Below are 40745 nucleotides of genomic sequence, written 5' to 3' on the forward strand. Positions count from 1 at the left end.
GGCCAAGGTCCGCCAGGGCGCGTCCGGCTACGATATCGTGGTGCCGTCGGCCAGCGCCGTCCCGGTCTGGATCAGCGAAGGCCTGTTGCTCGAGACCGATCCCAGCAAGATGGAGAATTTCAAGAATGTCGATCCGCGATGGGTCGATGTCCCGTTCGATCCGGGCCGCAAATACACCGTTCCGTGGCAGTGGGGGACAACGGGCATTTCGGTGAACAAGTCGGTTTATGCCGGCGACCCGAACACCTCTGCGATCTTCCTCGACCCGCCGCCGGAACTCGCCGGCAAGATCAACGTCGTCCCCGAAATGGGCGATATCCTGTTCCTCGCCATCGCCTACGAGGGCGGCAAATATTGCACCGACGACATGCAAGTGCTGAAGAAGGTGCACGACAAGCTGATCGAGGCGAAGGCGAAATGGCTTTCGCTCGACTATGCGGCCGTCGACGGCCTGGGCAGGGGCGACATTGCCGCCGGCGTCAACTGGAATGGCATATCGCTGCGCGAGCGGCTGCAGAACGACAAGATCGTCTACGGCTATCCGAAGGAAGGCTTTCCGATCTGGATGGACAATGTCGCCGTCCTCAAGGACGCCAAGAATATCGAGAACGCCAAGCTTTTCCAGAATTTCATCATGGACCCAAAGAATGCCGCGATGATCTCGGCCTTCGCGCGCTACTCCAATGGCATCAAGGGATCCGACGCTTTCATGCCGGACGACATGAAGGCCGCGCCTGAAGTGGCAATTCCGGCCGAATTTGCCGCCAAGGGCCAGTTCATGCAGGCCTGTCCGCCGAATGTGCAGGCGCTCTACACGAAAATCTGGACCGACCTCCAGAAATAGCGCTGCCAGCCGACTCCGGGAACAGCCACCGGGCCGCAACGCGCGGCCCGGCCACCTTCATGCCAAGTGCGGTCTCTTGATCGCGGGAGACTTCCGATGTCCGATCTCGACCTTTGCTACATGCCGGCCCATGAGGCGCTGCGGCTGTTCAAGGCGAAGAAACTCTCGCCCGTCGAATTGATGCGGGCCACCATTCGCCGCGCCGAAGCCACCAGATCGGCGATCAACTGCTTCACGTTCACGCATTTCGAGGAGGCGATGGAGCTGGCCGCCAAGGCCGAGGCGAAATACGCCAAAGGCGCCAGAACCGGTGCGCTCGAGGGCCTGCCGATCGGCATCAAGGACGAGAGCTACATCAAGGGCAAGCCGACATCGCACGGTTCGCTGCTGTCGAAAGATGCCATTGGCGGCCACACCTCGACCATGAATGAGCGCATCATCAAGGCCGGCGGCATCGTCCACGCGCGTACCGCGACGCCAGAATTCAGCTGCGCCGGCTATACCTGGTCGAAGCGATGGGGCGTCACGCGCAATCCATGGAACCCGGACTTCACTCCGGGCGGTTCATCGGGCGGCGCGGCGGCGACGCTGGCTTCGGGCACCTCCTCGATCGCGACGGGATCCGACATTGGCGGGTCGATCCGCATTCCCGCATCGGCTTGCGGCCTTGTCGGCTTCAAGCCGCCCTACGGCCGAAACCCGGATGATCCGCCCTTCAATCTCGACTTCTACTGCCACACGGGACCGTTGGCGCGAACCGTGAAGGACGCGATCCTGCTGCAGAACGTCATGGCCGGGCCAAGCCCGCTCGACATCGCGACGCTTCGCCCCAAATTGCGCCTGCCGTCCGACTATAAGCCGATCCAGGGCTGGAGGATCGCTTTCTCCATGGATCTCGGCTCCTATGAGGTGAATCCGGAGGTTCGCAAGAACACGCTTACCGCGTGCGACGTCTTCCGGTCGCTGGGCGCCACTGTCGAGGAGGTCGATCTGGGCTGGGGCGATGAGGTGCTCAAGGCCGCCATGATGTATCTCGAGCATCTGTTCGGCGCGTCGCTCTCGCAACTGCTCCAACGGCACGCCGACGACATGACCAGCTATGCCCGCAAGTTCGCCGAGGACGGGCAAAAGTCGAAGGCCACGGATTTTGTCGCAACACTGGATGTCGCCGGCAGGATGTACCAGACCCTTGGCCCGTTGCTGGAAAAGTATGACGTGCTCATTTGCCCGACAAACGCTATCCCGGCGGTTCCGGCGGAGTTCGACCAGACCAGGGACACTGTCGAGATCAACGGGAAGCAGGTGAACCCGTCGCTGGGCTGGGTGATGACGACGCCGTTCAACATGATGAGCCGCTGCCCGGTTCTTTCCATGCCGTCTGGCCACGCCGCCAACGGCGTGCCGACAGGCATCCAGATCGTCGGCCGCACCTACTGCGATGCTGATGTTTTCCGGGCCGGGCTGGCCTATGAAACGGCTCGGGGGCAATGGTATGGAAATGCCGGGACACGCCCGTCGCTTTAAGCGGTTTGGGGGATGAGCAGGCGGTCCGTATGGCAAAGCAATCCGTGCGGCGAAATATTTCCGCCACGGGTCCGAAAGGGCTGACGAAAATGGCGCAGCGCAAGGCAACCGCAAAGCCGGAGAAACGCAAGGCCGCGGCGACGAAGGGCAGGGAGTCGGCAAACGATGCCCCGTCCAGGGACCGTCGGCGCGAACGCGGCGAAGCGAGCGTGCAGCGCATCATCGACGCCACCGTCGAGCTCATCGCGGAGGAGGGCCTGGCGAGTGTCACCATGCAGCGCATTGCCGAACATGTCGGCTCGTCCAACGCGCTGGTCGTCTTCCATTTTGGCAGCAAGGAGAACTTGTTCCGGGCCGTCCTGCAATATCTCAGCGACCAGTATGACGAGCTGTGGTTCAACCTGGTGCGGGCGCCCGGCCTCTCGCCGGTTGACAGGCTGCTGGGAGCCGTCGAATGCGCGCAACGTTTTGCCCGACAGCATCCGAAATGGGTGTCGGTCTTCGTCGTGTTCTCCAGCGACCGCAAGAGCATGCAGATCTACAATGAGATTGGCCTGCCCAGTGACCTCGCCTACACCGCCGAAGCGCGCGAGCTGTTGATCGAGATCGCGCGTGGCGGCGGCTATGCCGGCGTCGATATCAACACTCTCTCAGAGAGCCTGAATTACCTGGTTCACGGTGCATGGTATTGGGATCATCTGAACCCTTCCGGCCGCGATACCGACGTTCTGCGCAAGACGATGCTGCTCCTGCTGCATCAGGCATTTCCGCGACATTTCGAATTGATGCGTTGAGCCCGTTAGGGGCGCTGCCGCAAATGGCAGCCGGCCTGGCGCTTCCGCGCCAGGTACTCGTCGATCAGCTGGCGGTAGCGCACTCTGCCGAAGCTCGGGAAATGGCCACCATGCACGACCGAGACATCAAGGTCGCGCATGGCGATCAGCGTGGCCATATAGTCCGGGATGTCCGAGTGGTAGACGTCGTCGATCAGCGGGCCGTCATAGATGATGTCGCCGGACAGCAGGATGCCGGTCTTTGTCTCGTAGAGCGCGATGCCGCCAGGCGAATGGCCCGGCGTATGGACGACCTCGAAGGCACGGTCACCGAGATCCACAATATCGCCATGCTCGAGCAGACGGTCGGCCGGCGCGGGTAAAATGTCGTAGCGCGCGGTGTCCCAGCCTTGCGGCAGCCGATCGAACATTTCGTCGGTGGCGTAGCGGTCGGCAACCGTCCATTCGCTGCGCGGATCGGCGAGGATTTCCGCTTCGGCGCTGTGCACGCAACGGTCGGGAAATTCGTGGTGACAGCCGATATGGTCGAAATGCGTGTGGCTGGCGACGCAGATGAGCTTGCGCTCCGTCAAAGGCACATGCGTGCGCAGGCTGAAATGGCCGAGCCCGGTGTCGAAGAGGAGATCGCGGTCGCGACCGCGCACATGCCACATGTTGCAGCGGAAGAACGGTTTGATCCATGGTTCATGGATCAGCGTGACGCCGTCGGCCATGCGGATGGTCTCGTACCAGTCTGCCGCGTCGATAGCTGGAAGCACACTCATGTCTCAGTCCGCCAGCTGGATGATGTCGTCAGCGTTGCACGAAACCACGACAGTGTCGCCTGCCTGAACAGTTGTGGATGCGGGTGCCTTGGCGATGAACTGCAGTGCCGGATCCAACGCCGAAGTCGCCAGCACGCGTTTGAAGCTGCCTTGGAAGACGACATCGCTGACTTTGGCGGCACCCAGCGCAATATCGCTTTTGGTCTCACCAAGGCGCAGGTGTTCCGGCCGGATAGCAAGCGCAATGCCGGTACCGGCCGGCTGAGCGCCGGACAGCGAGATCGCACCCGCTGGCGTCGAAACCGTGATTGCACCGTTTGTTGCTTTCATCACCGTTCCGGCAAGGATCGTGCTTTCGCCCATGAAGGTCGCCGAAAAGCGCGTCGCCGGCCTGGCATAGACACGTTCGGGCGGGCCTTTGTCCTCGATGCGCCCATCATTCATGACCACGCAGTGGTCGGCCAGCGCCATCGCCTCCTCCTGGTCGTGGGTGACATGGATGAAGGCGGTGCCGACGCGCTTCTGGATCGCCTTCAACTCGTCCTGCATCTGCCGCCGCAGTTTGAGATCGAGCGCACCGAGCGGTTCGTCGAGCAAAAGTACCGCCGGCTCGATGACCAGCGCACGCGCCAGCGCGACGCGCTGCCGCTGGCCGCCGGAAAGCTGGTGCGGCTTCTTGTCGAAGGCGGAGGCAAGGCCTACCAGCGCCAGCGCCTCGCGCGCCCGGGCGGCGCGTGTTGCGCCATCGACGCCCTGCATACGCAGGCCGAAGCCGACATTGCCGGCGACGCTCATATGCGGAAACAGCGCGTAGTCCTGGAACACGGTTGTCGTCGGCCGCTTGGCCGGCGGCACCGATGTGCAGTCCTCGCCACGGATAAAGACTTTGCCTTCGCTTGGGGTGACGAAGCCGCCCAGTATGGACAGCAGCGTCGTCTTGCCGGAGCCCGACGGCCCGAGCAGGATCGTATAGCTGCCGGGCTCGATCCGCAGCGAGACGTTCTTCAGCACGGCCAGCTGCCCGAAACGGTGCGAGACACTGCGGATGTCGACCAGGGGCGCGGTCATGGCTTTCTCCTGCGCAGCAAAGTCAGTTCGAACAGCACCACCAGCACGATGGAAACGGCAAAGACCAGCGAACCGACGGCATTGGTTTTTGGATTGAGGCCGGAGCGCAGCAGGTTCCAGATTTCCACGGGCAATGTGGTGTCGAAACGAGTGAGTAGGAAAGAGATCACGAACTCGTCCCAGGAGAAGGTCATCGACAGGAAGAAGCCGGCGAAGATGGCCGGCGCCATGACCGGCACGGTGATGAGGAGCAGCACCTTCCACTCCGGCGCGCCGAGGTCGCGCGCGGCACGCTCGATGTTGATCTGATGGTCGCCCATCTGGCTGTAGATGATGGCAAAGCAGAGCGGCAGGTTGATCACGACATGGCCGACACCGGCGGCAAGCAGCGACTTCGGCACGCCGGCCCAGTTGAACAGCACCAGAAGCCCCATGCCGATGATGAGATAGCTGACCGTCAGCGGCAGCGTGATCAGGCCGCGCAGCACGCCCGAGCCCGGCAGCACGAAGCGGGCGAAGCCCCAGGCCGAGAGGAAGCTGAGCGTAACGGCGCTCGCCGAGGAAAGCACCGCGACCAGCAGCGAATTGACCAGCGCCGAGGTCAGCCTGGCGTCGGAGAGCACGGCATCGTACCAGCGCAGCGACGGGCCGGTGAAGGGCGGGATGGGGAAGGAGGTCGACTGCAACGAGAACAGCACCAGCACGACAACCGGCAGGAAGATGAAGCCGTAGACGGCAAGCGAATAGACCCAGGAAATGACGCGGACAGACCGGCGCATGTCAGGCCCGCTCGATCTTCAGCCAGCGCGCGCAGGCGAGGTAGGCGATGGTCACCACCGCCATCAAGATAATAGACAGCGCCGAGGCCAGCGGAAAATCGCCGCGCCGGCCGATCTGCATCATCACCAACTGCGGCATCAGAAGCTCGTTGTTGCCGCCGAGAATCTGCGGCGTGATGTAGTCGCCGATGCACAGCACGAAGGTCAGGAAGGCGCCGACCATGATGCCGGGCAAGGTCAGCGGCAGGATGACGTGCAGGAAGGTGCGCACCGGTCCGGCGCCGAGATCGGCGGCCGCCTTGCGATAGCTAGGGCTGAGCTGCTTGAGGTTGGCGAAAATGGTCAGCGTCAACAGCATGACGAAGAAATGCACGAAGCCGGTGACCGTGGCCAAACGCGTGTTGGCGAGCTGCAGCGGCTCCGAGATCAGGCCCGAACCTATCAGCGCGCGGTTGATGACGCCGTTCTGCGCCAGCACCAGCAGCCAGGAATAGGAGCGCACGACATAGGACGTCCAGAACGGCAGCACGGCCAGCATCAGCGCCAGGCGCTGCCAGCGCTCCGGCACCTGTTCGGCCAGGATCCAGGCGAAGGGGTAGGCGAGCAGCACCGAAACCACGGTGACGATTGCCGTGACCTGCAGCGAGTTCACCATCGCCTGCCAGTAGGAAGGGTTGGTGAAGAACTGGCTGTAGTTGGCGAGGGTGAAACCGCCGCCCTCATGCGTCGTCAGGCTGGAAAGCCCCATGGCGGCGAAGGGCAGCACGAAGAACAGCAGCGTCCAGCCGAGCGCGGGCATGACCAGCACCCAGGGCAGGGTGCGACCCGCCCGGGGCCGAGGACGCCCGTTGTTTTCAGTTGTGCTCATGAGCGGAGATCGCTCACTTTGCTTGCAGCATTTCGGTCCACATATCCTGCATCTTCTTGTCGAGGTCGGCATTGGGCGCCGGATAGGCTTGCGCACGAGCCAGGAAGCCCGGCTGCTCGTCGAACCGCAGGACCTTCTTCTGGTCGTCGGTGAGCGCGGCCTTGGTGTTCGACGGCATGCCCCAATAGCAGGACGATGTGGCAAGCCGCGCCTGGCCCTCGGGGCTCAGTATGTATTGGATAAACTTCAGCGCCATGTCCTTGTTCTTGGAATCCTTGAACATGGCCAGCGACTGCGACCACAGTACCGCGCCCTCTTTCGGGATGGAGAAATCCAGCGCTGGGTTCTCCTTCGCCAGTCCCGCCGTCACCCACTCGCCGCCGCCGACCAGTATGTCGACTTCACCCGTGGCGAGCGCGGTCTGACTGGCGGTTACTTCGCCGACCAGCTTGGCATTGGCCTTCATCTTCAGGAGCTCTTCCTTGAGGGCGGGCAGGTCGGCCTCGGTGAGATCAGCCGTCTTCTTGCCGATGGCCAGCGCCGCCATGCCGATGACCGGCAGGTAGTAATCGTATATGGCGACCTTGCCCTTGTACTTGTCGCTGGTCAGCGACGCCAAAGACTGCATGTCGGCCGGATCGACCTTGGTCTTGTTGAAGCCGATCGTGTTGTAGCCGAACTTTTCGGTGATGCCGTAGCGCTTGCCGTCGATCATCGTCGACTTGTCCATCTTCACTTGCGGGAAAAGGTCGGCGAAGGGCAGCTTGTCTTCCGGCAGCGGCTCGAACAGGCCTTTCTCGACGCCGCGCGGCACGTCGATCGAGTCGATCACCATCACGTCCCAGTCGCCGGGCTGGGACTGCTCGACGATGGCGAGACCAGCGCCGGTGCCCTCGAATTCCTTGACGTTGACCTTGACGTTGTTGGCCGTCTCGAAGGGCTGGAGCAGCGCCGGATCGGAATGGTCGCACCAGATCAGCGCGTTGAGATCGGCGGCCTGGGCGAGGCTGCCGCCCCCAAGCAGCAGGGCCGCGGTGGCGCAAGCTCGATGCAGATGGCGTTTCAGGCCAGAAAGCGGATTCGCGGATTTGACGGACATCGAGTGTTCTCCCTTGCCTTTGTGGCTTCTTGCAAAAAATTGAACCAATTCTAAAATTGAGTCAATTCTGTTTTTGTGGCAAGAGGCCGACATGAGCGGATTGAGGGCAAGGCAAAAGGCGGACCGTCACAGGCGCATCATCGAGGCGGCGGCGGCGCTTTTCCGCGAGACCGGTTACGAGGGCGCCAAGATCGAGACGATAGCGGCGCAAGCCGAAGTCTCGATCGGCACGATCTACAATTACTACCAGAACAAGGGCGACATCCTCGGTGCCATCGTCTCGCTCGAGGTCAGCGAGGTCCTCAATGCTGGACGCGGTGTCGTTGCCAACCCGCCGGCCAATATCGGCGATGCGCTGGACATGCTGGTCGGCATCTATATCGAGCACTCCCTGCATTATCTCAGCAAGGAGATGTGGCGGCAGGCGATGGCGATCTCGACGCAGCTGCCAGACAGCCCGTTCGGGCAGGCCTACAGCGCGCTCGACCGATCGCTGACCGAGCAGATACGCGCACTGATCGCCCGGCTGCAGGCGCTCGGCCTGGTACGTCAGGACATCGACGGGGCGTCACTCGGCGAACTGATCTTCAACAACATGAACATGATGTTCATCGAGTTCGTGAAACGCGAGAAGGCAGGAATACCGGAATTGCGCGCGGCGATAAGGCGGCAGAACCGGATATTGGTGGCGGCGATCGGGGTGTGAAACTAACTGTCAGGAGCAGGCAGCAGAAATCGCCGCTTCGACATCCGACGTGGCTCTCGCGAGCTTCACCTCTTGAGTTGAATTTAAAATATGATACAACCTGAAGGGGCATAAAAGGGGGATAAAGATGTCGTTTTCCATCTGGCATTGGGCAATAGTACTGTTGCTGATCGGCGTGCCTGTTTTCTTTGCCGTCCGGTCAGCCGCGAAGCCATCACAGAATCCAGCGACACTTGCGGGTTTCGGCGGCTGGTTGATGCTGCTGGCGATCGGTCAGACATTGTCACCGCTGCGTACGATCGCGGAATTGGCCAATTCGGTCGAAGGTTACCAGCAACTCGTGACCCTGCCGAATGGGGCTCTGGCGGCGTATGGCGAAGTTGCCCTCAATCTGGCGTTTCTGGCGCTTCAGCTGGTCGTGCTGGTTTCGATGCTGCGACGAAGCCACCGCTTCCCGCAATTGTTTCTGTTCCAGTGGTTTGCAATTCCGGTCGTGTTCATCTTGGACACGATCTGGATCTCATCGATTTTGGGCGTCTCGGTGAACCAAGCGCTTGCAGGCGATGCATTGGTGGCACCCATAGCCTCGTTTGTGGTGACCGGCATCTGGGCCGCTTATCTCCACAGGTCGATCAGGGTGAGAAATACGTTCACCAGGACGAACGTGTCTGCCCAAATCGCGAGCGCCTCGTAGAGGGGAGCGCCTGTGGTCGAATACAGTTTTGGGCTGCTGGGTCGTACACGTTAGGAACTGGTGCCCCCGGCAGGAATCGAACCCGCGACCTTCGGTTTACAAAACCGCTGCTCTACCAGCTGAGCTACAAGGGCATGGCGCCCCGTTAGCATATTTGTCGCGCCAGTAAAGACAAAACTCCGTTTTTCGGCTTCGTGCCCTGGTCGATGACGCGTGGGCCCCACGCTGAAATCCGCAAACGTGCTTCCTACATGTAAGGCAGGTGCAATCGCTTCGAACTGGAGTGTCGCATGATCAGGCTTGTCGTCATTCTTCCGATCGCCGTCATCGCCTGGATGCTGCTGGTGAAGCTCATCAGTGACGTGAAGAAGGCCAATGTCGACTGGACCGGCGTGACCACCATCATCGGCTTCATCGCGCTCGCCTTCTGGCTTCGCCATATCACCGGCATGGGATGAGGTCAGGAAGTAGTCAGTAGTCAGTAGTCAGTAGTGACCCGACGTTCGTGATCCTGTCTTCACTACTCACCACTCGCTTTTTCCGGCTCAGCCGGAAAATCTCCCCGGCCTTCGAACCTTTTGCCGCCCTCCGTCGACTGATCTCCAGAGGCGAATGGTCGCCTCGGTCAAGGATCCAGGAGATCATCATGTTCAAGCGCACGCTCACTTCCGCTCTCGTAGCCATTTTCGTCGCCACAGGCGCGCTGGCCGCCACGGTTCAGACGTCGTCAGCTTACGGTATGCACCACCACCATCATCATTACGAGGATTGGTCGTACTATTCAGACTACCCGGATTACCCTGATTACCCGGATTACTGGTGGCACCATCACCACCACCATCATCACCATCACATCATCGTCTACTGAACATAGCCTGACGGTGCGATCGAAGAAGGGCGGCTTCGGCCGCCCTTCTTGCGTCCGCGTGCCGCCATGCGCCGATTTCATCGTTGATGACTGGCGCCACGTGGCCACGTCGAGCTGGTCGATCTTTGTCCGCCCGAGAAATCTTTCGAACCTTTTTCCTTGTCACCGCGACAGATGATCAAGAGGCGGATGGATCGCCTCGGTCAATGAACCAAGGAGATCGTCATGTTCAAGCGCATACTCGTTTCCGGCCTCGTCGCCACCACTGTCGCCGCCACCGCTTTGGTCGGCACCGTTCAGCCCTCGGCGGCTCACTCGCATCACCACGACCTCGGCATCGGCATCGCCGCCGGTGTTGGCGGTTTCGTCCTCGGCAGCCTACTCGCCCAGCAGCAGCCGCGAACTGTCTATGTCGACGAAGATGGCGGTTCCTGGCATGTACGCCGCTGCTTCGAACGCTATTCGAGCTACGATCCGGACTCCGACACCTATATCGGCCACGACGGCTACAGCCACTACTGCCGTCTTTGAGAGAAGGTGTGCCAACACAGGCAAGAGGGGCTGCACGCGGCCCCTTTTCCTCGTTTGAACGCCGGAAGGTCGCGTTTAGAGACTAGCCTTCAGTTTGGAGTCCAGGATCGCTAATCCGGCGGCACGGCAGGTGTCGCCAATGAGGAGGCTCGCATTCGGTGACTGGTCACCCATCGCGACGAGTTCGAAGCTGCTTCCCGCCTCGGGATAGATCTTGGCGGCAAAAGGTTCGTCGGTGCCATGGTCGCCGGAAGATTTCTTGACGCTGACATGGCCGCAGATCACGATCTCCCGGTGGCCGTTGCGGGTCCGCTCGCCGGCAAGCATCGTCCCGAACCTGGCGGAGGCAGGGTCCTCCAGGCGCCGGCGATGCCCGTGGTGACGATCTCCTCCAGAGCAAGCGAGATCGGGATCGGATTGACGCGCTGGTCCCCAGGATCGGGTTTGGGCGCTGCCGCCACACATCCGCAATGTGAAGCGGCAAGCAGAAGCGGAACCGTTTTCCTCATGCGTGCCCTTTCGCATGCATTCCAATCACGCCGCTTGTCGTCGGCCTTTGGCGCGGCAACCCACGATGTATAGGCATTTGATGCGCGTCCAGCGGGCCAAACTCCTATCAGCGACAAGAGCGCGCTGCAGCCGATCAGCCCGTTGTCCCGCCGATCATCCTGGTTACCTCTGCCGCCGCATTGCGCACCATCGGGCCGATTTCGGCCAGCCGCTCCGGCGTCACCCGCACGGTCGGGCCCGACACCGAGACGCCACCGATCGGTTCGCCGAACTCGTTGAAGATGGCCGCCGCCACGCAGCGCATGCCGGGGTGCCGTTCCTCGTCGTCGACCGACCAGCCGCGCTGCTTGATCGTCGCCAGGTCGTGGGCGAGGGCAGGGATCTCGGAGAGCGTCTTGTCAGTGAAACGCTGCAGGCCGGCCTTGCGCAGGATGGTCCCGACGCGCTCCGGTTCGAGATGCGCCAGCACCGCCTTGCCGATGCCGGACGCATGGAAGGGGCTGCGCGTGCCCGGACGAAAGAAGGCGCGGATCGCCTGATGCGTCTCGACCTGGCTCACGAACACCACGCAATCATCTTCGGCGACCCCGAGATTTGCCGTTTCGCCGGTGTTCTCCATCAATTCCTGCATAACGATGCGGGCGCGGTCGACCAGCTTGCGGCGGCGCAGGAATGCCGCGCCCATGCGGTAAGTCTCGACACCGATCGACCACAGCTGGTCGCTCGTGTCGAACTCGACCATGCCGTGGTTTTGAAGCGTCGTCAGCATGCGGTAGGCGGTGGAGGCCGCAAGCCCGCTCCGCGCTGATATCTCGCTCAGCGACAGGCCGCTACCCTCGGCGACGATGGCCAGGATCCGCAAGGCCCGATCGAGCGATTGAACCGAATTGGCCTCGGATGGCCCGTTGAAGGCGCGCGGGCGGCCGCGCTGTCGTTTTTCGGGGGTTTCCATTGCACATTGTCACCGATTTCGCCGAGCAAGGAAATGAAAAAGTTTTCCACCGCTATCGGCGAGCAAATTCCTGAAAAACCGGAAGGCAAATAAAATCAATGCATAGCGGCCGTTTTCTAGAAATGAAAAAATATTCTGAAAAAATTGAAAAATAGCCGGCTTGCTGACATCCTTAGTCAATCCAACAACGACAACCCCTGTGGAGGGCCGGAAAATGGCCAGGATGCGCGCTGTCGATGCCGCGGTTCTCGTTCTCGAAAAAGAAGGCATCTCCTGCGCCTTCGGCGTGCCGGGCGCGGCGATCAATCCGCTCTATTCGGCGCTGAAGGCGAGGGGCACTATCCGCCATGTCCTGGCCCGTCACGTCGAGGGCGCCTCGCACATGGCCGAAGGCTACACCCGCGCAAAGGCGGGCAATATCGGGCTGTGCATCGGCACCTCGGGTCCCGCCGGCACCGACATGATCACCGGTCTCTATTCGGCTGCCGCCGATTCCATTCCGATCCTGTGCATCACCGGGCAGGCGCCGCGTGCGCGGCTCAACAAAGAGGATTTCCAGGCCGTCGACATCGCCGCGATCGCGTCGCCTGTCGCCAAATGGGCGGTCACAGTCATGGAACCCTATCTGGTGCCGATGGCGCTGCAGAAGGCATTCCACCTGATGCGCTCGTCGCGGCCGGGCCCAGTGCTGATCGACCTGCCGGTCGACGTCCAACTGGCCGAGATCGAGTTCGACATCGAGGCCTATGAGCCGCTGATGCCATTCAAACCGGCGATGACGCGCGCGCAGGCCGAAAAGGCGCTGACCATGCTCAATGCCGCCGAAAAGCCGCTGATCGTCGCCGGTGGCGGCATCATCAATGCCGATGCGTCGGATCTGCTGATCGAATTCGCCGAAATCACGGGCGTGCCGGTCATCCCGACGCTGATGGGCTGGGGCGCGATCCCCGACGACCACCGGCTAATGGCTGGGATGTGCGGGCTGCAGACCTCGCACCGCTACGGCAATGCGACGATGCTGGAAGCCGACTTCGTCTTCGGCATCGGCAACCGCTGGGCCAACCGCCACACCGGCTCGGTCGACGTCTACACCAAGGGCAAGAAATTCATCCATGTCGACATCGAGCCGACGCAGATCGGCCGCGTCTTCGCGCCGGATCTTGGTGTCGTCTCGGATGCGGGTGCCGCATTGAAGGTGCTGCTCGACGTCGCCACCGAGTGGAAGACGGCTGGCAAATTGCGCGACTGGTCGGGCTGGGCGAGGGAGTGCCAGGGCCGCAAGAAGACGATGAAGCGCAAGACCCATTTCGAACAGGTGCCGCTGAAGCCGCAGCGTGTCTATGAGGAGATGAACAAGGCGTTCGGCCGCGACGCCACCTACGTCACCACGATCGGCCTGTCGCAGATTGCCGGCGCGCAGTTCCTGCATGTCTACAAGCCGCGCAACTGGATCAATTGCGGCCAGGCCGGCCCGCTTGGCTGGACGCTGCCGGCAGCACTTGGCGTTCGCGCCGCCGATCCGGACCGCACCATCGTGGCCCTGTCGGGCGACTATGATTTCCAGTTCATGATCGAGGAACTGGCGGTCGGCGCGCAGCACAGACTGCCTTACATCCACGTCGTCGTGAACAACGCCTATCTCGGCCTGATCCGCCAGGCGCAGCGCGGCTTCTCGATGGACTACGAGGTCAGCCTTGCCTTCGAAAACATCAACCGCGCCGACGACCCCGAAGCCGGTTATGGCGTTGACCATGTCGCCGTTGCCGAGGCCATGGGCTGCAAGGCGGTCAGGGTGCGCAAGCCCGAGGAATTCGCCGCCGCCTTCAAGCAAGCGCAGCGGCTGATGAAGGAACACCGGGTCCCGGTCGTGCTCGAATTCATCCTCGAACGCGTCACCAACATCTCGATGGGCACCGAGATCGACAAGATCACCGAATTCGAGGACCTTGCCGAACGTCAGGAAGACGCGCCGACTGCGATCGTCATGTTGGATTAGGAGAGAAGAATGCCGCGTTTTTCAGCCAATCTGTCGATGCTCTTTGGCGAGCACGATTTCCTCGACCGTTTTGACGCAGCCGCCCGCGCGGGCTTCAAGGGCGTCGAATATATCGGCCCCTATGATCATGCGCCTGATGTGGTGGCCGCGAGGCTGAAGAAGAACGGCCTGACGCAGGTTCTGTTCAACCTGCCGGCCGGCGACTGGGGCAAGGGCGAGCGCGGTATCGCCGTGCTGCCGGACCGTGTGCCGGAATTTCGCCAGGGCATCGCCAAGGCGATCACCTATGCGCAGGCGCTCGGCTGCGAGCAGGTTAATTGCCTGGCCGGCATCGCGCCGGCCGGTGTCAACCGCAAGGTGCTGGAAGACGTCTTTGCCGAAAACCTCGCCTTCGCGGCGGAGAAATTGGAGCAGGCCGGCATCAGGCTGCTGATCGAGCCGATCAACACGCGCGACATTCCAGGCTTCTTCCTGAACTATTCGGAGCAGGCGCTGGCGGTCATCGATCGTGTCGGCTCAAAAAACCTGTTCCTGCAATATGACATCTATCACATGCAGGTCATGGAGGGGGATCTCGCCCGGAAAATCGAGGCAAACCTCGGCCGCATCGCGCATATCCAGCTTGCGGACAATCCCGGCCGTCACGAGCCGGGGACGGGCGAGATCAACTATCCCTTCCTCTACGAGCACATCGACCGCCTCGGCTATTCCGGCTGGATCGGCGCCGAATACAAGCCGAAGGCCGGCACGGAGGCCGGATTAGGCTGGTTCAGCGAGTTCGCCGGGCAGGGGAGCGCTGCGGCTTAGGCGGATTTCCAACCACGGCTGGCGCTGTCCCTCACCCTTTATCCTCTCCCCGTGAAGAACGGGGAGAGGGGGCCGCCTGCGCTGGAGCTTTGTCCCTTCTCCCCGTCTTTCACGGGGAGAAGGTGCCGGGAGGCGGATGAGGGGCAGCGCCGACCTTCGATACATTTGAACAGAGACCTTCAGGAGAAGATCAATGGAAACCATCGGCTTCATCGGCCTCGGCATCATGGGTGCGCCGATGGCAGGGCATCTGCTCGACGCCGGTTATACGATCATCGCAAGCGACCACCGCTCCAAGCCACCGGCAGAGTTGGCCGCCAAAGGCCTGAAAACCGTCACCGGCCATGCCGCCGTGGCCAAGGCTGCCGACATCGTCATCACCATGGTGCCCGACACGCCGCAGGTGGCCGATGTGCTGTTCGGCGAGAACGGCGTTGCGTCAGGCCTGACCAAGGGCAAGCTGGTGATCGACATGAGCTCGATCTCGCCGATCGAGACCAAGATATTCGCGGGGAAGATCAATGATCTCGGCTGCGACTATCTCGATGCGCCGGTTTCGGGCGGCGAGGTCGGCGCCAAGGCGGCGTCGCTCACCATCATGGTCGGCGGCGAGGAAAAGGCATTTGAACGCGCCAGGCCGGTTTTCGAGAAGATGGGCAAGAACATCACGCTGGTCGGACCGAACGGTGTTGGCCAGACTACCAAGGTCGCCAACCAGATCGTCGTCGCGCTGACCATTGAAGCCGTCGCCGAAGCGCTTGTTTTCGCGTCGAAAGCCGGCGCCGATCCGGCAAAGGTCAGGCAAGCCTTGATGGGCGGGCTGGCGGCCTCGCGCATCCTCGAAGTGCATGGCGAGCGCATGGTCAAGCGCACCTTCGCGCCGGGCTTCCGCATCGAACTGCACCAGAAGGATCTGAATCTGGCGCTGGAGGGCGCCAAGGCGCTCGGCGTGTCGCTGCCCAACACCTCGACCACCCAGCAACTGTTCAATTCCTGCGCGGCCAATGGTGGTGCCAAGGAGGATCACTCGGCCTTGGTCCGGGCGCTGGAGCGGATGGCCAATTTCGAGGTCGGCAGTGAGGCAGCCGGACTCGAAGGCAAAGCGGCATAGGTCCGGAGGCGGCGGCATAACGTTCCCAAGCCGCCACTTCTTGCCCTACCAAGAACGGGTTTCGGCTGATGTCGCCGAAACCCGTTTCTCGTTTCGTGACCTTCCCGGCAGGCGGCTCTGCCGTTTCCCGCTCAGCCGCGCTTCAAAAATGCCCGCGCGGCATAGAGACTGACCGCCGCCGCGTTCGACACGTTGAGCGAGCGGATGGCGCCGGGCATGTCGAGCCGCGCCAGCGTGGTCACGGTCTCGCGCGTCTTCTGGCGCAGGCCCTTGCCCTCGGCGCCGAGCACCAGCGCTATCTTCTCGCCGGCAAAGCTGGTCTCGATTTCCGCTGGCCCGTCCGAATCAAGACCGATCGTCTGGAAGCCGGCCTCGTGCAATTGCCCGAGCGCGTCGGCGAGATTCTTCACCTCGATCTGGTCGATATGCTCCAGCGCGCCGGAGGCGGATTTCGCCAGCACGCCCGATTCCTGCGGGCTGTGACGCGCGGTGGTGATCAACGCGCCGGCGCCGAAGGCGACCGCCGAGCGCAGGATGGCACCGACATTGTGCGGGTCGGTGACCTGGTCGAGCACCAGCACCAGCCTTGTGTCACCGAGCGCGTCGAGGCGCTTGGGCTTCAGCGGTTCCGCCTCGATCAGCACCCCTTGGTGCACGGCATCCGATCCGGTGATCTTGTCGATGTCCCTGGGTTCGACCAGTTCCGCCTTGAAGGACAGGGCGGCGAGGTCGGCTATGTCAAGACGCTCGGCCGCATTGCGCGTCACCAGCATTTTCCGGATCTTGCGGCGCGGATTGTCGAGCGCGGCACGCACCGTGTGCAGGCCATAAAGTCGCACCACGCCATCGGCGGCATTCTCGCCCGGCGGAACGGACTGGCGCGGCCGGAACGCCGGCGCGCCGCCGCTTTTCTCGTCGCGATGGGCGCGGCGCAGTTTGGCGTAGTGGGTGTCTTTCGGCGTGTTGGTCTTGTTGCTCATGGCTGGCTTCTATAGCTGGGTCCCGCAGCCAGGGATATGGCCCGTCGCCGCAGCCGGCGAACAACATCGAAAAACCCTTCCGGCGCGGTTGACACCCACTGGCCTTGCCGCCATAAGGCGCTTCGCTGATTTCGGAGAAGACATCTATCTCGGGTCCGGATCGGCGTGAATGCCTCGTTGCATGGCTCCGGCGGCAGACTGGAGAGGTGCCCGAGTGGTTAAAGGGGACGGACTGTAAATCCGTTGGCTTAGCCTACGTTGGTTCGAATCCAACCCTCTCCACCACTGCCGGCCCGGAAGCCCTGAAACGAGAAAAGCATCGGAGGCGAAAAGCGCATGGCGCTTTTCGGGTGAATCCGGTACTTCAGTGCAAGGCGCGGGTATAGCTCAGTGGTAGAGCAGCAGCCTTCCAAGCTGAATATGCGGGTTCGATTCCCGCTACCCGCTCCAGAATCTCTTCCTCATCATTGCTAGACCCCACGCTGCACGGCAAAGCGCGCAGCGCTTCAGGGCATGCGTGCGTTAACTGTTGAACGCGGAGGCCACCTGGTGTTGCGGCGGCAACTGACCGTTTGGCGTCAGTCTGTCGACGATGCCGGGCAGGGCGGTGGAAAGCTGCTTGAGCAGTTCCTGCTCGTCCATGCCGGTGCGCTGCGCGATCTCATGGATGACCTGCGGCCCGAGTGCTGCACCCAGATCATTGGCGTTGATCGACTGGTTCTGCCCGGTGCCGACCCAGGAATCGGCGACATTGCCATGGCCGGCGTCCCTGAGCTTGCCGAGCAGGCCGCCCAGACCGCCGAGCAGGCCACCGTCGCCGGGTTTGGCTTCGGTCGGAGCAGGCGCTTGAGTCTGCTGGTCCGGCTGGTCGGCGCTTCTGCCGCTCAGCATCTTGCCGACCAGCAGCGCGCCGAGCGCGATCATCAGCGGTTTGGTGATGTTGCCGCCGGGAACGGCGTTGTCGAAAAGTCCCATAGTGGATCCTCCATCTCAACCAAGCCCGGCCCATGTCCAACAATGACGCATGCAGGCAGAATTTCAAGCTGGCTTGAGCTTTTGACAATCATATGAAAATGTCGGGTTGGCAGGGGATGGAGAGGAAAAAATGGGTATCATCAGCTGGATCATTCTCGGCGTGATCGCCGGCTTCATCGGCAGCAAGATCGTCAACAAGACCGGCCAGGGCCTGATTATGGACATCGTGCTCGGCATCGTCGGTGCCGTTGTCGGCGGCCTGATCTTCAGTGCTTTCGGTGCATCGGGGGTCACCGGCCTCAACATCTGGAGCCTGATTGTTGCGGTGGTCGGCGCCGTCGTCGTGCTGTGGGCGTATCACCAGTTCAGCGGCAAGCGCACCATCTAGACGCGTCGGCTCTTCGTCTGCCATCTGCGGGCGTTGGATGGAGCCGTGTTTGCGGCTCCATCCGCCGGCCGGTCTGCGTATTGACTCAAGCGACCAAGGCGAGCCGGCGCTTGCGTTCGTTGAGCGACACGATGGCGAGCCCGCTGGCGACGACAAGCAGGATACCGCAGACGGCCAGCGCATTGGGAAATTGTCCAAATACGAGCAGGCCAGAAATGACCGCCCAGACGGTGAAGCAGTAGTAAAATGGCGCCACGGCGCTGGTCGGTCCGATGCGGTAGGCCATGAAGATGAAGAAATGGCCGAAGATCAGGAAAAATCCGGCGCCGGCCATCAGCAGCAGGTGACGCGTCTCGGGCGCCACCCAGCGCTCCGAAACCAGATGTGCCGCACCCGAGCCGATCAGCACCACCACGACGGCGGAAATCGCCACGATCATTCCCGGCACCTCGGCCGAAACGCGCCTGCCGGCAAGGTCGCGCGCGGCTGCCAGTGCCGCATTGCCGAGCGCAAGCAGGGCGTAGACCGAAATGCCCTGCATGGTCGGCTGCGCCACCATCAATGCGCCGATGAAGCCGAGCCCGATCAGCGCCATGCGTTGGCCGCCGATGCGCTCCCCGAACAGGACCGAGGAGCCGACCAGCATCAGCAGCGGCGTGATCTGTCCGAGCGCGGTGGAATCCGCGATCTGCATGTTAGCGAGCGCCACGACATAGCAAAGGATCGCCGCCAGTTCGAGCAGGTTCCTGCGCAGCACTTGGCCGTCGAAGATCAGGGGGATCTGTTTGCCGTGGCCAAGGAGAAACAGCAGCGGAAAGCCCCAGAGCGTTGCGGCCGCGCCGCGCAGAAACAGCACTTCGTAGGAGGGCAGGCCCGTGGTCGCGAGTTTCATCATCGTATCGTTGACGAGATACGATCCGGTCGAGACGATCATGAAAAGCGGGCCGCGAACGGTCGTCGGAAGGAAATGCATCCGGTCAGGAAATCAGACCTCGCCAGCGGCTGCAATGGGCCATCAACTGGCCGTGAACCAGACAGCGATTGGCGGGAACAGAGCGCGATACCGGCTTCGATCGGTCGGCTCCGCGCCCATTTCATTTTTGTCCCGAACCTTCCTATATCGGCGTCATATCCCCGCAATCGGATCGCTGGTTCGGACCGAGTGAGACTGCACCCGGCCAAAAGACGCTTGTGTTTTTTGGCCTTTGTCGCTAATCGCCCCGCATTCGACTGAACTGAAGGTCCAGGCCGTCCAAGGAAAGAGACTATGGCAAAAGGTAAATTCGAGCGCACTAAGCCTCATGTGAACATCGGCACGATTGGTCACGTTGACCATGGCAAGACGTCGCTGACGGCGGCGATCACGAAGTATTTTGGCGAGTACAAGCGCTACGACCAGATCGATGCGGCGCCGGAAGAGAAGGCGCGCGGCATCACGATCTCGACGGCTCACGTCGAATACGAGACGGCCAACCGCCACTATGCGCACGTCGACTGCCCCGGCCACGCCGACTATGTGAAGAACATGATCACCGGTGCGGCGCAGATGGACGGCGCGATCCTGGTGGTGTCGGCCGCCGACGGCCCGATGCCGCAGACCCGCGAGCACATCCTGCTGGCCCGCCAGGTCGGCGTGCCGTCGATCGTGGTGTTTTTGAACAAGGTCGACCAGGTCGATGACGCCGAGCTGCTGGAGCTGGTCGAGCTCGAGGTTCGCGAGCTGCTGTCGAAGAACGAATTCCCCGGCGACGACATTCCGATCGTCAAGGGTTCGGCCTTGGCCGCGCTCGAGGATTCGAACAAGACGATCGGCGAGGACGCGATCCGCGAGCTGATGGCTCAGGTCGACGCCTACATCCCGACGCCGGTCCGTCCACTCGACAAGCCGTTCCTGATGCCGATCGAGGACGTGTTCTCGATCTCGGGCCGCGGCACGGTGGTGACCGGCCGCGTCGAGCGCGGCGTGGTCAAGGTCGGCGAGGAACTGGAAATCATCGGCATCCGTCCGACGACCAAGACGACCTGCACGGGCGTCGAGATGTTCCGCAAGCTGCTCGACCAGGGCCAGGCCGGCGACAACATCGGCGCGCTGCTGCGCGGCGTTGATCGTGAAGGCGTCGAGCGCGGCCAGGTTCTGGCCAAGCCCGGCACGGTGAAGCCGCACAAGAAGTTCGTGGCCGAAGCCTACATCCTGACCAAGGACGAGGGTGGCCGTCACACGCCGTTCTTCACCAACTACCGTCCGCAGTTCTACTTCCGCACGACCGACGTGACCGGCATCGTGTCGCTGCCGGCCGGCACCGAGATGGTGATGCCCGGCGACAACATCACGGTCGATGTCGAACTGATCGTGCCGATCGCCATGGAAGAGAAGCTGCGCTTCGCCATCCGTGAAGGCGGCCGCACCGTCGGTGCCGGCATCGTCGTCACCATCAAAGAATAATCGATCCGGCGCTGCCGGTTCGGTAAGGAAAGGGCGGTCTTCGGGCCGCCTTTTTTGTTTTCGGCGCGGCGTGGCCTGGGAACTGCGTCTCACTCCCAAAGCTGCCGCAAGCCCCGTCGCAGTGAGGAGTGTAGGGTGCTCCGGAGGAGCTTTGCCAAGAGTGCCCAGCCGAAACTGGCCATCGAGGCAGGTTGAGCCACGCTCGATTTTGCCGCTATCGTGGCCGTTGGCAGCGCAGGGGCCGGCGGAGGATCGAGAATGAGCCAGGACGTTCCGACACTGTATGAATGGGCGGGCGGCATCGAGGCGCTGAACCGCCTGACCGAAACCTTCTACGACAAGGTGGCGAAGGACCCGATCGTCGGGCCGGTCTTCAAGCACATGTCGCCAGATCACCCCGCCCATGTCGCGGCCTTCATCGGCGAGGTTTTCGGCGGGCCGAAAACCTACAGCGAAAAGTTCGGCGGCCACCGCGAGATGGTCATGCATCATCTGGGCAAGCATTTGACCGAAGAGCAGCGCCGCCGCTGGATCAACCTCCTGGCCGACGCCGCGGATGCCGTCGGTCTGCCCGACGATCCCGAATTCCGTTCCGCCTTCATGGGCTATGTCGAATGGGGATCGCGATTGGCGAAGATGAATTCCAATCTAGGCGAGACCTGCGATCCGGAGACAGAACCGATGCCAGCCTGGGGCTGGGGCGTGCCTGGCGGCCCGCACAAGCCGCCAGCCGGGAAATCGTAATCGTTGCATGCCGGGCCGACAGCGCGACCTTTGCCGACGGCAGAGAATCTGGATTTCTGGCGAAGAAAATGAAACTGCATCCGGCTGCTCTTTACAGAGCGCACGGAAGCTTTTAGGAAGCGCCTGTTGCGCCGACACGCGTACGTTACGGGCATAGCTCAGTTGGTAGAGCGGCGGTCTCCAAAACCGCAGGTCGTAGGTTCGAGCCCTGCTGCCCGTGCCATTTTCGAAATGGCTATCAGAAACGACGTTTTTTGCCGGTGGCCTTTGAAATTTGGCGACCCGCTTGCCATATTGACACAGTTGAGGCATAAGGCCTGTATAGCCGGGACGGAACGACTGGATGGTTCCGAGGCGGCGTTTGGTCATAAAGCGGACACTTGCCACTTGCGTGGATCAAGAATCGGTTTTATGTAGACAGGACAGACACGCGGCGCGTGGAGCTGGGAAGCCGGCTTTACGCGTCTGATTTGCATGGGCGAAATGATTGCGCTGATTCGGCGCGAAAGTGGACCCAGGCGGCACGTCCCGGCCAGCGGGATCATCCAGGGGACCCGGCCAACGGGTCTTGAAGACAGGCGGCATATGGCTTCGAAAACCACAAATCCATTCGTCTTTCTCCAGCAGGTGCGCGCGGAGACAGCCAAGGTGACTTGGCCGTCGCGGCGCGAGACGATGATCTCGACGGTGATGGTTCTGGCCTTCGCTGTGATCGCGATGCTCTTTTTCTTCACCGCCGATCAGCTCATGGGCCTCGCGGTCGAGCAGATTCTGGGAATTGGACGCTAAGTCCGGCGATTACGGAGAAGTCGTAAAATGGCTACGCGCTGGTACATCGTCCACGCTTATTCGAACTTTGAAAAGAAGGTCGCCGAGGACATCGAGAACAAGGCCAAGCAGAAAGGCCTGTCCGCAGATATCGAGCAGATCGTGGTGCCGACCGAGAAGGTCGTCGAGGTCCGTCGCGGCCGCAAGGTCGATGCCGAACGCAAATTCTTCCCGGGCTATGTGCTCTTGAAGGCCAACCTGACCGATGCCGTGTTCTCGCTGGTGAAGAACACACCGAAGGTCACCGGCTTTCTCGGCGACTCCAAGCCGGTGCCGATCACCGAGGCGGAAGCGCAGCGCATCCTGAATCAGGTGCAGGAAGGCGTCGAGCGGCCGAAGCCCTCGGTCACCTTCGAGATCGGTGAGGCGATCCGCGTCTCGGACGGTCCCTTCGCGTCGTTCAATGGTTTCGTCCAGGAAGTGGACGAGGAGCGGGCGCGGCTCAAGGTGGAAGTTTCGATCTTCGGGCGCGCCGTGCCTGTCGATCTGGAATTCGGACAGGTCGAAAAGGGCTGATCCGAAATCCTTGGCGCCTGTCGGCGATCAGGGGAGGCGGCGCGGAGGCGCGCGGCCTTGGGAACGGTGGAAGGCGAATGTGGCTTTAGCCGGCCGCGGGAACCGCACCACCAGACTGCAACCGCCGGTGTTTCCCAGGTCGTGGAGCCGGCATAGACAAAGGCAGGAATAGAGATGGCTAAGAAAATTGCAGGCCAGCTCAAGCTCCAGGTCTCCGCGGGTTCGGCTACGCCGTCGCCCCCGATTGGCCCGGCGCTTGGTCAGCGCGGCATCAACATCATGGAGTTCTGCAAGGCGTTCAACGCGCAGACCCAGGAAATGGAAAAGGGATCGCCGGTTCCGGTGGTCATTACCTACTATCAGGACAAGTCGTTCACCTTCGTCATGAAGACGCCGCCGGTGAGCTACTTCCTGAAGAAGGCTGCGAACCTGAAGTCTGGTTCGAAGGAACCCGGCAAGGTCAAGGCCGGTACTGTTTCGCGCGACAAGATTCGCGAGATCGCTACCGCCAAGATGAAGGATTTGAACGCAAACGACGTCGAAGCGGCCATGCGCATGGTCGAGGGCTCTGCCCGTTCGATGGGTCTGGAAGTGGTGGGCTGAGATCATGGCAAAGATTGCAAAGCGTGTATCCAAGTCCCGCGAAGGCATCGATCCCAACAAGGCCTATGCCCTGGGTGAAGCGCTGAAGCTGCTCAAGGACCGTTCGTCGGTCAAGTTCGACGAGACCGTCGAAGTCGCCATGAACCTCGGTGTCGACCCGCGCCATGCCGACCAGATGGTCCGCGGCGTGGTCAACCTGCCGAACGGCACCGGCCGCTCGGTTCGCGTCGCCGTGTTCGCCCGTGGCGACAAGGCGGAGGAAGCCAAGGCCGCTGGCGCCGACATCGTCGGTGCGGAAGACCTGGTCGACATCGTCCAGAAGGGCACGATCGATTTCGATCGCTGCATCGCTACGCCGGACATGATGCCGCTCGTCGGTCGTCTCGGTAAGGTGCTCGGCCCGCGCGGCATGATGCCGAACCCGAAGGTCGGCACCGTCACCACCGACGTCGCCGCCGCCGTCAAGGCATCGAAGGGCGGCGCGGTCGAGTTCCGCGTCGAGAAGGCGGGCATCGTGCATGCCGGCGTCGGCAAGGTCTCGTTCGATGTCAAGGCGCTGGAAGAGAACGTCCGCGCCTTCGCCGATGCGGTGACCAAGGCAAAGCCGGCTGGCGCCAAGGGCAACTACGTCAAGAAGGTGTCCGTCACCTCGACGATGGGCCCGGGCCTCAAGTTGGATGTCTCGACGCTCGCCGCGTCCTGATCGAATTTTTTGGGCCAGCCGCACGCGGCTGACCTTTGAAGTGAATTCCGGGCCTTGGACTTGTCCTGGGCCCGGTACCGGGAGCCGGAAGGCTTCCGGACATCCTGTCCGAGATTGCAGGCGGCCCTCAGCCTTAATTCGTCTGGGCCTGCATGAGACGGGTGAAGACCTGACAACGGAGCGACTGCTCCAATGAAGGGTTCGAACCGTGTTTGCCTTTTGTCTGCGCATCGCCGGCTTGGCCGTCGATGTGGCGAAAGGGGGCAGGATCCTCGAGCGTCGTTCGGGAGATCCGTTACTGGATGGCCCGGCCGGCAAAAAGGCAACCCGACGCCTGTCTTTGTGAATGGGATGTTCCCGTTAACAGGATGGGGTCAACTGGAGATAGGCAGTGGACAGAGCGGAAAAACGCGAACTCGTCACGGGCCTGAACGATGCGTTCTCGGGCGCAGGTTCAGTGGTCGTGGCCCACTATGCCGGTATCACCGTCGCGCAAATGAACGACCTTCGGTCGAAAATGCGCGCCGCCGGTGGCACCGTTAAAGTCGCGAAGAACCGTCTCGCCAAAATCGCTCTTCAGGGCACGGACTCCGCATCGATCATCGACCTGTTCAAGGGACAGACGCTGGTCGCTTATTCGGAGGATCCGATTGCGGCGCCGAAGGTCGCGTCCGATTTCGCCAAGGGAAATGACAAGCTTGTCATTCTCGGCGGCGCAATGGGCACGACCTCGCTTGACGCCGACGGTGTGAAGGCACTCGCCACACTTCCGTCGCTCGACGAGCTGCGCGCCAGGCTGGTTGGCATGATCGCCACGCCAGCAACCCGGATCGCCCAGATCGTCAATGCACCCGCGGCTTCGGTCGCGCGCGCCATCGGCGCTTACGCCCGGAAGGACGAGGCGGCATGAGGCCGTTCCTCGCTATCACAAACACACGTTCGAACCTAACGAAGGAATACAACAATGGCTGATCTCGCAAAGATCGTAGACGACCTTTCGAAGCTGACCGTCCTCGAGGCGGCTGAGCTGTCGAAGCTTCTGGAAGAAAAGTGGGGCGTTTCGGCTGCTGCTCCGGTGGCGGTTGCCGCTGCTGGCGGCGCTGCCGCCGCCGCTGCTCCGGTCGAAGAGAAGACCGAATTCGATGTCGTCCTCACCGAGGCCGGCGCTCAGAAGATCAACGTCATCAAGGAAGTCCGCGCCATCACCGGTCTTGGCCTCAAGGAAGCCAAGGATCTGGTCGAAGCGGCTCCGAAGCCGGTCAAGGAAGGTGTTTCCAAGGCCGACGCCGACAAGTTCAAGGCCCAGCTGGAAGCAGCCGGCGCCAAGGTCGACCTGAAGTAAGCGTATAAAGCGGCGGGCGGCCTCGCGCCGCCCGCCACTCCCTTCGCCCGGAAGGGAGGACGCGTAACGCGAGATGTACGAGAACCTCTTTCCTGAGGGCCTGGAAACGGCCTTCAGGAAACGGGTTTTCTCCCGTTTTAGCCGGCCACCGACGGGAGGTCGGAGAACAGACAGAGAGCCGCCGCCCAGGTGGCTCGGAATGCAAGGCGAACCGCGGCGAGGTTCGCCCCGAGTTTAGAGCTAAGGAGCGACGATGGCCCATACCCAGACTTTCAATGGCCGCAGACGCGTACGCAAGTTCTTCGGAAAGATCCCGGAAGTTGCGGAGATGCCGAACCTCATCGAGGTTCAGAAGGCGTCCTATGACCAGTTCCTGATGGTGGACGAGCCCAAGGGCGGCCGTCCGGACGAGGGACTGCAGGCTGTTTTCAAGTCGGTCTTTCCGATCTCCGACTTTTCCGGCTCCTCGATGCTGGAGTTCGTGAAGTACGAGTTCGAAGGACCGAAATTCGACGTTGACGAATGCCGTCAGCGCGACCTGACCTATGCCGCGCCGCTGAAGGTGACGCTGCGCCTCATCGTGTTCGATATCGACGAAGATACCGGCGCCAAGTCGATCAAGGACATCAAGGAGCAGGACGTCTACATGGGCGACATGCCGCTCATGACCTTGAACGGCACCTTCATCGTCAATGGCACCGAGCGCGTCATCGTCTCGCAGATGCACCGTTCGCCGGGCGTCTTCTTCGACCATGACAAGGGCAAGTCGCATTCGTCGGGCAAGCTTCTGTTCGCCGCGCGCGTCATTCCCTATCGCGGTTCGTGGCTCGACATCGAGTTCGATTCCAAGGACGTCGTGCACGCCCGTATCGACCGTCGCCGCAAGATCCCCGTGACGTCGCTCTTGATGGCGCTCGGCATGGATGGCGAAGAGATCCTGTCGACCTTCTACAACAAGATCACCTACAAGCGCGCCGGCGACCATTGGCGCATTCCGTTCAACGTCGAGCGTTTCCGCGGCCTTAAGGCCGTCGGCGACCTGGTCGATGCCGATACGGGTGAGGTCGTTGTCGAAGCTGGCAAGAAGATCACCGCCCGCCAGGCGCGTCAGCTCGGCGAAAAGGGCCTGAAGGCGATCAAGGCGACCGACGAGGACCTGCTCGGCAACTATCTCGCCGAGGACATCGTCAACTACGCCACCGGCGAGATCTTCCTCGAAGCCGGCGACGAGATCGACGAGAAGACGCTGAAGGTGCTGCTCGGCACCGGTGAGCAGGAGGTGCAGATCCTCGACATCGACCATGTCAATGTCGGCGCCTACATCCGCAACACGCTCGCCGTCGACAAGAACGAGAGCCGCCAGGATGCGCTGTTCGATATCTATCGCGTCATGCGTCCGGGCGAGCCGCCGACACTCGAGACCGCCGAAGCCATGTTCAACTCGCTGTTCTTCGACAGCGAGCGCTATGACCTGTCGGCCGTCGGCCGAGTCAAGATGAACATGCGCCTCGAACTCAAGGCCGAAGACACCGTGCGCGTGTTGCGCAAGGAAGACATCTTGGCCGTGGTCAAGACGCTGGTCGAACTGCGCGACGGCAAGGGCGAGATCGACGACATCGACAATCTCGGCAACCGCCGCGTTCGTTCGGTCGGCGAGCTGATGGAGAACCAGTACCGCGTCGGCCTGCTGCGCATGGAGCGCGCGATCAAGGAGCGTATGTCCTCGATCGAGATCGACACGGTCATGCCGCAGGACCTGATCAACGCCAAGCCGGCGGCCGCCGCCGTGCGCGAGTTCTTCGGTTCCTCGCAGCTGTCCCAGTTCATGGACCAGACCAACCCGCTGTCGGAGATCACCCACAAGCGCCGTCTTTCGGCGCTTGGACCGGGCGGCCTGACCCGCGAACGCGCCGGCTTCGAAGTGCGCGACGTGCACCCGACGCATTACGGCCGTATCTGCCCGATCGAGACGCCGGAAGGCCCGAATATCGGTCTGATCAACTCGCTGGCCACGTTCGCGCGCGTCAACAAGTACGGCTTCATCGAGAGCCCGTACCGCAAGATCGTCGACGGCAAGCTGACCAATGACGTCGTCTATCTCTCGGCGATGGAAGAAGCCAAGCACCATGTCGCGCAGGCCAACGCCGAACTCGACAAGAATGGCGGCTTCGTCGACGAGTTCGTCATTTGCCGCAGTGCCGGCGAAGTGATGATGGCGCCGCGCGAAAACGTCGATCTGATGGACGTGTCGCCCAAGCAGATGGTGTCGGTGGCCGCGGCCCTGATCCCGTTCCTGGAAAACGACGACGCCAACCGCGCGCTGATGGGCTCCAACATGCAGCGTCAGGCCGTGCCGCTGGTGCGCGCCGAGGCGCCGTTCGTCGGCACCGGCATGGAGCCGGTCGTCGCCCGTGACTCGGGTGCCGCCATCGGCGCCCGCCGCGGCGGCATCGTCGACCAGGTGGACGCTACCCGTATCGTTATCCGCGCGACGGAAGATCTCGATCCGGGCAAGTCCGGCGTCGACATCTACCGGTTGATGAAGTTCCAGCGTTCGAACCAGAACACCTGCATCAACCAGCGTCCGCTGGTGCGCATGGGTGACCGGGTCAACAAGGGCGACATCATCGCCGACGGTCCGTCGACGGAGCTCGGCGATCTGGCGCTCGGCCGCAACGTGCTGGTCGCGTTCATGCCGTGGAACGGCTACAATTACGAGGATTCCATCCTCTTGTCCGAGCGCATCGTCGCCGACGACGTCTTCACCTCGATCCATATCGAGGAGTTCGAGGTTATGGCGCGCGATACCAAGCTCGGTCCGGAGGAAATCACGCGCGACATTCCGAACGTCTCGGAAGAAGCGCTGAAGAACCTCGATGAAGCCGGCATCGTCTATATCGGTGCGGAAGTGCAGCCGGGCGACATCCTGGTCGGCAAGATCACGCCGAAGGGCGAAAGCCCGATGACGCCGGAAGAGAAGCTTCTGCGCGCCATCTTCGGCGAAAAGGCTTCGGATGTGCGCGACACTTCGATGCGCATGCCTCCGGGCACCTTCGGCACCGTCGTCGAGGTGCGCGTGTTCAACCGCCACGGTGTGGAGAAGGACGAGCGCGCCATGGCGATCGAGCGCGAGGAGATCGAACGCCTTGCCAAGGACCGCGACGACGAGCAGGCGATCTTGGACCGCAACGTCTACGCCCGCCTCTCCGACGTGCTCGTCGGCAAGGAAGCGATCGCCGGACCGAAGGGCTTCAAGAAGGGCTCGACGCTGTCCAAGGATACGCTTGACGACTATCCGCGTTCGCAGTGGTGGCAGTTTGCCGTGGAGAACGAAAAGCTCCAGAGCGAACTGGAAGCCCTGCGTGGCCAGTATGACGACTCCAAGAAGGCGCTCGAACAGCGCTTCATGGACAAGGTCGAGAAGGTCCAGCGCGGCGACGAAATGCCTCCGGGCGTCATGAAGATGGTCAAGGTCTTCGTGGCGGTGAAGCGCAAGATGCAGCCGGGCGACAAGATGGCCGGCCGTCACGGCAACAAGGGTGTCGTGTCGCGCATCGTTCCGGTCGAGGATATGCCTTTCCTCGAGGACGGCACGCATGCCGATATCGTGCTCAACCCGCTGGGTGTGCCGAGCCGCATGAATGTCGGCCAGATCCTGGAGACGCATCTGGGCTGGGCCTGCGCGGGAATGGGCCGGAAGATCGGCGAATTGATCGACGCCTATAAGGCGGGCGGCGACATCAAGCCGTTGCGCAAGACGTTGGAAAGCTTCATGCCCTCCAACGACCGCAACGAGCCGATCCGCGAATATGACGACGAGAGCATTGTCCGCCTCAGCGAGCAGATGCGCCGCGGCGTCTCGATCGCGACCCCGGTGTTCGACGGCGCGCACGAGGCCGACATCAACACCATGCTGGAGCAGGCTGGCCTGCACACCAGCGGTCAGTCGCAGCTCTATGACGGACGCACCGGCGAGCCGTTCGATCGCAAGGTGACGATGGGCTATATCTACATGCTCAAGCTTCACCACCTCGTGGACGACAAGATCCACGCGCGTTCGATCGGTCCGTACTCGCTCGTCACCCAGCAGCCGCTGGGCGGCAAGGCGCAGTTCGGCGGCCAGCGCTTCGGCGAAATGGAGGTCTGGGCGCTGGAAGCCTACGGTGCCGCCTACACGCTGCAGGAAATGCTGACGGTGAAGTCGGACGACGTCGCCGGCCGTACCAAGGTCTACGAGGCGATCGTCAGAGGCGACGACACCTTCGAGGCGGGCATCCCGGAGAGCTTCAACGTGCTCGTCAAGGAAATGCGGTCTCTCGGCCTCAATGTCGAGCTGGAGAACACCAAGCTCGACGAAGCACCGGTTCGGCTGCCAGACGCTGCCGAATAGGGAGTAAACAAGACATCCGGTCGCGGGAGAGGGCTCCCGCGACCGGATGCATCAATTTCTTCGGCCGGTGGGCCGACCACTCAGCGGGCATTCGGCCCGCGTTAGATGCAAGGGGTTTTCGAGGACCCCGAAAAGGAGAACGGCATGAACCAAGAGGTCATGAATCTCTTCAATCCCCAGGCGCCCGCGCAGGTGTTCGATTCCATCCGGATCTCGCTTGCCAGCCCTGAGAAGATTCTGTCCTGGTCGTTCGGCGAGATCAAGAAGCCGGAGACCATCAACTACCGCACCTTCAAGCCGGAGCGTGACGGTCTTTTCTGCGCACGCATTTTTGGTCCGATCAAGGACTATGAGTGCCTGTGCGGCAAGTACAAGCGCATGAAGTACAAGGGCGTCATCTGCGAAAAGTGCGGCGTCGAAGTCACGCTGTCGCGCGTGCGTCGCGAGCGCATGGGCCATATCGAGCTCGCCGCCCCCGTCGCCCACATCTGGTTCCTGAAGTCGCTGCCCTCGCGCATCGGCACGCTGCTCGACATGACGCTGAAGGATATCGAGCGCGTCCTCTACTTCGAGAACTATATCGTCACCGAGCCTGGCCTCACCGCGCTGAAGGAGCACCAGCTGCTCAGCGAGGAAGAGTATATGATCGCCGTCGACGAATATGGCGAGGATTCCTTCACCGCCATGATCGGCGCCGAGGCCATTCATGACCTTCTGGCCGGCATGGACCTGGAGAAGATCGCCGGCGACCTGCGTTCGGAGCTGGCTTCGACCACGTCCGAGCTGAAGCAGAAGAAGTATCTGAAGCGGCTCAAGGTCGTCGAGAACTTCATGGAATCCGGCAACCGTCCGGAATGGATGATCATGAAGGTGGTTCCGGTGATCCCGCCGGACCTGCGCCCGCTGGTTCCTCTGGACGGCGGCCGTTTCGCGACGTCCGACCTGAACGACCTCTATCGCCGCGTTATCAACCGCAACAACCGTCTGAAGCGGCTGATCGAACTGCGTGCCCCCGGCATCATCGTGCGCAATGAAAAGCGCATGCTGCAGGAAGCCGTCGATGCGCTGTTCGACAACGGCCGCCGCGGCCGCGTCATCACAGGCGCCAACAAGCGCCCGCTGAAGTCGCTGTCCGACATGCTGAAGGGCAAGCAGGGCCGGTTCCGCCAGAACCTGCTCGGCAAGCGCGTCGACTATTCCGGCCGTTCGGTCATCGTCACCGGTCCCGAGCTCAAGCTGCACCAATGCGGCCTGCCGAAGAAGATGGCGCTCGAACTGTTCAAGCCCTTCATCTACGCCCGTCTCGACGCCAAGGGTTACTCCTCGACCGTCAAGCAGGCGAAAAAGCTGGTCGAGAAGGAGCGTCCGGAGGTCTGGGATATCCTCGACGAAGTCATCCGCGAACATCCGGTGCTGCTGAACCGCGCGCCGACGCTGCACCGCCTCGGCATCCAGGCGTTCGAGCCGATCCTGATCGAAGGCAAGGCAATCCAGCTGCATCCGCTGGTCTGCACGGCCTTCAACGCCGACTTCGACGGCGACCAAATGGCCGTTCACGTGCCGCTGTCCTTGGAAGCGCAGCTTGAAGCCCGCGTGCTGATGATGTCGACCAACAACATCCTGCATCCGGCTTCCGGCGCGCCGATCATCGTGCCGTCGCAGGACATGGTTCTGGGTCTCTATTATCTCTCGATCGTCAACCAGAACGAGCCGGGCGAGGGCATGGTGTTTGCCGACATGGGCGAACTCCAGCATGCGCTCGAGACCAAGGCGGTGACGCTGCACGCCAAGATCAAGGGTCGCTTCCGCTCGGTCGACGCCGAAGGCAAGGTCGTGTCGAAGATCTACGACACCACGCCTGGCCGCATGATCATCGGCGAGCTTCTGCCGAAGAACGTCAACGTGCCTTACGAGACCGCCAACCAGGAGATGACCAAGAAGAACATCTCCAAGATGATCGACACCGTCTACCGCCACTGCGGTCAGAAGGAGACGGTCATTTTCTGCGACCGCATCATGGCGCTCGGTTTCGCCCATGCCTGCCGTGCCGGCATTTCGTTCGGCAAGGACGACATGCTGATCCCGGACACCAAGACCAAGCTTGTGTCGGACACCGAGGCTTTGGCCAAGGAATACGAGCAGCAGTACAATGACGGTCTGATCACGCAGGGCGAGAAGTACAACAAGGTCGTCGACGCCTGGGCCAAGTGCTCGGAAAAGGTCGCCGACGAGATGATGGCCCGCATCAAGGCGGTCGAGTTCGAGGACAATGGCCGTCAGAAGCCGATGAACTCGATCTACATGATGTCGCACTCCGGTGCGCGTGGCTCGCCCACCCAGATGCGTCAGCTCGCCGGCATGCGCGGCCTGATGGCCAAGCCGTCGGGCGAAATCATCGAGACGCCGATCATCTCGAACTTCAAGGAAGGCCTGACCGTGCTCGAGTACTTCAACTCGACCCACGGCGCCCGTAAGGGTCTGGCCGACACCGCCTTGAAGACGGCGAACTCGGGCTACCTCACCCGCCGTCTGGTCGACGTGGCGCAGGACTGCATCGTCAACTCCGTGGATTGCGGCACCGACAAGGGCCTCACCATGCAGCCGATCGTCGATGCCGGTCAGGTTGTTGCTTCGGTTGGCCAGCGCGTGCTGGGCCGCACCGCGCTCGACGACATCAACCATCCGGTGACCGGCGATCTGCTGGTCAAGGCCGGCAAGCTGATGGACGAGCGCGATGTGGAGCAGATCGAAAAGGCCGGCGTTCAGTCGGTCCGCATCCGTTCGGCGCTGACCTGCGAGGTCAGGGTCGGCGTCTGCGCGGTGTGCTACGGACGCGATCTGGCCCGCGGCACCCCGGTCAACCAGGGTGAAGCCGTCGGCGTCATCGCGGCGCAGTCGATCGGTGAGCCGGGCACCCAGCTCACCATGCGTACCTTCCACATGGGCGGTACCGCGCAGGTGGTGGACTCTTCGTTCCTTGAAGCCTCCTATGAGGGCAAGGTCGAGATCCGCAACCGCAACGTGGTGCGCAACTCTGACGGCCAGCAGATGGTCATGGGCCGCAACATGGCGGTGCTGATCCTCGACGAAGCCGGCAAGGAGCGCGCCACGCACCGCGTCACCTATGGTTCGCGCATCTTCGTGGACGATGGCGACAAGGTGAAGCGCGGCCAGCGTATCGCCGAGTGGGATCCCTATACCCGCCCGATCCTCACCGAAATCGAGGGCAAGGTGGCGTTCGAGGATCTGGTCGACGGCATTTCCGTGCAGGAAACGGCCGACGAGTCGACCGGCATCACCAAGCGTGAGGTCATCGACTGGCGTTCGACGCCGCGCGGCAACGACCTGAAGCCGGCGATCGTCGTCCAGGACACCAAGGGCAAGGTCGGCAAGCTGTCGAAGGGTGGCGATGCCCGCTTCCTGCTCTCGGTTGAGGCCATTCTCTCGGTCGAGCCGGGTGCGCAGGTTCGTCCCGGCGACGTGCTGGCGCGTATCCCGATGGAAAGCGCCAAGACCAAGGACATCACCGGTGGTCTGCCGCGTGTTGCCGAACTGTTCGAGGCACGTCGTCCCAAGGATCACGCCATCATCGCCGAGATCGACGGCACGATCCGCTTCGGCCGCGACTACAAGAACAAGCGTCGCATCATCATCGAGCCGCATGACTCGACGCTTGAGCCGGTCGAATACCTGATCCCGAAGGGCAAGCCGTTCCATCTCCAGGACGGCGACGTCATCGAGAAGGGCGACTACATCCTCGACGGCAATCCCGCGCCGCACGACATCCTGGCGATCAAGGGCGTGGAAGCGCTTGCTTCCTACCTCGTCAACGAGATCCAGGAAGTCTACCGTCTGCAGGGCGTGTCGATCAACGACAAGCACATCGAGGTGATCGTTCGCCAGATGCTGCAGAAGGTCGAGATCACCACGCAGGGCGACTCGACCTATATCCCGGGCGACCATGTCGACGTGATCGAACTGGAAGAGGTCAACGAGCGGCTGATCGAGGACGGCAAGAAGCCGGCCGAAGGCCAGCCGGTGCTGCTCGGCATCACCAAGGCGTCGCTGCAGACGCCGTCCTTCATCTCGGCCGCCTCCTTCCAGGAGACGACCAGGGTGCTGACGGAAGCAGCCGTCGCCGGCAAGACCGACATGCTGCAGGGCTTGAAGGAAAACGTCATCGTCGGCCGGCTGATCCCGGCCGGTACTGGCGGCACGATGAGCCAGATCCGGCGCATCGCCACCTCGCGCGACGAACTCATCATCGACGAGCGCCGCAAGGCCTCCGGTGTGGAAGTGGCCGAGCCGATGCTCGCCGACATGACAACCGCCGCGCAGTAAGCGCGGCGGCAAGGATCTCAGGCAACAGAAGCCGTCGGGGCAACCCGGCGGCTTTTTCGTTTCACATCAACCCGAGGAGGGAAACATGAGCAGAAAGACATGGACGGCTGTCGACGACTACATCGTCGCCTCTCTCTTCGAGCCGGATCCCGTGCTCGACGCGGTTCTTGCCGCCAACCGCGATCACAGCCTGCCGGCGATCGATGTCTCGGCGGCGCAGGGAAAGCTACTCTCGCTGCTGGTGCGCATCGGCGGCGCCAGGAAGGTACTCGAGATCGGCACGCTTGGCGGCTATTCGACCATCTGGATGGCGCGGGGATTGCCGGCCGACGGCAAGATCGTGACGCTCGAACTTGATCCGCACCATGCCAAGGTCGCGCGTTCGAATTTTGAGCGGACTGATGTCTCGGGCAAGGTGGACTTGCGCGTCGGCCCCGCATTGCAATCGCTCGCCGCGCTGAGTGACGAGAATGCCGGCCCGTTCGACCTCATCTTCATCGACGCCGATAAGCCGAACAATCCGAACTATCTCGACTGGGCCATGCGGCTGTCGCGCTCCGGAACGGTCATCGTCTGCGACAACGTCATCCGCGACGGCGATGTGGTGAACGAAGACGGACGCGACGCCAATGTCGAAGGCGCCCGCGCCGCGTTTTCATTCATCGGTGGCGACAGACGGCTGGACGGCACAGCCATCCAGACCGTCGGCGCCAAGGGCTATGACGGCTTTGCCATCGCGATTGTCGATTGAAGGCAACTACCGGAGTTGGATATACCAGCGCCTTCAGTCCTGTTCTCAGTCATCTGAGATTGTCAGACGTCGACAAGGCAGCGGTCGAGAAGCAATCAGTCGAAAAACGCTTCCACCACGTTGCGCTTGCCGAGCATGAAGGCGTCGGCGACATGCTGCAGCGGCGCCAGATCCACATCCGACGTGCCGGCGCGAACGAGTTCGGCGAACCGCCTGTAGAGCATCGGGTATTCCGCTTCCGGCTCCTCATGGACGACACGTCCGTCGATTGCGAGTTTCGAGCCGCCACCGGAAAGCAACATCTTGCCGGCATCGGTGTCGGCAAGGATGTCCCAGCTTTGAGGGCCAGTCTGCAGCCAATCGAGGTCCATGGTCACCGGCAAACCGTTCGAGGTGCGAAATGTGACTTGCGCCGCGACCGGGGCAGCGCGGTTCTCTGGAAAGTCGAGTGCCGCCGAGGTGACGTGCATCGCCGGCAGGATATAGGTCGCGATCGACAGCGCGTTGATGCCGGGATCGAAGACACCGAAACCGCCGGGTTGCCAGATCCAGTCCTGGTTCGGATGCCAGCGACGGACATCTTCCTTCCAGACGATCGCCGCGGAGCGGATTCGGGTCGATGCGAGAAAGCCGCGTGCCGCTTCAACCGCCGGTGCATAGCGCGAATGCCAGCTGGCAAAGAGGGAAACACCCTGCTTTGCAGCCAGCACCTTCAGGTCCTCGACCTCGCTGACCGTGGCGCCCGGCGGCTTTTCGAGGAAGACATGTTTCTTGGCCTCGAGTGCGGTGCGGGCGGCATCGTAGCGGAATTGCGGCGGCATGCAGAGCGATACGGCGTCGAGCTCCGGCACCGCGTCGAGCATCGCCTCGATGGTGGGAAAATTCGGGATGCCGTCGACCCTGCCATGCCGGCTTGCTGCGGCGGCGAGGCGGTAGGCCTGGTCCTTCGCCAGGGCCGGCAGGTGCTGGTCGCGCACGATCTTGCCGACGCCGATGATGCCGAGCTTGATGGGATTATTGGTCGAGGACATGTGTGCTCCGGAATGGGAATGGCAGATTTTTCTATGCGCGAGAAGACGGCCGGGTAACTTGCGGTAGAGCGTCTGTCCAGCCGACATCAGCCGCGTCCGGACTTGATTCTCATATCGGCTCGTCGAAAGTAACGATCGACACTTCGCCTTCGAGCGCGCCCTGGTAGGCTGAAAGGTGCGGCTCCTCGTCAGGCACGCCGTCCATGTCGCCGATCTGGTCGAGCTCGGCCTCGGCATAACCTTCCGCGGCGAGCGATTCGAGGGCGCGGCGCACCGCCGAATCGTCGTCGGGCGCGACAAGCATGACATGCACGCCTTCCGCCTTGCCGCCTTTGCGCTTCCACACCCGGCCGGTGATGATGGTGACCGGGCGTTCTTCATTGTCGTTCACGGGCTGATTCCTCCTGGCAAGGGCCGTATGAGGGACTTTGAGTGCTCAGGCGGCCTTTTCGCATGAAGCAGGGCCGCGCGACAGCCGGAAGCCGGTCACTTTCTTCCTCGCCCTTGCAAATTGGCGAAAGAAAATTACATGCGGTTTTCGCATGGCTGCCAAGCCCCGGCTTCAATGCAATATTTGCCGTTGCGGGGTTGACGCTTCGCGGGCTTGCGAGTAGAAGCCGGCCAGTCAGAACCGATGTGAGGCTCTCCTTTCCGAAGCGACACGCTTTGGAGTTTGCTTCAAACAGGGTTCATCTTACGAGCGAAAAGACATTTCCGGCGTGCATGAAGCGGCTTCCGCTTCCTCTGCGATTTGTTCGGGCAGGACCGCGAGGCGCGGTTTGTGGCCCGAATTTGCGTATGGAAATGACGCTTTGAGCGGCCCTGACCGGGCGAGACACGGAATTGAGAGACAAGAGGGTTTAATGCCTACCGTCAACCAGCTGATCCGCAAGCCGCGCATTGCGCCGGTGAAGCGCAACAAGGTCCCGGCCATGCAGCAGAACCCGCAGAAGCGGGGCGTCTGCACGCGCGTCTACACGACGACGCCGAAGAAGCCGAACTCGGCGCTGCGCAAGGTGGCCAAGATCCGCCTGACCAATGGTTTCGAGGTGATCGGTTACATCCCCGGCGAAGGTCACAACCTTCAGGAGCACTCCGTGGTCATGATCCGCGGCGGCCGCGTCAAGGACCTTCCGGGCGTCCGTTACCACATCATCCGCGGCGTGCTCGACACGCAGGGTGTGAAGAACCGCAAGCAGCGCCGTTCGAAGTACGGTGCGAAGCGTCCGAAGTAAGGTTTTCCGGCTTCGGCGCTGTTTTGAGCGCGCCAGGCTATGAGAGATTGAGAGACAAAAGCCATGTCCCGTCGTCACAGTGCAGAAAAGCGTGAGATCAATCCGGACCCGAAGTTCGGCGATCTGATCGTTACCAAGTTCATGAACGCCGTCATGTATGACGGCAAGAAGTCGGTCGCCGAGACCATCGTCTACGGCGCGCTCGACCAGGTTCAGTCGAAGACCAAGCAGGAGCCGGTCACCGTCTTCCATCAGGCGCTCGACAATGTCGCGCCGCATGTGGAGGTGCGTTCGCGTCGCGTCGGCGGCGCCACCTACCAGGTTCCGGTCGACGTGCGTCCCGAGCGTCGCCAGGCGCTGGCCATCCGTTGGCTGATCGCGGCTGCTCGCAACCGCAACGAGACCACCATGGTCGACCGCCTCTCCGGCGAGCTGATGGATGCGGCCAACAACCGCGGCACGGCCGTCAAGAAGCGTGAAGACACCCACAAGATGGCTGAAGCCAACCGCGCTTTCGCACACTACCGCTGGTAAAGCGCGAACAGGACTGAGAGGCAGCTACGATGGCCCGCGAATACAAAATCGAAGACTACCGCAATTTCGGTATCATGGCGCATATTGACGCCGGCAAGACGACGACCACCGAGCGCGTCCTCTATTACACGGGCAAGTCGCACAAGATCGGCGAAGTGCACGACGGCGCTGCGACCATGGACTGGATGGAGCAGGAGCAGGAACGCGGCATCACCATCACGTCCGCCGCGACCACGACCTTCTGGAAGGGCCGTGACGGCAAGATGCGCCGCTTCAACATCATCGACACCCCCGGACACGTCGACTTCACCATCGAGGTCGAGCGTTCGCTGCGCGTGCTCGACGGCGCCATCGCGCTGCTCGACGCCAACGCCGGTGTCGAGCCGCAGACGGAAACCGTCTGGCGTCAGGCCGACAAGTACCGCGTGCCGCGCATGATCTTCTGCAACAAGATGGACAAGATCGGCGCTGACTTCTACCGCTCAGTCGAGATGATCGGCTCGCGCCTCGGTGCGCAGGCTGTCGTCATGCAGCTGCCGATCGGCGCCGAGACCGAGTTCAAGGGCGTTGTCGACCTCGTCGAGATGAACGCGCTGGTCTGGCGCGATGAGACCCTGGGCGCTGCCTGGGACGTCGTCGAGATCCCAGCCGACCTCAAGGATCGTGCCGAGGAATATCGCGAGAAGATGATCGAAGCCGCCGTCGAAATGGACGAGACGGCACTCGAGAACTACCTCGAGGGCAAGATGCCGTCGAATGACGAGATCCGTTCGCTGATCCGCAAGGGCACGATCGCGGTCAAGTTCTTCCCGATGTTCTGCGGCTCGGCTTTCAAGAACAAGGGCGTGCAGCCGCTGCTCGACGCCGTCGTCGAGTACCTGCCGTCGCCGGCGGACGTACCCGCCATCAAGGGCGTCGATGCCAAGACCGATGCCGAGATCGAGCGTCATGCCGTTGACGACGAGCCGCTGTCGATGCTCGCCTTCAAGATCATGAACGACCCGTTCGTCGGTTCGCTGACCTTCGCCCGCATCTATTCGGGCAAGCTCTCGAAGGGCATCTCTGTCGACAACACCGTCAAGGGCAAGAAGGAGCGCATCGGCCGCATGCTGCAGATGCATGCGAATTCGCGCGCCGACGTCGAAGAAGCTTTCGCCGGCGACATCGTCGCCCTGGCGGGCCTCAAGGACACGACCACCGGCGACACGCTTTGCGATCCGCTGCATCCGGTCATCCTCGAGCGCATGGAATTCCCGGATCCGGTCATCCAGATCGCGATCGAGCCGAAGACCAAGAACGACCAGGAAAAGATGGGCCTCGCGCTCCATCGCCTGGCTGCCGAGGATCCGTCCTTCCGCGTCAAGACCGATGAGGAAAGCGGCCAGACCATCATCTCCGGCATGGGCGAACTGCACCTCGACATCATCGTCGACCGCATGCGCCGTGAGTTCAAGGTCGAGGCCAATGTCGGCGCGCCGCAGGTGGCCTATCGCGAGACGATCACCCGCAAGCACGAGCAGGACTACACCCACAAGAAGCAGACCGGCGGTACCGGTCAGTTCGCCCGCGTCAAGGTTCTGTTCGAGCCGAATTCGGAGAGCGAAGACTTCGTGTTCGAGTCCAAGATCGTCGGCGGCGCGGTTCCGAAGGAATACATTCCGGGCGTCGAAAAGGGCATTCAGAGCGTCATGGGCGCGGGTCCGTTCGCGGGCTTCCCGATGATCGGCGTCAGGGCGACGCTGATCGACGGCGCCTACCACGACGTCGACTCCTCGGTCCTGGCCTTCGAAATCGCTTCCCGCGCCTGCTTCCGCGAAGCCGCACCCAAGCTTGGCGTGCAGTTGCTCGAGCCGATCATGAAGGTCGAGGTCGTGACGCCGGAAGATTACGTCGGCAGCGTCATTGGTGACCTGAACGGCCGCCGTGGCCAGATCCAGGGCCAGGAAGCACGTGGCGTGGCCGTGGTCATCAATGCGATGGTGCCGCTCGCCAATATGTTCAAGTACGTCGACAACCTGCGCTCGATGAGCCAGGGCCGCGCGGCCTACACGATGCAGTTCGACCACTACGAGCCGGTCCCGACCGCAGTCGCCCAGGAAGTCCAGAAGAAATACGCGTAACTCGAAAGAGCTGCCGCGATAACGCAATTCAAAGCCCGCATGGGCGAGCAGGAAATGGAGACATCACATGGCAAAAGGTAAATTCGAGCGCACTAAGCCTCATGTGAACATCGGCACGATTGGTCACGTTGACCATGGCAAGACGTCGCTGACGGCGGCGATCACGAAGTATTTTGGCGAATACAAGCGCTACGACCAGATCGATGCGGCGCCCGAAGAGAAGGCGCGCGGCATCACGATCTCGACGGCTCACGTCGAATACGAGACGGCCAACCGCCACTATGCCCACGTCGACTGCCCCGGCCACGCCGACTATGTGAAGAACATGATCACCGGTGCGGCGCAGATGGACGGTGCGATCCTGGTGGTGTCGGCCGCCGACGGCCCGATGCCGCAGACCCGCGAGCACATTCTGCTGGCCCGTCAGGTCGGCGTGCCGTCGATCGTGGTGTTTTTGAACAAGGTCGACCAGGTCGATGACGCCGAGCTGCTGGAACTGGTCGAGCTCGAGGTTCGCGAGCTGCTGTCGAAGAACGAATTCCCCGGCGACGACATTCCGATCGTCAAGGGTTCGGCCTTGGCCGCGCTCGAGGATTCGAACAAGACGATCGGCGAGGACGCGATCCGCGAGCTGATGGCTCAGGTCGACGCCTACATCCCGACGCCGGTTCGTCCACTCGACAAGCCGTTCCTGATGCCGATCGAGGACGTGTTCTCGATCTCGGGCCGCGGCACGGTGGTGACCGGCCGCGTCGAGCGCGGCGTGGTCAAGGTCGGCGAGGAACTGGAAATCATCGGCATCCGTCCGACGACCAAGACGACCTGCACGGGCGTCGAGATGTTCCGCAAGCTGCTCGACCAGGGCCAGGCCGGCGACAACATCGGCGCGCTGCTGCGCGGCGTTGA

At 62.1% G+C, this 40745-nt stretch carries 39 protein-coding genes and 4 tRNA genes; 30 read left to right on the plus strand and 13 right to left on the minus strand.

Annotated elements, in window-relative coordinates:
- The 3 genes from FJ938_RS25260 to FJ938_RS25270 form a co-directional block, all read left to right on the plus strand.
- The coding region (locus FJ938_RS25260) for an extracellular solute-binding protein (RefSeq protein WP_140698572.1) at positions 1 to 844 on the plus strand (844 nt) is incomplete at its 5' end.
- A gap of 96 nt (positions 845 to 940) precedes the next feature.
- Complete coding sequence (locus FJ938_RS25265; protein WP_140698575.1) at positions 941 to 2368, plus strand: amidase; 1428 nt, start codon at positions 941 to 943, stop codon at positions 2366 to 2368.
- A 29-nt stretch (positions 2369 to 2397) separates the two neighbouring features.
- Positions 2398 to 3162, plus strand: a complete 765-nt coding sequence (locus FJ938_RS25270) for a TetR/AcrR family transcriptional regulator (protein WP_246673507.1) — start codon at positions 2398 to 2400, stop codon at positions 3160 to 3162.
- A gap of 5 nt (positions 3163 to 3167) precedes the next feature.
- Here the strand turns inward: FJ938_RS25270 and FJ938_RS25275 are convergent, their stop codons facing one another.
- Genes FJ938_RS25275 through FJ938_RS25295 form a run of 5 tightly spaced genes read right to left on the minus strand, consistent with a single transcriptional unit; the run spans position 3168 to position 7740 of the window.
- Entirely contained in the window at positions 3168 to 3926 is a 759-nt protein-coding gene (locus FJ938_RS25275) for an MBL fold metallo-hydrolase (RefSeq protein ID WP_140698578.1), read from the minus strand.
- A 3-nt stretch (positions 3927 to 3929) separates the two neighbouring features.
- Positions 3930 to 4994 (minus strand): ABC transporter ATP-binding protein, encoded by a 1065-nt coding sequence (locus FJ938_RS25280; RefSeq protein WP_140698581.1) that lies wholly within the window; start codon positions 4992 to 4994, stop codon positions 3930 to 3932.
- Complete coding sequence (locus tag FJ938_RS25285) at positions 4991 to 5773, minus strand: ABC transporter permease (protein ID WP_140698583.1); 783 nt, start codon at positions 5771 to 5773, stop codon at positions 4991 to 4993. Before FJ938_RS25285 ends, FJ938_RS25280 begins: the two co-directional genes overlap by 4 nt.
- 1 nt (position 5774) lies before the next feature.
- Positions 5775 to 6641, minus strand: a complete 867-nt coding sequence (locus tag FJ938_RS25290; RefSeq protein WP_140609751.1) for an ABC transporter permease — start codon at positions 6639 to 6641, stop codon at positions 5775 to 5777.
- Between the two features lie 13 nt (positions 6642 to 6654).
- Positions 6655 to 7740, minus strand: coding sequence for a spermidine/putrescine ABC transporter substrate-binding protein (locus FJ938_RS25295; protein WP_140698586.1), 1086 nt, complete (start codon positions 7738 to 7740; stop codon positions 6655 to 6657).
- A 91-nt stretch (positions 7741 to 7831) separates the two neighbouring features.
- On the opposite strand from FJ938_RS25295, the gene FJ938_RS25300 reads away from it, so the two are divergent.
- Positions 7832 to 8446: a TetR/AcrR family transcriptional regulator gene (locus FJ938_RS25300; protein WP_140698588.1), complete on the plus strand. Its 615-nt coding sequence runs from the start codon at positions 7832 to 7834 to the stop codon at positions 8444 to 8446.
- A 127-nt stretch (positions 8447 to 8573) separates the two neighbouring features.
- Positions 8574 to 9140 carry a DUF2569 family protein gene (locus FJ938_RS25305; RefSeq protein WP_140698591.1) on the plus strand — a complete coding sequence of 189 codons (567 nt, stop codon included), beginning with the start codon at positions 8574 to 8576 and terminating at the stop codon, positions 9138 to 9140.
- Positions 9141 to 9198: 58 nt separating this feature from the next.
- Here FJ938_RS25305 and FJ938_RS25310 read toward each other — a convergent pair.
- Positions 9199 to 9274 (minus strand) — tRNA-Thr (locus FJ938_RS25310).
- 156 nt (positions 9275 to 9430) lie between these two features.
- Between FJ938_RS25310 and FJ938_RS25315 the strand changes: the two genes are divergently transcribed.
- The 3 genes from FJ938_RS25315 (at position 9431) to FJ938_RS25325 (ending at position 10539) form a co-directional block, all read left to right on the plus strand.
- A complete protein-coding gene (locus tag FJ938_RS25315; protein WP_140698594.1) occupies positions 9431 to 9598 on the plus strand; it encodes a hypothetical protein in 168 nt (55 codons plus the stop codon).
- A 188-nt stretch (positions 9599 to 9786) separates the two neighbouring features.
- A complete protein-coding gene (locus FJ938_RS25320; RefSeq protein ID WP_140698597.1) occupies positions 9787 to 10008 on the plus strand; it encodes a hypothetical protein in 222 nt (73 codons plus the stop codon).
- A 225-nt stretch (positions 10009 to 10233) separates the two neighbouring features.
- Complete coding sequence (locus FJ938_RS25325; RefSeq protein WP_140609755.1) at positions 10234 to 10539, plus strand: BA14K family protein; 306 nt, start codon at positions 10234 to 10236, stop codon at positions 10537 to 10539.
- Between the two features lie 75 nt (positions 10540 to 10614).
- Here the strand turns inward: FJ938_RS25325 and FJ938_RS30140 are convergent, their stop codons facing one another.
- On the minus strand, positions 10615 to 10866 hold the full coding sequence (locus FJ938_RS30140; protein ID WP_246673509.1) for a hypothetical protein: 252 nt from the start codon (positions 10864 to 10866) through the stop codon (positions 10615 to 10617).
- 316 nt (positions 10867 to 11182) lie between these two features.
- On the minus strand, positions 11183 to 12001 hold the full coding sequence (gene bhcR, locus FJ938_RS25335; protein WP_140698600.1) for an HTH-type transcriptional regulator BhcR: 819 nt from the start codon (positions 11999 to 12001) through the stop codon (positions 11183 to 11185).
- A 214-nt stretch (positions 12002 to 12215) separates the two neighbouring features.
- Here bhcR and gcl point away from each other — a divergent pair, with 214 nt between their 5' ends.
- The 3 genes from gcl (at position 12216) to FJ938_RS25350 (ending at position 15915) form a co-directional block, all read left to right on the plus strand.
- Entirely contained in the window at positions 12216 to 13997 is a 1782-nt protein-coding gene (gcl, locus tag FJ938_RS25340; RefSeq protein ID WP_140698603.1) for a glyoxylate carboligase, read from the plus strand.
- Between the two features lie 9 nt (positions 13998 to 14006).
- Entirely contained in the window at positions 14007 to 14804 is a 798-nt protein-coding gene (gene otnI, locus FJ938_RS25345) for a 2-oxo-tetronate isomerase (RefSeq protein ID WP_140698606.1), read from the plus strand.
- Between the two features lie 193 nt (positions 14805 to 14997).
- Positions 14998 to 15915, plus strand: coding sequence for a 2-hydroxy-3-oxopropionate reductase (locus FJ938_RS25350; RefSeq protein ID WP_140698609.1), 918 nt, complete (start codon positions 14998 to 15000; stop codon positions 15913 to 15915).
- 131 nt (positions 15916 to 16046) lie between these two features.
- Here FJ938_RS25350 and FJ938_RS25355 read toward each other — a convergent pair whose 3' ends face one another.
- Positions 16047 to 16895 (minus strand): RNA methyltransferase, encoded by an 849-nt coding sequence (locus FJ938_RS25355; RefSeq protein WP_140698612.1) that lies wholly within the window; start codon positions 16893 to 16895, stop codon positions 16047 to 16049.
- A gap of 200 nt (positions 16896 to 17095) precedes the next feature.
- Between FJ938_RS25355 and FJ938_RS25360 the strand changes: the two genes are divergently transcribed.
- Positions 17096 to 17180, plus strand: a tRNA-Tyr gene (locus FJ938_RS25360).
- Between the two features lie 91 nt (positions 17181 to 17271).
- Positions 17272 to 17345: transfer RNA gene (locus FJ938_RS25365), tRNA-Gly, on the plus strand.
- Positions 17346 to 17417: 72 nt separating this feature from the next.
- Here the strand turns inward: FJ938_RS25365 and FJ938_RS25370 are convergent.
- Positions 17418 to 17870, minus strand: a complete 453-nt coding sequence (locus FJ938_RS25370) for a YidB family protein (RefSeq protein ID WP_140698615.1) — start codon at positions 17868 to 17870, stop codon at positions 17418 to 17420.
- A 130-nt stretch (positions 17871 to 18000) separates the two neighbouring features.
- Here FJ938_RS25370 and FJ938_RS25375 point away from each other — a divergent pair, with 130 nt between their 5' ends.
- Positions 18001 to 18258: a GlsB/YeaQ/YmgE family stress response membrane protein gene (locus tag FJ938_RS25375; RefSeq protein WP_140609805.1), complete on the plus strand. Its 258-nt coding sequence runs from the start codon at positions 18001 to 18003 to the stop codon at positions 18256 to 18258.
- Positions 18259 to 18343: 85 nt separating this feature from the next.
- Here the strand turns inward: FJ938_RS25375 and FJ938_RS25380 are convergent, their stop codons facing one another.
- The gene (locus FJ938_RS25380; RefSeq protein ID WP_140698618.1) at positions 18344 to 19231 is read right to left on the minus strand and encodes a DMT family transporter; all 888 of its coding nucleotides are present in this window, start codon (positions 19229 to 19231) and stop codon (positions 18344 to 18346) included.
- Between the two features lie 294 nt (positions 19232 to 19525).
- On the opposite strand from FJ938_RS25380, the gene tuf reads away from it, so the two are divergent.
- From tuf to FJ938_RS25440, 12 genes are all read left to right on the plus strand, one after another.
- Complete coding sequence (gene tuf, locus FJ938_RS25385; RefSeq protein ID WP_010909256.1) at positions 19526 to 20701, plus strand: elongation factor Tu; 1176 nt, start codon at positions 19526 to 19528, stop codon at positions 20699 to 20701.
- 258 nt (positions 20702 to 20959) lie between these two features.
- Entirely contained in the window at positions 20960 to 21445 is a 486-nt protein-coding gene (locus FJ938_RS25390; protein ID WP_140698621.1) for a group II truncated hemoglobin, read from the plus strand.
- A 147-nt stretch (positions 21446 to 21592) separates the two neighbouring features.
- Positions 21593 to 21668 (plus strand) — tRNA-Trp (locus FJ938_RS25395).
- 362 nt (positions 21669 to 22030) lie between these two features.
- Positions 22031 to 22234 carry a preprotein translocase subunit SecE gene (secE, locus tag FJ938_RS25400; RefSeq protein WP_140609826.1) on the plus strand — a complete coding sequence of 68 codons (204 nt, stop codon included), beginning with the start codon at positions 22031 to 22033 and terminating at the stop codon, positions 22232 to 22234.
- 27 nt (positions 22235 to 22261) lie between these two features.
- Entirely contained in the window at positions 22262 to 22789 is a 528-nt protein-coding gene (nusG, locus tag FJ938_RS25405; RefSeq protein WP_015317996.1) for a transcription termination/antitermination protein NusG, read from the plus strand.
- 174 nt (positions 22790 to 22963) lie between these two features.
- Positions 22964 to 23392, plus strand: a complete 429-nt coding sequence (rplK, locus tag FJ938_RS25410) for a 50S ribosomal protein L11 (protein WP_140698624.1) — start codon at positions 22964 to 22966, stop codon at positions 23390 to 23392.
- 4 nt (positions 23393 to 23396) lie between these two features.
- Positions 23397 to 24095, plus strand: coding sequence for a 50S ribosomal protein L1 (rplA, locus tag FJ938_RS25415; protein WP_140609809.1), 699 nt, complete (start codon positions 23397 to 23399; stop codon positions 24093 to 24095).
- A gap of 391 nt (positions 24096 to 24486) precedes the next feature.
- The gene (gene rplJ / locus FJ938_RS25420; RefSeq protein WP_140698627.1) at positions 24487 to 25005 is read left to right on the plus strand and encodes a 50S ribosomal protein L10; all 519 of its coding nucleotides are present in this window, start codon (positions 24487 to 24489) and stop codon (positions 25003 to 25005) included.
- A gap of 54 nt (positions 25006 to 25059) precedes the next feature.
- On the plus strand, positions 25060 to 25437 hold the full coding sequence (gene rplL, locus FJ938_RS25425; RefSeq protein WP_015317993.1) for a 50S ribosomal protein L7/L12: 378 nt from the start codon (positions 25060 to 25062) through the stop codon (positions 25435 to 25437).
- Between the two features lie 253 nt (positions 25438 to 25690).
- Positions 25691 to 29827 carry a DNA-directed RNA polymerase subunit beta gene (rpoB, locus tag FJ938_RS25430; protein ID WP_140698630.1) on the plus strand — a complete coding sequence of 1379 codons (4137 nt, stop codon included), beginning with the start codon at positions 25691 to 25693 and terminating at the stop codon, positions 29825 to 29827.
- 144 nt (positions 29828 to 29971) lie between these two features.
- Positions 29972 to 34168, plus strand: a complete 4197-nt coding sequence (gene rpoC / locus FJ938_RS25435) for a DNA-directed RNA polymerase subunit beta' (RefSeq protein ID WP_140698632.1) — start codon at positions 29972 to 29974, stop codon at positions 34166 to 34168.
- Between the two features lie 85 nt (positions 34169 to 34253).
- Positions 34254 to 34919 (plus strand): O-methyltransferase, encoded by a 666-nt coding sequence (locus FJ938_RS25440; RefSeq protein WP_140698635.1) that lies wholly within the window; start codon positions 34254 to 34256, stop codon positions 34917 to 34919.
- 95 nt (positions 34920 to 35014) lie between these two features.
- On the opposite strand, the gene FJ938_RS25445 is transcribed toward FJ938_RS25440, so the two are convergent.
- Entirely contained in the window at positions 35015 to 35950 is a 936-nt protein-coding gene (locus tag FJ938_RS25445) for a Gfo/Idh/MocA family oxidoreductase (protein WP_140698638.1), read from the minus strand.
- Between the two features lie 109 nt (positions 35951 to 36059).
- Entirely contained in the window at positions 36060 to 36341 is a 282-nt protein-coding gene (locus tag FJ938_RS25450) for a transcriptional regulator (RefSeq protein WP_140609814.1), read from the minus strand.
- A gap of 472 nt (positions 36342 to 36813) precedes the next feature.
- Between FJ938_RS25450 and rpsL the strand changes: the two genes are divergently transcribed.
- The 4 genes from rpsL to FJ938_RS25470 form a co-directional block, all read left to right on the plus strand.
- Complete coding sequence (rpsL, locus tag FJ938_RS25455; protein WP_006333356.1) at positions 36814 to 37185, plus strand: 30S ribosomal protein S12; 372 nt, start codon at positions 36814 to 36816, stop codon at positions 37183 to 37185.
- Between the two features lie 63 nt (positions 37186 to 37248).
- Positions 37249 to 37719, plus strand: coding sequence for a 30S ribosomal protein S7 (gene rpsG, locus FJ938_RS25460; protein WP_008875664.1), 471 nt, complete (start codon positions 37249 to 37251; stop codon positions 37717 to 37719).
- 29 nt (positions 37720 to 37748) lie between these two features.
- Positions 37749 to 39839 (plus strand): elongation factor G, encoded by a 2091-nt coding sequence (gene fusA, locus FJ938_RS25465; protein WP_140609815.1) that lies wholly within the window; start codon positions 37749 to 37751, stop codon positions 39837 to 39839.
- Positions 39840 to 39906: 67 nt separating this feature from the next.
- The coding region (locus FJ938_RS25470) for an elongation factor Tu (protein WP_140698641.1) at positions 39907 to 40745 on the plus strand (839 nt) is incomplete at its 3' end.

It is taken from the genome of Mesorhizobium sp. B2-4-14 (assembly GCF_006442155.1).
GTDB lineage: Bacteria > Pseudomonadota > Alphaproteobacteria > Rhizobiales > Rhizobiaceae > Mesorhizobium.

Coding starts and splice junctions, on each gene's coding strand:
- FJ938_RS25265 (WP_140698575.1), top strand. CDS start 941: ATGTCCGATCTCGACCTTTGCTACATGCCGGCCCATGAGGCGCTGCGG.
- FJ938_RS25270 (WP_246673507.1), top strand. CDS start 2,398: ATGGCAAAGCAATCCGTGCGGCGAAATATTTCCGCCACGGGTCCGAAA.
- FJ938_RS25275 (WP_140698578.1), bottom strand. CDS start 3,926: ATGAGTGTGCTTCCAGCTATCGACGCGGCAGACTGGTACGAGACCATC.
- FJ938_RS25280 (WP_140698581.1), bottom strand. CDS start 4,994: ATGACCGCGCCCCTGGTCGACATCCGCAGTGTCTCGCACCGTTTCGGG.
- FJ938_RS25285 (WP_140698583.1), bottom strand. CDS start 5,773: ATGCGCCGGTCTGTCCGCGTCATTTCCTGGGTCTATTCGCTTGCCGTC.
- FJ938_RS25290 (WP_140609751.1), bottom strand. CDS start 6,641: ATGAGCACAACTGAAAACAACGGGCGTCCTCGGCCCCGGGCGGGTCGC.
- FJ938_RS25295 (WP_140698586.1), bottom strand. CDS start 7,740: ATGTCCGTCAAATCCGCGAATCCGCTTTCTGGCCTGAAACGCCATCTG.
- FJ938_RS25300 (WP_140698588.1), top strand. CDS start 7,832: ATGAGCGGATTGAGGGCAAGGCAAAAGGCGGACCGTCACAGGCGCATC.
- FJ938_RS25305 (WP_140698591.1), top strand. CDS start 8,574: ATGTCGTTTTCCATCTGGCATTGGGCAATAGTACTGTTGCTGATCGGC.
- FJ938_RS25315 (WP_140698594.1), top strand. CDS start 9,431: ATGATCAGGCTTGTCGTCATTCTTCCGATCGCCGTCATCGCCTGGATG.
- FJ938_RS25320 (WP_140698597.1), top strand. CDS start 9,787: ATGTTCAAGCGCACGCTCACTTCCGCTCTCGTAGCCATTTTCGTCGCC.
- FJ938_RS25325 (WP_140609755.1), top strand. CDS start 10,234: ATGTTCAAGCGCATACTCGTTTCCGGCCTCGTCGCCACCACTGTCGCC.
- FJ938_RS30140 (WP_246673509.1), bottom strand. CDS start 10,866: ATGCTTGCCGGCGAGCGGACCCGCAACGGCCACCGGGAGATCGTGATC.
- bhcR (WP_140698600.1), bottom strand. CDS start 12,001: ATGGAAACCCCCGAAAAACGACAGCGCGGCCGCCCGCGCGCCTTCAAC.
- gcl (WP_140698603.1), top strand. CDS start 12,216: ATGGCCAGGATGCGCGCTGTCGATGCCGCGGTTCTCGTTCTCGAAAAA.
- otnI (WP_140698606.1), top strand. CDS start 14,007: ATGCCGCGTTTTTCAGCCAATCTGTCGATGCTCTTTGGCGAGCACGAT.
- FJ938_RS25350 (WP_140698609.1), top strand. CDS start 14,998: ATGGAAACCATCGGCTTCATCGGCCTCGGCATCATGGGTGCGCCGATG.
- FJ938_RS25355 (WP_140698612.1), bottom strand. CDS start 16,895: ATGAGCAACAAGACCAACACGCCGAAAGACACCCACTACGCCAAACTG.
- FJ938_RS25370 (WP_140698615.1), bottom strand. CDS start 17,870: ATGGGACTTTTCGACAACGCCGTTCCCGGCGGCAACATCACCAAACCG.
- FJ938_RS25375 (WP_140609805.1), top strand. CDS start 18,001: ATGGGTATCATCAGCTGGATCATTCTCGGCGTGATCGCCGGCTTCATC.
- FJ938_RS25380 (WP_140698618.1), bottom strand. CDS start 19,231: ATGCATTTCCTTCCGACGACCGTTCGCGGCCCGCTTTTCATGATCGTC.
- tuf (WP_010909256.1), top strand. CDS start 19,526: ATGGCAAAAGGTAAATTCGAGCGCACTAAGCCTCATGTGAACATCGGC.
- FJ938_RS25390 (WP_140698621.1), top strand. CDS start 20,960: ATGAGCCAGGACGTTCCGACACTGTATGAATGGGCGGGCGGCATCGAG.
- secE (WP_140609826.1), top strand. CDS start 22,031: ATGGCTTCGAAAACCACAAATCCATTCGTCTTTCTCCAGCAGGTGCGC.
- nusG (WP_015317996.1), top strand. CDS start 22,262: ATGGCTACGCGCTGGTACATCGTCCACGCTTATTCGAACTTTGAAAAG.
- rplK (WP_140698624.1), top strand. CDS start 22,964: ATGGCTAAGAAAATTGCAGGCCAGCTCAAGCTCCAGGTCTCCGCGGGT.
- rplA (WP_140609809.1), top strand. CDS start 23,397: ATGGCAAAGATTGCAAAGCGTGTATCCAAGTCCCGCGAAGGCATCGAT.
- rplL (WP_015317993.1), top strand. CDS start 25,060: ATGGCTGATCTCGCAAAGATCGTAGACGACCTTTCGAAGCTGACCGTC.
- rpoB (WP_140698630.1), top strand. CDS start 25,691: ATGGCCCATACCCAGACTTTCAATGGCCGCAGACGCGTACGCAAGTTC.
- rpoC (WP_140698632.1), top strand. CDS start 29,972: ATGAACCAAGAGGTCATGAATCTCTTCAATCCCCAGGCGCCCGCGCAG.
- FJ938_RS25440 (WP_140698635.1), top strand. CDS start 34,254: ATGAGCAGAAAGACATGGACGGCTGTCGACGACTACATCGTCGCCTCT.
- FJ938_RS25445 (WP_140698638.1), bottom strand. CDS start 35,950: ATGTCCTCGACCAATAATCCCATCAAGCTCGGCATCATCGGCGTCGGC.
- rpsL (WP_006333356.1), top strand. CDS start 36,814: ATGCCTACCGTCAACCAGCTGATCCGCAAGCCGCGCATTGCGCCGGTG.
- rpsG (WP_008875664.1), top strand. CDS start 37,249: ATGTCCCGTCGTCACAGTGCAGAAAAGCGTGAGATCAATCCGGACCCG.
- fusA (WP_140609815.1), top strand. CDS start 37,749: ATGGCCCGCGAATACAAAATCGAAGACTACCGCAATTTCGGTATCATG.